The organism is Planktothrix serta PCC 8927 (assembly GCF_900010725.2).
Taxonomy (GTDB): Bacteria; Cyanobacteriota; Cyanobacteriia; order Cyanobacteriales; family Microcoleaceae; genus Planktothrix; species Planktothrix serta.
Window position 1 is genome coordinate 346,030 of record NZ_LR734869.1, and the last position, 57,671, is coordinate 403,700.

56 protein-coding genes and 1 tRNA gene (2 of these 57 only partly in view) are annotated in these 57,671 nt (G+C 40.2%); 32 read left to right on the forward strand and 25 right to left on the reverse strand.

Translation table 11 applies throughout. The features are described from left to right. The 5 genes from PL8927_RS12435 to PL8927_RS12455 all read left to right on the forward strand — a co-directional run. Positions 1 to 470 carry the 3' end of a DEAD/DEAH box helicase gene (locus tag PL8927_RS12435; protein ID WP_083621823.1) on the forward strand. Its footprint begins 949 nt before the window's first position, so the window shows 470 of its 1,419 coding nt (coding positions 950–1,419); the start codon falls outside the window, past its left edge; it ends in the stop codon at positions 468 to 470. Positions 471 to 678: 208 nt separating this feature from the next. Beyond that, the gene (locus tag PL8927_RS12440; RefSeq protein ID WP_083621826.1) at positions 679 to 1,476 is read left to right on the forward strand and encodes a tryptophan-rich sensory protein; all 798 of its coding nucleotides are present in this window, start codon (positions 679 to 681) and stop codon (positions 1,474 to 1,476) included. A 34-nt stretch (positions 1,477 to 1,510) separates the two neighbouring features. Further along, positions 1,511 to 2,434 carry an allantoinase PuuE gene (gene puuE / locus PL8927_RS12445; RefSeq protein ID WP_083621829.1) on the forward strand — a complete coding sequence of 308 codons (924 nt, stop codon included), beginning with the start codon at positions 1,511 to 1,513 and terminating at the stop codon, positions 2,432 to 2,434. Positions 2,435 to 2,453: 19 nt separating this feature from the next. Further along, positions 2,454 to 3,098 carry a calcium-binding protein gene (locus tag PL8927_RS12450; protein ID WP_083621831.1) on the forward strand — a complete coding sequence of 215 codons (645 nt, stop codon included), beginning with the start codon at positions 2,454 to 2,456 and terminating at the stop codon, positions 3,096 to 3,098. 27 nt (positions 3,099 to 3,125) lie between these two features. Further along, positions 3,126 to 4,157, forward strand: a complete 1,032-nt coding sequence (locus tag PL8927_RS12455; RefSeq protein ID WP_083621833.1) for a hypothetical protein — start codon at positions 3,126 to 3,128, stop codon at positions 4,155 to 4,157. 317 nt (positions 4,158 to 4,474) lie between these two features. On the opposite strand, the gene PL8927_RS12460 is transcribed toward PL8927_RS12455, so the two are convergent. Beyond that, positions 4,475 to 5,029: a phycobiliprotein lyase gene (locus PL8927_RS12460; RefSeq protein WP_083621835.1), complete on the reverse strand. Its 555-nt coding sequence runs from the start codon at positions 5,027 to 5,029 to the stop codon at positions 4,475 to 4,477. 110 nt (positions 5,030 to 5,139) lie between these two features. On the opposite strand from PL8927_RS12460, the gene PL8927_RS12465 reads away from it, so the two are divergent. Further along, positions 5,140 to 6,762 carry an MBL fold metallo-hydrolase gene (locus tag PL8927_RS12465; protein WP_331281815.1) on the forward strand — a complete coding sequence of 541 codons (1,623 nt, stop codon included), beginning with the start codon at positions 5,140 to 5,142 and terminating at the stop codon, positions 6,760 to 6,762. Positions 6,763 to 6,786: 24 nt separating this feature from the next. Here the strand turns inward: PL8927_RS12465 and PL8927_RS12470 are convergent, their stop codons facing one another. Both PL8927_RS12470 and PL8927_RS12475 read right to left on the reverse strand, forming a co-directional pair. Continuing rightward, positions 6,787 to 7,098, reverse strand: coding sequence for a DUF6679 family protein (locus PL8927_RS12470; protein ID WP_083621837.1), 312 nt, complete (start codon positions 7,096 to 7,098; stop codon positions 6,787 to 6,789). A gap of 511 nt (positions 7,099 to 7,609) precedes the next feature. Continuing rightward, entirely contained in the window at positions 7,610 to 8,449 is an 840-nt protein-coding gene (locus PL8927_RS12475; RefSeq protein ID WP_269322016.1) for an RNA-guided endonuclease InsQ/TnpB family protein, read from the reverse strand. Between the two features lie 101 nt (positions 8,450 to 8,550). Between PL8927_RS12475 and PL8927_RS12480 the strand changes: the two genes are divergently transcribed. The 3 genes from PL8927_RS12480 (at position 8,551) to PL8927_RS12490 (ending at position 12,020) form a co-directional block, all read left to right on the forward strand. Beyond that, positions 8,551 to 10,614 (forward strand): CapA family protein, encoded by a 2,064-nt coding sequence (locus PL8927_RS12480; protein ID WP_083621840.1) that lies wholly within the window; start codon positions 8,551 to 8,553, stop codon positions 10,612 to 10,614. 371 nt (positions 10,615 to 10,985) lie between these two features. Then, positions 10,986 to 11,879 (forward strand): aldose epimerase family protein, encoded by an 894-nt coding sequence (locus PL8927_RS12485; RefSeq protein WP_083621842.1) that lies wholly within the window; start codon positions 10,986 to 10,988, stop codon positions 11,877 to 11,879. Between the two features lie 69 nt (positions 11,880 to 11,948). Next, positions 11,949 to 12,020 (forward strand) — tRNA-Lys (locus tag PL8927_RS12490). 9 nt (positions 12,021 to 12,029) lie between these two features. On the opposite strand, the gene PL8927_RS12495 is transcribed toward PL8927_RS12490, so the two are convergent. From PL8927_RS12495 to PL8927_RS12505, 3 genes are all read right to left on the reverse strand, one after another. Then, positions 12,030 to 12,362, reverse strand: a complete 333-nt coding sequence (locus tag PL8927_RS12495) for a DUF5615 family PIN-like protein (protein ID WP_083621845.1) — start codon at positions 12,360 to 12,362, stop codon at positions 12,030 to 12,032. Then, on the reverse strand, positions 12,359 to 12,589 hold the full coding sequence (locus tag PL8927_RS12500; RefSeq protein ID WP_083621848.1) for a DUF433 domain-containing protein: 231 nt from the start codon (positions 12,587 to 12,589) through the stop codon (positions 12,359 to 12,361). Before PL8927_RS12500 ends, PL8927_RS12495 begins: the two co-directional genes overlap by 4 nt. 341 nt (positions 12,590 to 12,930) lie before the next feature. Beyond that, positions 12,931 to 14,160 carry an RNA-guided endonuclease InsQ/TnpB family protein gene (locus tag PL8927_RS12505; protein WP_083621851.1) on the reverse strand — a complete coding sequence of 410 codons (1,230 nt, stop codon included), beginning with the start codon at positions 14,158 to 14,160 and terminating at the stop codon, positions 12,931 to 12,933. 210 nt (positions 14,161 to 14,370) lie between these two features. Here PL8927_RS12505 and PL8927_RS12510 point away from each other — a divergent pair, with 210 nt between their 5' ends. The 3 genes from PL8927_RS12510 to fba all read left to right on the forward strand — a co-directional run bounded on the left by PL8927_RS12510 (position 14,371) and on the right by fba (position 16,524). Continuing rightward, positions 14,371 to 14,631: a hypothetical protein gene (locus PL8927_RS12510; protein WP_083621853.1), complete on the forward strand. Its 261-nt coding sequence runs from the start codon at positions 14,371 to 14,373 to the stop codon at positions 14,629 to 14,631. 4 nt (positions 14,632 to 14,635) lie between these two features. After that, positions 14,636 to 15,082 (forward strand): type II toxin-antitoxin system VapC family toxin, encoded by a 447-nt coding sequence (locus PL8927_RS12515; RefSeq protein ID WP_231505996.1) that lies wholly within the window; start codon positions 14,636 to 14,638, stop codon positions 15,080 to 15,082. A 362-nt stretch (positions 15,083 to 15,444) separates the two neighbouring features. Then, positions 15,445 to 16,524 carry a class II fructose-bisphosphate aldolase gene (gene fba, locus PL8927_RS12520; protein WP_083621857.1) on the forward strand — a complete coding sequence of 360 codons (1,080 nt, stop codon included), beginning with the start codon at positions 15,445 to 15,447 and terminating at the stop codon, positions 16,522 to 16,524. Between the two features lie 79 nt (positions 16,525 to 16,603). On the opposite strand, the gene PL8927_RS12525 is transcribed toward fba, so the two are convergent. Next, complete coding sequence (locus tag PL8927_RS12525) at positions 16,604 to 18,295, reverse strand: sodium:solute symporter family protein (RefSeq protein ID WP_083621859.1); 1,692 nt, start codon at positions 18,293 to 18,295, stop codon at positions 16,604 to 16,606. Next, a complete protein-coding gene (locus PL8927_RS12530) occupies positions 18,295 to 18,549 on the reverse strand; it encodes a DUF4212 domain-containing protein (protein ID WP_083621861.1) in 255 nt (84 codons plus the stop codon). Before PL8927_RS12530 ends, PL8927_RS12525 begins: the two co-directional genes overlap by 1 nt. A gap of 99 nt (positions 18,550 to 18,648) precedes the next feature. On the opposite strand from PL8927_RS12530, the gene PL8927_RS12535 reads away from it, so the two are divergent. Continuing rightward, positions 18,649 to 18,801, forward strand: a complete 153-nt coding sequence (locus PL8927_RS12535; protein WP_156093179.1) for a hypothetical protein — start codon at positions 18,649 to 18,651, stop codon at positions 18,799 to 18,801. Between the two features lie 201 nt (positions 18,802 to 19,002). Here the strand turns inward: PL8927_RS12535 and PL8927_RS12540 are convergent, their stop codons facing one another. Then, positions 19,003 to 19,389, reverse strand: a complete 387-nt coding sequence (locus tag PL8927_RS12540) for a type II toxin-antitoxin system VapC family toxin (RefSeq protein ID WP_072722242.1) — start codon at positions 19,387 to 19,389, stop codon at positions 19,003 to 19,005. Continuing rightward, on the reverse strand, positions 19,386 to 19,616 hold the full coding sequence (vapB, locus tag PL8927_RS12545) for a type II toxin-antitoxin system VapB family antitoxin (RefSeq protein ID WP_072722241.1): 231 nt from the start codon (positions 19,614 to 19,616) through the stop codon (positions 19,386 to 19,388). The genes PL8927_RS12540 and vapB overlap by 4 nt, the downstream gene beginning before the upstream one ends. Positions 19,617 to 19,793: 177 nt before the next feature. On the opposite strand from vapB, the gene gltS reads away from it, so the two are divergent. The 3 genes from gltS (at position 19,794) to PL8927_RS12560 (ending at position 23,227) form a co-directional block, all read left to right on the forward strand. Further along, positions 19,794 to 21,002, forward strand: coding sequence for a sodium/glutamate symporter (gene gltS / locus PL8927_RS12550; RefSeq protein WP_083621864.1), 1,209 nt, complete (start codon positions 19,794 to 19,796; stop codon positions 21,000 to 21,002). Positions 21,003 to 21,216: 214 nt separating this feature from the next. After that, a complete protein-coding gene (psbA, locus tag PL8927_RS12555) occupies positions 21,217 to 22,299 on the forward strand; it encodes a photosystem II q(b) protein (RefSeq protein WP_083621867.1) in 1,083 nt (360 codons plus the stop codon). Positions 22,300 to 22,531: 232 nt separating this feature from the next. Beyond that, positions 22,532 to 23,227, forward strand: a complete 696-nt coding sequence (locus PL8927_RS12560; protein WP_083621869.1) for a Uma2 family endonuclease — start codon at positions 22,532 to 22,534, stop codon at positions 23,225 to 23,227. Between the two features lie 8 nt (positions 23,228 to 23,235). Here PL8927_RS12560 and PL8927_RS12565 read toward each other — a convergent pair whose 3' ends face one another. The 3 genes from PL8927_RS12565 to PL8927_RS12575 all read right to left on the reverse strand — a co-directional run bounded on the left by PL8927_RS12565 (position 23,236) and on the right by PL8927_RS12575 (position 28,000). Further along, positions 23,236 to 24,771 carry an ATP-dependent DNA helicase gene (locus tag PL8927_RS12565; protein ID WP_083621871.1) on the reverse strand — a complete coding sequence of 512 codons (1,536 nt, stop codon included), beginning with the start codon at positions 24,769 to 24,771 and terminating at the stop codon, positions 23,236 to 23,238. Between the two features lie 49 nt (positions 24,772 to 24,820). After that, positions 24,821 to 26,377, reverse strand: a complete 1,557-nt coding sequence (locus tag PL8927_RS12570; RefSeq protein WP_083621873.1) for a pentapeptide repeat-containing protein — start codon at positions 26,375 to 26,377, stop codon at positions 24,821 to 24,823. Between the two features lie 72 nt (positions 26,378 to 26,449). Continuing rightward, on the reverse strand, positions 26,450 to 28,000 hold the full coding sequence (locus PL8927_RS12575; RefSeq protein ID WP_083621876.1) for a pentapeptide repeat-containing protein: 1,551 nt from the start codon (positions 27,998 to 28,000) through the stop codon (positions 26,450 to 26,452). 268 nt (positions 28,001 to 28,268) lie between these two features. On the opposite strand from PL8927_RS12575, the gene PL8927_RS12580 reads away from it, so the two are divergent. Continuing rightward, positions 28,269 to 29,153 carry a prephenate/arogenate dehydrogenase gene (locus PL8927_RS12580; protein WP_083621878.1) on the forward strand — a complete coding sequence of 295 codons (885 nt, stop codon included), beginning with the start codon at positions 28,269 to 28,271 and terminating at the stop codon, positions 29,151 to 29,153. A 25-nt stretch (positions 29,154 to 29,178) separates the two neighbouring features. Here PL8927_RS12580 and PL8927_RS12585 read toward each other — a convergent pair whose 3' ends face one another. The 3 genes from PL8927_RS12585 to cobJ form a co-directional block, all read right to left on the reverse strand. Next, on the reverse strand, positions 29,179 to 29,415 hold the full coding sequence (locus tag PL8927_RS12585; protein ID WP_083621881.1) for a hypothetical protein: 237 nt from the start codon (positions 29,413 to 29,415) through the stop codon (positions 29,179 to 29,181). A gap of 18 nt (positions 29,416 to 29,433) precedes the next feature. After that, positions 29,434 to 30,657, reverse strand: a complete 1,224-nt coding sequence (locus PL8927_RS12590; protein WP_083621883.1) for a DNA double-strand break repair nuclease NurA — start codon at positions 30,655 to 30,657, stop codon at positions 29,434 to 29,436. A gap of 147 nt (positions 30,658 to 30,804) precedes the next feature. Further along, positions 30,805 to 32,670 (reverse strand): precorrin-3B C(17)-methyltransferase, encoded by a 1,866-nt coding sequence (gene cobJ / locus PL8927_RS12595; protein ID WP_083621885.1) that lies wholly within the window; start codon positions 32,668 to 32,670, stop codon positions 30,805 to 30,807. Positions 32,671 to 32,908: 238 nt separating this feature from the next. Between cobJ and PL8927_RS12600 the strand changes: the two genes are divergently transcribed. After that, positions 32,909 to 33,700, forward strand: a complete 792-nt coding sequence (locus PL8927_RS12600) for a hypothetical protein (protein ID WP_083621890.1) — start codon at positions 32,909 to 32,911, stop codon at positions 33,698 to 33,700. Between the two features lie 48 nt (positions 33,701 to 33,748). Beyond that, positions 33,749 to 34,834 (forward strand): saccharopine dehydrogenase family protein, encoded by a 1,086-nt coding sequence (locus PL8927_RS12605; RefSeq protein ID WP_083621893.1) that lies wholly within the window; start codon positions 33,749 to 33,751, stop codon positions 34,832 to 34,834. 35 nt (positions 34,835 to 34,869) lie between these two features. On the opposite strand, the gene PL8927_RS12610 is transcribed toward PL8927_RS12605, so the two are convergent. The 4 genes from PL8927_RS12610 to PL8927_RS12625 form a co-directional block, all read right to left on the reverse strand. After that, on the reverse strand, positions 34,870 to 36,057 hold the full coding sequence (locus PL8927_RS12610) for a tetratricopeptide repeat-containing S1 family peptidase (RefSeq protein ID WP_083621895.1): 1,188 nt from the start codon (positions 36,055 to 36,057) through the stop codon (positions 34,870 to 34,872). A gap of 431 nt (positions 36,058 to 36,488) precedes the next feature. Continuing rightward, positions 36,489 to 37,106 (reverse strand): PIN domain-containing protein, encoded by a 618-nt coding sequence (locus PL8927_RS12615; RefSeq protein ID WP_083621897.1) that lies wholly within the window; start codon positions 37,104 to 37,106, stop codon positions 36,489 to 36,491. After that, entirely contained in the window at positions 37,103 to 37,597 is a 495-nt protein-coding gene (locus tag PL8927_RS12620) for a hypothetical protein (RefSeq protein WP_083621899.1), read from the reverse strand. Before PL8927_RS12620 ends, PL8927_RS12615 begins: the two co-directional genes overlap by 4 nt. Positions 37,598 to 37,745: 148 nt before the next feature. Further along, the gene (locus tag PL8927_RS12625) at positions 37,746 to 38,948 is read right to left on the reverse strand and encodes an argininosuccinate synthase (protein WP_083621901.1); all 1,203 of its coding nucleotides are present in this window, start codon (positions 38,946 to 38,948) and stop codon (positions 37,746 to 37,748) included. 313 nt (positions 38,949 to 39,261) lie between these two features. Between PL8927_RS12625 and PL8927_RS12630 the strand changes: the two genes are divergently transcribed. Beyond that, positions 39,262 to 40,182 (forward strand): glycosyltransferase family 2 protein, encoded by a 921-nt coding sequence (locus tag PL8927_RS12630; RefSeq protein WP_083621903.1) that lies wholly within the window; start codon positions 39,262 to 39,264, stop codon positions 40,180 to 40,182. A 27-nt stretch (positions 40,183 to 40,209) separates the two neighbouring features. Here the strand turns inward: PL8927_RS12630 and PL8927_RS12635 are convergent, their stop codons facing one another. Next, complete coding sequence (locus tag PL8927_RS12635; protein WP_083621906.1) at positions 40,210 to 40,464, reverse strand: hypothetical protein; 255 nt, start codon at positions 40,462 to 40,464, stop codon at positions 40,210 to 40,212. Between the two features lie 77 nt (positions 40,465 to 40,541). Continuing rightward, the gene (locus PL8927_RS12640; RefSeq protein WP_083621909.1) at positions 40,542 to 41,270 is read right to left on the reverse strand and encodes a response regulator transcription factor; all 729 of its coding nucleotides are present in this window, start codon (positions 41,268 to 41,270) and stop codon (positions 40,542 to 40,544) included. A gap of 120 nt (positions 41,271 to 41,390) precedes the next feature. Between PL8927_RS12640 and PL8927_RS12645 the strand changes: the two genes are divergently transcribed. The 5 genes from PL8927_RS12645 (at position 41,391) to PL8927_RS12665 (ending at position 46,674) form a co-directional block, all read left to right on the forward strand. Continuing rightward, positions 41,391 to 42,359, forward strand: coding sequence for a glutathione S-transferase family protein (locus PL8927_RS12645; RefSeq protein WP_083621913.1), 969 nt, complete (start codon positions 41,391 to 41,393; stop codon positions 42,357 to 42,359). Between the two features lie 135 nt (positions 42,360 to 42,494). Next, positions 42,495 to 43,769, forward strand: coding sequence for an ABC transporter substrate-binding protein (locus PL8927_RS12650; RefSeq protein ID WP_331281816.1), 1,275 nt, complete (start codon positions 42,495 to 42,497; stop codon positions 43,767 to 43,769). A 9-nt stretch (positions 43,770 to 43,778) separates the two neighbouring features. Then, entirely contained in the window at positions 43,779 to 44,687 is a 909-nt protein-coding gene (locus tag PL8927_RS12655) for a carbohydrate ABC transporter permease (RefSeq protein ID WP_083621917.1), read from the forward strand. After that, complete coding sequence (locus PL8927_RS12660) at positions 44,688 to 45,551, forward strand: carbohydrate ABC transporter permease (protein ID WP_083621919.1); 864 nt, start codon at positions 44,688 to 44,690, stop codon at positions 45,549 to 45,551. 58 nt (positions 45,552 to 45,609) lie between these two features. Further along, the gene (locus PL8927_RS12665) at positions 45,610 to 46,674 is read left to right on the forward strand and encodes an ABC transporter ATP-binding protein (protein WP_083621922.1); all 1,065 of its coding nucleotides are present in this window, start codon (positions 45,610 to 45,612) and stop codon (positions 46,672 to 46,674) included. A 59-nt stretch (positions 46,675 to 46,733) separates the two neighbouring features. On the opposite strand, the gene patD is transcribed toward PL8927_RS12665, so the two are convergent. Beyond that, on the reverse strand, positions 46,734 to 47,117 hold the full coding sequence (gene patD / locus PL8927_RS12670) for a heterocyst frequency control protein PatD (protein ID WP_083621924.1): 384 nt from the start codon (positions 47,115 to 47,117) through the stop codon (positions 46,734 to 46,736). 371 nt (positions 47,118 to 47,488) lie between these two features. Between patD and PL8927_RS12675 the strand changes: the two genes are divergently transcribed. The 5 genes from PL8927_RS12675 to PL8927_RS12695 all read left to right on the forward strand — a co-directional run bounded on the left by PL8927_RS12675 (position 47,489) and on the right by PL8927_RS12695 (position 54,096). Then, positions 47,489 to 49,759, forward strand: coding sequence for a RelA/SpoT family protein (locus tag PL8927_RS12675; RefSeq protein ID WP_083621926.1), 2,271 nt, complete (start codon positions 47,489 to 47,491; stop codon positions 49,757 to 49,759). A gap of 139 nt (positions 49,760 to 49,898) precedes the next feature. Next, complete coding sequence (locus PL8927_RS12680) at positions 49,899 to 50,798, forward strand: alpha/beta fold hydrolase (RefSeq protein WP_083621929.1); 900 nt, start codon at positions 49,899 to 49,901, stop codon at positions 50,796 to 50,798. Between the two features lie 70 nt (positions 50,799 to 50,868). Next, complete coding sequence (locus PL8927_RS12685; RefSeq protein WP_083621931.1) at positions 50,869 to 52,086, forward strand: glycosyltransferase; 1,218 nt, start codon at positions 50,869 to 50,871, stop codon at positions 52,084 to 52,086. A 90-nt stretch (positions 52,087 to 52,176) separates the two neighbouring features. Then, positions 52,177 to 52,881 (forward strand): cyclase family protein, encoded by a 705-nt coding sequence (locus tag PL8927_RS12690; protein ID WP_083621933.1) that lies wholly within the window; start codon positions 52,177 to 52,179, stop codon positions 52,879 to 52,881. Between the two features lie 48 nt (positions 52,882 to 52,929). Continuing rightward, the gene (locus PL8927_RS12695) at positions 52,930 to 54,096 is read left to right on the forward strand and encodes a GGDEF domain-containing protein (RefSeq protein WP_197047400.1); all 1,167 of its coding nucleotides are present in this window, start codon (positions 52,930 to 52,932) and stop codon (positions 54,094 to 54,096) included. A gap of 48 nt (positions 54,097 to 54,144) precedes the next feature. On the opposite strand, the gene PL8927_RS12700 is transcribed toward PL8927_RS12695, so the two are convergent. Next, on the reverse strand, positions 54,145 to 54,585 hold the full coding sequence (locus PL8927_RS12700) for a DUF488 domain-containing protein (protein WP_083621935.1): 441 nt from the start codon (positions 54,583 to 54,585) through the stop codon (positions 54,145 to 54,147). A 291-nt stretch (positions 54,586 to 54,876) separates the two neighbouring features. Here PL8927_RS12700 and ftsH point away from each other — a divergent pair, with 291 nt between their 5' ends. Together ftsH and PL8927_RS12710 are read left to right on the forward strand one after the other, a co-directional pair. Next, positions 54,877 to 56,778: an ATP-dependent zinc metalloprotease FtsH gene (gene ftsH, locus PL8927_RS12705; RefSeq protein ID WP_407947406.1), complete on the forward strand. Its 1,902-nt coding sequence runs from the start codon at positions 54,877 to 54,879 to the stop codon at positions 56,776 to 56,778. A gap of 254 nt (positions 56,779 to 57,032) precedes the next feature. Further along, positions 57,033 to 57,398, forward strand: coding sequence for a hypothetical protein (locus PL8927_RS12710; RefSeq protein ID WP_083621939.1), 366 nt, complete (start codon positions 57,033 to 57,035; stop codon positions 57,396 to 57,398). Here PL8927_RS12710 and PL8927_RS12715 read toward each other — a convergent pair. Next, positions 57,385 to 57,671: the 3' portion of an NAD(P)/FAD-dependent oxidoreductase gene (locus tag PL8927_RS12715; protein ID WP_083621998.1), read on the reverse strand. 1,762 nt of this gene lie beyond the right edge of the window; the window shows 287 of its 2,049 coding nt (coding positions 1,763–2,049); its start codon lies off the right edge, out of view; the stop codon is at positions 57,385 to 57,387. The two genes, PL8927_RS12710 and PL8927_RS12715, sit on opposite strands and share 14 nt — an antisense overlap.

Genomic DNA, 57,671 nt, shown 5'->3' on the forward strand with positions numbered 1-57,671 from the left:
ACGATTTACCCGATAACGCGGAAAGTTATGTTCACCGTATTGGTCGCACAGGTCGCGCCGGACGGGACGGAATCGCCATTACGCTGATTCAACCGATTGATCGCCGGAAACTGCGGATCATCGAGCGTCATTTGCGCCATAACTTCACGGTGTTGTCCATTCCTAAGCGATCGCAAATTGAAGCCCGTTATATTGACCGTCTGCAAGGACGGGTGCGGGAAGCTTTAGCTGGCGAACGGGTAGCCTCCTTTTTGCCGATTGTGGCACAATTGGGAGAGGAATATGATCCCCATGCGATCGCGGCAGCCGCCTTACAACTGGCCTACGATCAAACTCGTCCGAGTTGGTTAGATTCTGACTTTGATGACCAGGAGGAAGAAACACAAATGTCTTCTTCTTCTTCTTCTTCTCCTAAACCCAAATTAAACCGTCGGATTTCTCGTCCTTCGGTTACTCAAGGCGTTGAATAGAATTCATCGTTGAGGAGGCTCAAAGTCGATTAAAGTATAGCAACCGCCAAGGCAGTTAGGACAGAGACGGATGCTGGAACCAAGGGCGGTGAAGTATGCACCTCCGGTGTTCCCTGTTCCCTGTTCCCTGTTCCCTGTTCCCTGCTATAGAAACAGAGACGCGATTTATCGTGTCTCTCAATTTTTTTGTTGTTATTTTCCAAGGGCAATGCAGACTAATTCTCAGGACTCTAATCTTAGCTCGATCAGACAATGGGCGAATTTAATTGCGATTATAGCCGCATTTGGAATTAATGTATTAGCGAATATAGCTCCTTTTAATGGGTTAACCATTGGAGAAATTTCTAATACTATTTTTAGGAATGTTAAAATTATTCCCGCTAATTATGCCTTTGCAATTTGGGGTTTAATTTATGTGGGGTTATTGGCTTTTGCGGGTTATCAATATTTACCTCAAAACCGAGAAAATCCTCGATTACAAACATTAGGTTTTGCGGTTGTTTTAGCCTGTGTTGCCCAGATTATCTGGGTATTTTTATTTCAATATCAAATGTTTTTTCTGTCCTTATGGGCAATGATCGCTATTTTAAACTCGTTGATTGTGGCGTATTTACGGTTAAATATTGGTAAAGTTAGAGTTTCCCAAAAAGAACGCTGGTGTATAGATATTCCGATTAGTATTTATTTAGGATGGATTAGTGTCGCCACAATTGTTAATGTAGCTTTAGTCTTAGAAACTTGGCAATGGACAGGGGGAGGAATTTCACCGGAACTCTGGACAGCGATTTTATTAGTGATTGCGGGAACCTTAGCTGCTATTTTAATCATTGAACGCAATGAAATTGCTTATCCATTTGTGATTATGTGGGCACTGTGTGCGATCGCTGTTCGCCAAGCCACTCAACCCATCATTTTAGTCACCGCCATCGCCGTATCCCTATCATTAGGATTATTTGGATTAAGTTTAACCATTCTCCGTCATCAGAAGACAGAAAATAGGAAGTAGAAGGAACAGAGAAAATAGGGAGGAAATCAATATCATGACTGAAAATTATCCCAGGGATATGGTGGGTTATGGTCGTCATACTCCCGATCCCAAATGGCAGAATCAAGCCCGAATTGCCGTACAATTTGTGATTAATTATGAAGAAGGTGGCGAGAATTGTATTCTACACGGCGATCAATCCTCAGAAGCCTTTTTATCAGAAATTATTGGGGCTGAACCCTTTCACGGACTGCGCCATTTAAACATGGAATCCATTTATGAATATGGCAGCAGAGCCGGGTTTTGGCGACTCTATCGGCTGTTTACCCAACGTCATATCCCCCTGACCGTTTATGGGGTTGCAATGGCCTTAGAACGCAACCGAGAAGCCGTTGCAGCGATGTTAGAAGCGGACTGGGAAATTGCTAGTCATGGGTATCGCTGGATTGATTATAAATATTTTAATCAAGAAATGGAGCGGGAACATTTACAAAAAGCGATCGCCCTTCATACCGAAGTTACCGGAACTCGACCCCTCGGTTGGTATACTGGACGCACCAGTTCCCACACCCGCAAATTAGTTGTAGAGGAAGGAGGATTTTTATATGATGCTGATAGTTATGCCGATGATTTACCCTATTGGGTTTATGATTATGGAAAACCCCATTTAGTCATTCCTTATACTCTTGATAATAATGATATGCGATTTGCAACAAATCAAGGGTTTAATTGTGGGGAACAATTTTTTACCTATTTAAAAGATGCCTTTGATGTTTTATACGCCGAAGGAGAAACCGCACCTAAAATGATCAGTATTGGATTACATTGTCGTTTAGTCGGTAGACCCGGACGGGCGGCGGCATTAGCTCGCTTTTTAGATTATATTCTAAATCATAATCGGGTTTGGATCTGTCGTCGGATTGATATCGCTAAACATTGGTATGAGTATCATCAACCTATCCCCGGAAACAACTGTTAACTTTACCCACAAAATTTATATGGCAGACACAACTGTTATTCTGGATAATAATACCTTTGAGTTTTTATTAGGAACTGAAGCCAGCGATACGGTATTTGGAGGGGTAGAAGATGACTTAATTTTAGGACTTTCAGGGAATGATTTTTTATCAGGAAATCTAGGAAATGATTGGATAAATGGAAATCTTGATAATGATGCGGTTGTGGGAAATGAAGGTAATGATACCCTTTATGGCGGACAAAATAATGATGTTTTAGATGGTCGGAGTGGAGATGATTTATTATATGGAAATTTAGATAATGATGACCTAACCGGAGATATTGGAAATGATAGTTTATTTGGAGGTCAAGGAACCGATATTCTCCGGGGAAATGATGGCGATGACTGGTTATATGGAGATAAAGAGAATGATACCCTAATTGGAGGAGCCGGAAGCGATCGCTTTATCCTGACGAATAATCAAGGAAGTGATACTATTAATGACTTTACCCAGGGGGAAGATTTCATCGGGTTAACAGGAGGATTAACCTTTGCACAATTAACCTTAGTTTCTGATACTAATAATACCCTAATTCGTGTCAGCAGTAGCAACGAAATTTTAGCCACATTAATTAATATTTCTGCCAATACTCTCAGCAGTAGTGACTTTCAAATTCTGCCTTAAATTTAATCTCCTATCCCCTCTTTAACCATGTCTAAACAGATTCATTCCCTGGATATCAATGTTCATCCGCAACTAGAAAAATCCCTCGGTTATCAGTCTAACCGTCGATGGGTTGCTTGGTATTGGGAACCCGATATTGAACAAGCCTTCTTTACTGATGGTCAAAACGTAGGAACAACTTCCTCTTTATCTTGGCAAATCTTTCTCGAACATCCTAAGATTAGTTCCAGTTTACAACAGTATTTTAGCCCCAATGATCAGCAATATGGGTTACTTTTAGATCGAACAACCCGGAACCTTTATGTTGGGGAAGGAAAACTGATTCAAAATTTATTAGAACAACCGGATAGTTTAAGTGTACTTGCGTGTTTAGAAACTCCAGATCGTTCCTTTTCTCTGGGGAGTAATAGTCTTAAATATCAATGGAATCAATTCACCCATTTCGCTTTACTTTTGAATCTCTTAAAATGGGTTCCCTTGGGGGTGGGAATTGCAGTGATCACGACATTGGGTTTAAAAAACGTATCCTCCTTAATTCCTAAATTAGAACAGCAATTAAAAGTATCTCCTCCTGCTCAACCCCTGCTAATTTCTAATCAAAGTTGTGGGGTCGGGGGAAGTGATGATTTAACTCGTTATGTAACGACTACATCCCAGTCTAAAGAATTGCATTTAATTGGAGTCTATGAAGCTCATCCCAATCATAGCGGAAATGATCATTCTTCAGGTACAATATCTGTTGAGATCAACCGTCAAAATCAACCGATTATATTAGCTTTATCAGCTTATGAACCTGTCACCTGGGAAGTGAATGTTAAGCCAGGGGTAATCCTTGAAAAAATTATCTTAAATGGATATTATGATCAAAAAATTATTGGGGTTTCAGGAATTCCAATTGAGGAGTATAGCCAGGAAGGAACAAATCGAGTCTTAGGGAACTTTCCCTATCAATGGAATAGTGTTTCTTCTACTCTTGTTAATCAACTTGAGAAGCAAATAGAACTTCCTGTCACCTCATTTCAAGGCTGTTATCGGGGAACAGCCTTCAAAATTCAGTAAAAAATTAAGAAATTATTGGATTTCTTGACGGACTCAAAATTCAGCTTATTATTAAGAATAGCAAAAGGTTAGATTCTCCTGTTGCTTTCCTGTTACCCTGTCTTTGATCCTAGATGGGTTGGAACACTCCCTCCAAAGCGTTTCAACTTAAGTCTAAAAGCCTGGAAATAAATTTCAGGCGTAGGGACGGGTTCAGTGGGGTTGCGGTTAATCAGGAAAGATCTTGTAGAACCCGCCCCTACAAACCCGTTTTAACTAATTCCCTAATTCCCTAATTCCCTAATTCCCTAATTCCCTAATTCCCTAATTCCCTAAAATCATTGTTTTTGTTCAACCCCAAACCCAACTAACAATACGGTTTCCAAAGGTTGATTCTCTATAGGTCGCTGATAATTAATAATCCGACGAATTCTTAACTCTGGATTAATTAAGGTAATAGAGTCCACCGATACAACACGGGTATAGGTTGTTGTCATTAACAATTCACGGGTTTGGATATCATAGCGAAAGTGCGCCACCATCGGTTTCGCTTCCTCATAAGCTTTATCGCGTAAATAGTCCCCTTCAATGATCGGGAAATCCAATTTTTGTGGTACAAAGAGAATATTCAATTGCTGGGAAACCTCATCCCCTTTTTCCGAAACCGTTTGAAACGCCAGTCGATATCCAGGGAGAATCTGTAATTCTAAGTTTGTTGACAAACGGTGATTATCTTCTAAGACTTTAGCTTTGGCTTCATTGTCTAGGGGATGAATCACAAATTCGGTGTGCGATCGCTCAACCTCCCGATGGGTAAGGTAATGGTAGGTGCGTTCCGTTGTCCATTGACCCACACAATGATCAAAAAATTCTTGGAATTGTGCAATTGACATGGCGAATGTAACTCCTCTTAACTTATTTTTGCAACAGTTTTTAACATTTTTTTAGCAAAAATCCCTTGTACTCCTAAAATCTATACTAATTATCCTGTTGATAAACTCCTGTGATTGACCTGGAATGTTTGCCCTATAGCGTTGGCCATGCAGAGGACGGTTTGTGTCTGCTGGTGCGGATGGGATCTCATCGCATTTTACTCGATTGTGGTGTTCAGGACATTTCACCCCTATTAGCATCCGTAGATCAACCCCCCGCAGACTTAATTCTCTGTTCCCATGCTCATGCGGATCATGCTCAAGGTTTACTCGCCTTCCATCAGGCTTTTCCTCAAATTCCCATCTATGCCAGTGAAGTCACAACCCAACTGTTACCCCTAAACTGGCTGGACTGGAAACCTGACCCCCATCTTCCCCTCTGTCAGGCGTTACCTTGGAACTCTCCCATCCAACTGAAACCCGGACTCAGTGTCACCTTATTTCCGGCGGGTCATTTACCCGGAGCCTCCGTAATTTTAATCAATTATGTGACACCGGAACGCAATTATAAACTGATTTACACCGGAGATTGTTTTCTCTCCAATTCTCGCCTAGTCGAAGGTCTACCCTTGGGGGAGTTGCGCGGACTCAAACCCGATGTTTTAATCTTAGAAGGCAGTTATGGAACCGCTCGTCATCCCCATCGCCGTCAACTGGAAAATCAACTTGCAGAACGGTTGTATCGGGCTATAGAAGCTCAATATTGCCTGCTATTACCGACACCCACCTTGGGGTTAGGACAAGAACTGCTGATGTTGCTTCGCAGTCACCATTATTTTACAGGACGAGATCTCGATATTTGGGTTGATGGCACCGTTGCGACTGGATGCGATATTTACTTACAACTGCTCTCGCGTTTTCCGGCCAGCGTCCAAAACTTTGCCCAACATCAGCCCCTATTTTGGGATGAACGCATTCGGCCGAGAGTCCGACGGCTAACACCGGAACAACGCCCACAACTGGGTCAGTCTCCCTGTATTGTTCTCACGGATGAATATGCAGATTGGCATTCCTATTGGATGGATTCTACCCTGCCTTGGATGTTATTTTTGCCGCAAAAACCCGGTAGAACCCTAGATATTCTCCCGATTTCGGAATCTGTAGAAACGGAGCTTGGCTCCTGGGTACCGAGGGTTGAAACCTATTTCATCTCAGAACATTGTGATGGCCCTGGTACAACTCAACTCATCCACAACCTTCGACCCCAACATATTATTTTTGTTCACGGTTCTCCGACCTATTTGGCGGATCTGACCAATTTAGAAGAACTCCGAAACCGCTATCAACTCCATACTCCGAATGCCGGAACCTTAGTAGAGTTGCCCATTGGGGAAACATTCCTACAACCCCCCTTAACTGAAATTCAGTATGAAGGGGAGATCACCGAGTTTGAAACTCAACTTCACATTACTCTACCCCCAGCTTTAACCACCGATCCTCGGTGGCCAGCTTTTGCTGATACCGGGTTAGTAGAAGCCCGATGGCAGGGAGAAGAATTAGTGCTGCGCGGCATTTCTCAACGGGAATTTCTAAGCGTTGGGAGCGATCGCCCGATTCCCCCAGATCTCGACTGTTGTGGCAACTGTCAATACTATCGGGGACAACGCTGTTGGAATCACTCCTCTGCCCTCTACGGCTTCAAAGTGACCTCAGATGGCTATTGCCCGATGTTTGAATCCCTGGAACGACCCTAATCAAGCTCTGGACAACTGCCCCACTTATTCGGGACTTGATTCGGAACTGGGGTTCCGAATTTGTTCAGCTTCGGGACAGTCTTCAGAAATCGGAAGATCATAATCACACTTGGGAACGGAAGCCAACTTCTGACTAAGGGCACCAATACTTTCTATGCGGATCATTTCTTCCCAAGAACATAACTCATCTTCTTCATCTGTCTCATAGCGCAGCGTGACTAGATCTCCCTCAATGTCTGTAATTCGAGCTTTCTCAATCCAACGTTGCTGATCCCGTAAGAAAATAGAGACTTCCCGACTGTCACAACAAAGTTGATAAATCTTGCGATGTAGCATTTTTTACTTTTCCTGAGAAGTTCGCTGACTCGTGTAATTGTTCTGTGTTAACCGAGTATTTAAGCTAAAGCCGGATGCCGAAGCATCTAAAAATTGTACCCGATTGCAAGGTGATCAGTTTTAACTAAACTGTCGTCCTCATATTCTAACCTCTCGGATAAATTTAGCCTAATAATATTAGTCTGTACTTATGCCTTCAGAGTGAGGACATTTTCAGTATACACCCTAAATCTGGGTAGAGTTGGCTCAAGAAAGGGGTTTTAAACAACTTTCCTTGGAGTCGAGGTCTGTCTCAGTCCCAACTCAACTTAAGCGATCGCACTGCCTAACCAGCTTATAATAAACCGGGTAAACTTTTTCAAGAAAAGTTATCGGTCTACCGAAGGGCGTTATGTTTATAACAATTCAGTGTTTAACAAACTGTTCGCTACAATACAGGGTCAAGAGTATTGTAATTGAGTGAACTACCCACACTGACTGGGAGTACCAAGTACAGTGTCGGCTTCTGTACTCACAGGCGAATGCCAGAACTTAGACTTTCGCNCTCTACGATGACAGCTTGGCTATCGCTGACCAACTTATAACTAAGTTTATGTAGAAAATCTTGCCGGGAATTACTAACTCGTTCGTACAGTTTAGCTACAATTTTTCTATACTTTTGTCTTGACTTACTTCCTTTTTGTTTACGCGCTAATTTCTTCTGTTTGCGTTTGAGGTTTTTCTCATGTTTAGCTAAGTGTTTAGGATTGTCATATTTAGAAACCTTTTCACCATCAGTAACAACTGCAAAGTTTTTGATTCCTAAGTCAATACCATAAATCTTACCTTCTGAAACAGTAGGGTTTTCCCCTTCTACTTCTGTCAGGATAGATGCCAAATATTTCCCGGAAGGTGTTTGACTAATAGTTACAGTCTTGATTTTCCCTTCAATGGGTCTATGTATTTTAGCTTTGACTATCCCAATATTGCCAGGAAGTTTGACATTACCCTCAACAATTTTGACATTTTGAGGGTATTGAATTGACTGTTTGCCATGTTTAGACTTAAACTTAGGGAAACCTGCACGTTGAGCAAAAAAGTTTTTATATGCTGTGGTTAGATTAAGTGTTGTAGCTTGTAAAACCTGACTATAACAATTAGCCAGCCACAGGGTATCTTCGGCTTTTTTGAGCTTAGGCAGTAGGGCGTTGAGTGCTAAGCGTCCCAATCCTTTCCCCGTATCTTGATAAACCTGAATGGATTTATTTAAGGCATAATTCCACCACCAGCGCGAACATCCAAATGTTTGGGCTAGTCGTGCTTTTTGCCATGCAGTTGGATACAGACGGACTTGTACAGCTTTATGTAGCACTCGATTTGCACCTCCTGGTCTGAATATATTACTACATACTCCCGAAAACAGTAAAATCAACTGTAATCAAGATCGTTTCTAAGGGGGAGGGCAAAGTTTTCATGGTTTATGCGGAAAATCTCTTATCACCATCTATTTTTGAATTAGCCCGTTCTGGAGATTTAAGGGCAATTAGCTATTTAATTAATACCTATCTCAGACCCGAAGGCATTTATGCCAAAGTCGCACCTCCTGATCACAAAGGGTGCTTACCTGTCCTGGTTGAGTTTCAACAAGAACCGATAGCCGAAAGTATTGTTAAGTTTATCTGTCACTTCCTCTGGAAACTTAACGCTCCCAACCTAGAAGGGGTGAGAATTGCGGCTCGGTATCAAGGGGATGGGGAGATCCTCTGGAAACAATCGGTGCGACTTGTTACCCCGGCTAATCGTGTGCATCGAGGACAAACCCGGTGGTTAAACCTAGACAGGATTAAATTTAAAACCCTGCGGTTAATGCTGCTGATGGGTTCAGCCGTTTCTTCCTTTGTTTTAGGCTGTTGGGTAAGTTATTACGAAGTCGCGGCTCAAGGATTGCCCCTACCCCCAAATCGAGCCCAAGAAAACGTCGTCATGATCGCGCCCCCTCCTAAACGTTCTGAGACTGTCCAAGCTGCCTTAGAAGCAGTTCCGGTGGTGCAACACCAACAGGTTCAAAATCCCCAAGACCCGACCGTTACCTTAGTTTTTGGGGGGGATGTCACCCTGGCGAATCACTTTGAAAATGTGATTGGAACTAACTATTCCTTACCCTTTGCCCAACTGTCCGAATACCGGGATGCGGATCTGGCGATGGTGAATTTAGAAAATCCCCTCACCCGTTCAACTCTGCGCCGTCCCAACAAACAGTTTAATTTCAAAGCCGATCCAGAAGCCGTTAAGGTATTAACAGAAGGGGGTATTGATATTGTCAATCTAGCCAATAATCACACGATGGACTATGAGGAATCCGGGCTAGTGGAAACGATGGAAACCTTAGACCGGGCTGGAATTCAGGCGGTGGGAGCAGGTCGAGATCTCAAAGAAGCTCGTCGCCCTGTGATTGTTGAAGTTAAAGGTCAACGCATTGCCTATTTCGGTTATTATGACGCCGACTTTCATGCAGCGGCTGAGGGAGTCGCGGGAACCAATCCCCGATATGATGATCGGGTGGCGGCGGATATTAAAACGATTCGAGATCAGGTGGATTGGGTGGTGGTTAACTATCATTGGGGGGCAGAATTGGCTGATTACCCCGGAGACTGGCAAATTGACTTAGCTCGATTCACCATTGACCAAGGGGCAGATGTAGTGATTGGTCATCATCCCCATGTTTTGCAGGGTGCAGAAATTTATAAGGGTCGGCCAATTGTTTACTCCCTGGGGAATTTTATTTTTGGGGGGAATAGTCGTACAGACTATGAAACGGCGGTTTTAAGAGTGGCTTTAAATAATAATCGCAAAATGAAGGTGGAATTTTTACCTGTGGAGGTGACTCAATATCAAGCTAAGGTGATATCGGGAGAAAAGGGCGAGGATATTGTCAAGCGGGTAGCGCGACTCTCACAAATTTTTGATCAACCGATGCAGTCTGCTGTGGTTTTAGACGCGCCCCAGCGTGAGATTAAACAAGTTGATGCCCCTTTAACCCCAGTCGGGGAAACGACTTTACCCTTCGTTACCGAAACTGAGCCGAAACCGTCATCGACTGTTACCGAGGGATCTCCTGCTGAACCTCCAATTGAGTCTGTGTCTCAACCGTCAGCAACGGAAGAATTACCGAAACCGTTATCGGAGGAGTCGGGTTCTGCATTGACCGAGACAACACCCTTACCGCCTAAATTGGAGACTAAAACCGAAAGTCAGGATGACCTGAAACCTTATATTGAGCAACCTTTTATTAAAGATCCGTTTATTTCTCTTCCTTCTTTTCCCCAAACGACCGTTCCCAACTCTCAAAGTTCCCAGAGTCCCAATTCCCCGATCTCCTTTCAAATTGTGATTCCCGATCGCCATTCTGGACAGGAAAAGCCTGCTTCAACGGCATCAGAAGTGTCTGGAACACAACCCGGAAAGACATCTCATTCTGGGATAGAACTTCCTTTAATGTCTGAACAATATCCAGCATTTTATCAAGCCATCGGCTAATATCCCGGTCGGAATGGGTTGAGTTGGGTAGTTCACTGCCAGTTTCTTGTATGCTATTATTCGGTATGATAAAACTTAACAGAGAATCTAGCCAGATATAGCTACTTTGATCAGAATTGGTGGGTGAAACTCCCAGTGGTGGGACGTTGATCAGAATTGTGGGTTCAAGACAGAGATTAAAATGGGGCAATTAATCTCAAAAATGCCCCAAATCATTGAGTAAGTCTGGCTTAGGCTGAAGTTACGCCTGTGGACAAGAAGGAGCCGACTCCCTTGGTCGAAGCAGGAAGAAAACATCAATTTATCTGATCAATTTTGGATAACTTTGAGTAAGTTTTTTAGAGCAGTGTCAATCATTCTTAACTATCACTGTGTTTGCGATCGCACTAAAGCCTCACCAACAATACAAAACCTACGTCCTCTCTGACCGGACTACCCAGTCTAGCCTAGAAGTTGTACCCGAACGAGGAGGAATCATTACCCGTTGGCAAGTCGGGGGCCAGGACTTACTCTATTTAGACACTGAACGATTTGCCAACCCGGATTTAACGGTACGGGGAGGGATTCCGATTTTGTTCCCCATTTGTGGAAATTTACCGGATGATACCTACACCTATCAAGGTCAACGGTATACCCTGAAACAACATGGCTTTGCTCGGAATTTGCCCTGGACAGTGACGCAGCAGGAAACGGCGGTCGGTGCGTCAATTACGTTAGTCTTGAAAAGCAATGCTCAAACGCGATCGGTTTATCCGTTTGATTTTGAAGTGGAGTTTACCTACACCCTCAAGGGCAATTCTTTACAAATTTTCCAACGCTACACCAACCTTTGCGGGACAATAGATAGTTTACCTCCCCAAACAATGCCCTTTTCAACGGGGTTACATCCTTATTTTTTAGCTGTGAATAAGGATAAATTGGCTTTTGAAATTCCAGCGATGCAGTATCGAGATCAACGCACGGAAAAAACTCAGGTGTTTACGGGCAAATTTGATGCTTCTGAGGAGGAAATTGATGTGCTGTTTAGTCCCTTAACCGGGTTAGCGACAACAACCATTGATCACGCTCAGAGGTCAAAAATTATCCTCAGCTATAGTTCTGCCTATTCGAGTGTGGTGTATTGGACACTCAAGGGCAAAGATTACTATTGTTTGGAACCTTGGACAGCGCCCCGCAATGCGATGAATACGGGGAAATTATTGACCTATCTCAAGCCGGGAGCCAGTTGTGAGATGCTCGTTCACCTCAGCGCAACATTTTTTTGAAAACTACTTGTCAAGCCAAAAATGTTGTGCTACTATAATAAACTGTGCGTGAGAAAAGAAAACACACACGGGTCGCTAACTCAACGGTAGAGTACTCGGCTTTTAACCGATTAGTTCCGGGTTCGAATCCCGGGCGACCCATATCATTAATTAATGCAGTTCTAAGCAATGAAAATTAGGATTTTCTAAAAGCTCTTGTATTGCTTCTTGCCCAGAGCGGATCAAAGTTTCGACTTGACGGGTTGGTGCATTTCCACATCTTAACCAAACCACTTTCGGAGGAGAACCATACAGTCGGCTTCTTTCCGCAAAATCTGCATCCTGAGTTACAATGCAGAACTCATTCAATTTAGCAAAATCCCAAATTTCTGTATCTGTCTTCTCTGCTAGTTCAAAAAACTGCAAATGACTAGCATCAGGGAAAATATCAGCCAAGCGAGTCACTAATTTTCGGCTTAGGTTTTGATCAAAGAGTAGTTTCAAGTATTACTTACCAAAGCAACTAAACGATGATCCCGATCAGCGGCAAACTCTAAACAGGCTCTAATATCTGTTTCTGTTAGTTCTGGGAAATCGTCAATAATCTCAGCCACCGACATTCCAGCAGCTAACCATCCCAGAACATCATAAACCGTAATCCGCATCCGACGAATACAAGGCTTACCACCTCGCTTATCTGGTTCAAGGGTGATGAGATTGTGATAACTCATAGATCAAACTAAGCTACTTAATTAAACTAGACTAACACAGAAGGAAAACAGGAGTTTGGTAGCCTCGCCTCTTAGAGCGGGGAGTATCAAGATATCAAAGTTAATCGCAGAATTCTCAAAAGCCAACAGCGATACTTGACAAAATTAATATTATATGATATACAAAGTTCAAAACCGATACGAAGCCCACAATATCAATGGTTGTAAGCTTTTCTGGCCTTAACTTAGAGTGATTTTGAAGTTTCTTATCTGTGGCCATGAAATTGAAGCCCTGAAGGGCTTACTACAATTTTGAAGCCCTTCAGGGCTTACTACAATTTTGTGAATTGACACTCTCACCGTCAATCGCTTGGCGATGTGACGGGAGATTCTTCGTTCAACGAATTGACTTGCCCCAACAGGATTGCTCCAGTTAAAGTAGAGGTCAATTCTCCCAAAGCGTTAATCGGTTCTAAACCGAAAGTTCCGGTATGTCCTGCCGTACTTAATCCAATTCTTAAAATATTCCGAGCAGCGTTTTCATCCCTATCTAAACTACACCCACAACTACAAACATGGGTTCTTGTAGATAGGGATTTTTTTACGGTTTTTCCACAATTTGAACAGTTTTGGCTTGTATATTGGGGAGGAACGGCAACAGTAGCTTTCCCGTACTTTCTACCAAAATATTCTAACCAAACTCGGAATTGATACCATGCTGCATCATTAATTGACTTAGCTAGACAATGATTTTTAACTAAGTTCTTAATCCTTAAATCTTCGTAGGCTACCACGTCGTTAGAGTGGATGACGGAGTATGCAACACGCTTGCAGAACTCTTTTCGTTGCCGACTAATTTTCAGATGAGACTTAGCTAATCGCTGTCTGGCTTTTTTGCGGTTATTAGAGCCTTTCTGTTTTCGAGAAAGTTGTCTCTGCAACCGCTTAATTTTCTTTTCTCCCTTTCTCAAAAATTTAGGGTTATCTACTTTATTACCCTGATCATCGGTGTAGAAAGCAGATAAACCTACATCTAAACCGATGGTTTTGTTAGTCGGTTCAGATTTAATTTGAACATCAATTGAAATCAGAAATTGGCAATAGTATCCGTCTGCACGTTTAACTAATCTAACCCGTTTAATTTGTTCGGGTTGATAGAAATGCAGATCGTAGCTTCCCACTAACCGTAACCGCCCAATCCCTTTTTTATCCGTAAAGGTAATGGCTTTACGAGTTTCTAAATTTAATTGCCATCCCGTTGTTTTGTACTCAACCGAACGGCAATTAGACTTGAATTTAGGGAAGCCTTTTTTACCTGGAACTTTCCGTTTGCAATTGTCAGAGAATCGAGCGATAGCTGACCATGCTCTCTCTGCACTAGATTGTCTAGCTTGAGAGTTTAATTCGTTTGCGAATTTAAAGTCATGAGCTAATACACGACAATATTTGTTCAAATCGTACTTATTAACTCCTTTGTTGTCCATCCAATATCTTAAGCATTTATTCTGGACAAATTGAGCGGTACGAATTGCTTCATCTATCGCCTTGTGCTGTTGCAATGCGGCTCTAACTTTAAATTCTAAAACCAACATTTATACTACCTATCTCGACCTAAATTTAGGTTAGCACAAGTTTCCGATTTTGTGTCAACTATTTCTATGTCGTGCTACGCTGGGTATGTGGCTCGGTTTTTCATCCCACCGTTAAGCAAAGCTGTAACTATAGTACCTTCAAACCGAGATCCTAGATAAAATAATGATTAACTGGGTAATTGGGCTCAGTTAATTCTAAAATAGATAACTATGAATACAGTTCAATTACGCCAGAAAATTGAAAAGCAACTCAATCAACTTTCACCTGAAAGACTGGCTCTAGTCAGTGAGTTTCTGGACTCTATCGAGCCTGTAGAACCCATTGAGTCATCTTCATTGCGTAAACTATCCCCCATTAAAAGAGGCAAAATAGCTAAAGATTTACTAAAATTTGCCAAAACTTGGCAGGGTGATGACCTCGAAGATTGCCTGAATTTCGTACATGAAACTCGTTCTAAAACGCAGTTTTAAGCCCATGCCTTATCTACTGGATACGAACCACTGTAGCTATATTATTAATGGTAACTCTCAACTAATTGATGCCTTAAATGCTCATGGCAATGACATTATTGGGATTAGTATTATCACTTATGCTGAATTGCTGTACATGACGGATAAATCCCAGAGATCGGTGCAAAATCGGATAGCAGTTGAATCCTTTTTGAATCAGATTGACCTGTATTTGATAGATGAAGAAACTGCTATTATTTATAGTAGGATTAAAGCATCAGTGTTTAATCAATTTGCCCCAAAAGATAAAAATAAACGTCGCCACACCAGTATGAGTAACTTGGGATTTACCGACCATGATCTTTGGATTGTCGCCACAGCTATTCAACACGGACTAACTCTAGTTTCCACCGATAATGATTTTAAACGCATCAACCAAGTTGAGTCATTCTCTTGGGAATCCTGGGTTTGATCTGCCAGAAACCCGGTTTGTATTCAAACTCAGGGTAATTACTTGACAAAATCCAGATTTTGTGAATAACCAGCACGACCGGACAATATCAATGGTTGTAAGCTTTTCTGGGCTTAAGTTAGAGTGATTTTGAAGTTTCTTATCTGTGGCCATGAGATTGAAGCCCTGAAGGGCTTACTACAATTTTGAAGCCCTGAAGGGCTTACTACAATTTTGCAGCCCTGAAGGGCTTACTACAATTTTGTGTACCAAATTTGACAAATTTCTGATCTGATCCACCGCAAATGACCAAATTGTCTTAAGATTATTTTAATTAAGACGGTCTCGGAATAAATTTAGACAACGACTTAGGAGGAGATTTTATGGCGCTCGTACCCATGCGGCTTTTGCTGGATCATGCGGCTGAGAATGATTATGGACTTCCTGCATACAATGTGAATAACATGGAGCAGATCCAAGCCATTATGCAGGCGGCGGAAGAAACCAATAGCCCTGTGATTTTGCAAGCTTCTCGCGGCGCTCGTCAATATGCAGGCGAAAGCTTCCTGCGCCACCTAATTTTAGCGGCGGTGGAAACCTATCCCCACATCCCCATTGCCATGCACCAAGATCACGGCAACTCTCCCGCCACCTGCTATTCGGCGATGCGTCATGGCTTTACTAGCGTGATGATGGATGGTTCCCTTGAAGCCGATGGCAAAACCCCTGCCAGCTTTGAATATAACGTGGCTGTCACCTTAGAAGTGGTGAAAGTGGCTCACTCCATTGGCGTTAGTGTTGAAGGTGAACTGGGTTGTTTAGGTTCCCTGGAAACCATGCAAGGTGACAAAGAAGATGGTCACGGTGCAGAAGGAAAGTTAACAATGGAACAACTGTTAACTGACCCTGACCAAGCTGTTGAGTTCGTGGAACGTACCCAAGTAGACGCTTTAGCGATCGCTATTGGTACCAGTCACGGTGCTTATAAATTCACTCGGAAACCCACCGGAGAAATTCTGGCTATTAGCCGCATTGAAGAAATTCACCGTCGTTTACCGAATACTCATTTAGTGATGCACGGTTCTTCTTCTGTTCCTGAAGATCTGTTAGAAATCATCAACAAATACGGGGGTCAGATCCCTGAAACCTACGGGGTTCCTGTGGAAGAAATCCAAAAAGGAATTAAGAGCGGTGTCCGTAAAGTTAATATTGATACTGACAACCGTTTAGCCATTACCGCAGCCTTCCGTGAAGCGGCGTTCAAAGATCCTTCTAATTTCGATCCTCGTCACTTCCTGAAACCTTCTATTAAATATATGAAGAAAGTTTGTGCGGATCGTTATAATCAATTCGGTTCTGCGGGTAATGCAGATAAAATCAAAGTTCAAACTTTAGATGAATTTGCAGCTAAATATGCAAAAGGTGAATTGAGTGCTACGACTAAATCGGCTGTTGCTGTCTAATTTCAAGCCTCAATTTTAAAATTTAATGGTTTAAAAACCTGGTTTTCTCAACTGAGAAGCCAGGTTTTCTATTGAGTCCTTAATCTAAATGTTCTTCGTCAATTTCATCTAAAGCCGGGGGTTCATTGATAGGACTGCGTAACTCTTCAACTAAGGCTTGAATCTCTAAAGGTGGAGGTGCTGTGACGCGAGAAACACCGAAAGTTACTAAGAAATTTAAGATCATTCCAACGGTGCCAATTCCTTCAGGAGAAACGCCGAAAAACCAAGGGGTCATCCCATAGAATTTAACCCCTACAATATAAAATAAAGTAAAGCCTAAACCCACAATCATTCCGGTAATTGCGCCTTCTCGGTTCGTGCGTTTGTCGAAAATTCCTAATATAATGACGGGGAAAAAACTTGCCGCCGCTAACCCAAAGGCAAAGGCTACCACTTGCGCCACAAACCCTGGAGGATTTACCCCAAAATAACCTGCAATGGCTAATGCAAATCCAACCATGATTCGCCCCACCATCACCCGTAATGATTCCGATGCGCCAGGGTTAATAATTCGATAATAAACATCATGGGCTATAGAACTGGAAATGACTAAAAGCAAGCCGGATGCTGTTGATAAAGCTGCGGCTAATGCTCCGGCTGCGACTAAGGCAATCATCCAAGGGGCAAGTTTAGCGACTTCAGGGGTTGATAATACAATAATATCGTTATCAACTTTGATTTCACTGGTTTCTTTATCAGGGGTAAATTGAACTCTGCCATCGTTATTTTTATCTTCAAACGTGAGCAGTTTGGTTCTTTCCCACTTTTGTACCCAATCTAATTTTTGAACTTCAACAATGGGTTGATTATGCAATGTATTGATAAGATTATATCGGGCAAACATTGCTAAAGCGGGGGCTGTGGTATATAAAATGGCGATAAATAATAATGCCCAACCTGCGGAAAAGCGGGCGGATCTAACGTCAGGAACGGTGTAAAATCGGACAATAACATGGGGTAAACCTGCGGTTCCCACCATTAAGGCTAGAGTGGTAAATAACACATCTAGCATCGATTTATTAACGAAGGGTTGGGTATATTCCTGAAACCCTAAATCCACTAAAGTTTCATTCAGTTGTGAGCTAATATCACTAAAGGTAAAGGCTAACTGGGGAATGGGATTTCCGGTTAAGATCCAAGCAAGGGCAATCGCGGGAATTAAATAGGCAACAATTAACACAAAATATTGAGCTACTTGTGTCCAAGTAATGCCTTTCATTCCCCCTAAAATAGCAAAAAAACCGACAATAACCATGCCGATAATTACACCCGTTTCAATGGGAACTTGTAAAAATCGACTAAATACAATGCCGACGCCCCGCATTTGTCCTGCTACATAGGTCATCGACACAAAAATAGCAGCAATTACGGCAACAATTCGAGCGATATTTGAGTAATAGCGATCGCCAACAAAATCAGGAACTGTATATTTTCCAAACTTGCGTAAATAGGGAGCTAATAGTAAGGCTAAAAGAACATAACCTCCCGTCCATCCCATCAAATAAATTGAGCCATCATAGCCTAAAAAAGAAATCAATCCCGCCATTGACATAAAAGAGGCGGCAGACATCCAATCAGCAGCAGTTGCGGCACCATTTGCTAGAGACGGAACCCCATGTCCTGCTACATAAAATCCTTTACTATCTTTGACTCTAGCTTGCCAACCAATGTATAAATACAGGATAAAAGATAGAATGACAAAAACCGTTGTCCAAACTTCTACACTCATTAATCTTTCCTTTTATATTTTCGATCCAATTTATCCATTTGCACGGCGTAAACAAAAATCAACACAACAAAAACATAAATTGATCCCTGTTGTGCCATCCAAAATCCAAAGGGTACACCAAAAAAACGAATGGTATTTAAAGGCTGAACGAATAAAATACTCATGCCTAGCGAAACAACGGCCCAGACAATTAAAAGATTTCTAATTAAAGCCGTATTTTCTCGCCAATACGCTTGACGATTATTGGGATTCATAATGATTGAATTGATGAATTAGAATCCAAACTATAGATAAATTATAATTTTGTCAATTCCTGTTTATATTTCTTAATATATTTTATTTTAAATTAAAAATTGATCCAGAAGGTAAACCTATTAAGTTTTTATTGGAGGTTAATTCATAATATTGATGAACAATATATTGTTAGGTTAATTGGTCAAGTGATCACCGTTAGTTTAGAAACCGTTAAAATTGTAAATGATTTGCCCGATTTGGGATTATCCTAAGAGAAGAAGCCCTGAAGGGCTTACTACGATACTGCGTTCTTGGGAACAGTTGGCAGTTACCCAGTCCCAGAAATCGTTGGGTCTTTTGATCGCTTCGGATACTATCTTGATATGTTGTCTCACAATTGTTTGTAGATTGGACTTCCTAAGAATAGTAGACAGATGTTAAAGTAACGAAACCCAAGATTATTTTTATTGTTTTTAATCCCATAATCTCTGAATAGGATAAGCATCAAACTTGATATCTCTGCTAATTAAAATTAGGGATCTATTGATGGCTTGAGCGATTAACATTCGATCAAAAGGATCTCGATGATGTAAGGGTAGATTACAAATTTGTAACGTATCAATAAACATAATAGGGAGCAAAAGAATATCTGAATTTTCAAGCTTATCTTCAATGGTTTTATAACTTTGTTGTAATGACAATTTACCCAAATTTAACTTAATCGCAATTTCCCAAAGACTGGCAATACTCAGATAAACATGATCCGCTATATCAATCATCTCTCTTAGGCTATCAGGTAAATTAGGATCATTTTCCGATAACCAAATAAAAGTATGAGTATCTAACAGAAAAGAATTCATTCCATATATTCCTTAAAATCTTCTAAAGGTTCATCAAAATCATCAGATAGAGGTAAAACAAAAGTCCCTTGTAATATTCCTGAGCGACGTTTTTTAACAGGGGGCTGCTCTGAGGGAGTCTTTTGGGAGTAGTTTTCCATAAGATAGTTAGCATAATGTAGAAGCTCTTGTTTTAGAGATTCTGGCATTATCCCAACCATTTGTAGGATTTCCGTATCAATATTCATAATAGCTGTTGTGATTTATTCCCATCGTTTTTTAGACTGACCAACTAGACTAGACAAAAATTTATATATCCCCCTATTATAACTTATAGCGGAAGCCCTGAAGGGCTGACTACGACACCGAACTTAACGTATAATCAAAAACTTAAGTGCAATGCTCAGGGATTAAGATTTTACACCATGAATATCCTGCAACTCAATGTACGCGAAACGGTGATTGTGGCGATTTTAGTTCTGTATCTGGGGAAATATTTAACCGAAAAGATTAAATTTCTTAGAGATTTTAATATCCCCGATGCGGTTTCGGGAGGTGTCCTCGCCTCCTTATTTTTTGGTCTTTGTTTTGCGGTTTTCCAGCATCAAATAGAATTCGATCTCAATGTCCGTGATGGTTTATTGATTGTTTTTTTTACCACTATTGGGCTTTCTGCCAAACTGAAAACCTTGGTGAAAGGGGGAAAACCGCTATTAATTTTGTTAGTAATGGCGGTCAGTTATCTGATTGTCCAAAATCTAACGGGAGTTGCGATCGCAGCCCTAACAGGATTAAAATTGCCCATCGGTTTGCTGGCGGGGTCGATTTCTCTGAGTGGAGGACATGGGACGGTGATCGCCTGGTCTCCTATTTTTAAGGATACCTATGGAATTGCCAATGCTTCCGAAATTGGGATTGCGAGTGCTACCTTTGGTTTAGTGTTTGGGGGAATTGTCGGGGGGCCGATCGCCAAATTTTTAATTAACAAAAACCGACTCCAAGCAAATCACCCCGATCAAGACCTGAGTATCGGTATTAAGGACGACCAGAAGAATGTCAATATTGACTACAAGACCATGCTGAATTCGGTGTTAGTGATTGGTCTGGCTGTTGGTTTGGGACTGGAAATCAATGCGATCGCTACCGCCATCGGTTTAAAATTGCCTGTGTTTGTGGGTTGTTTATTAGCGGGAATTATTCTAACCAATACCGTCCCTTTGCTATTCAAACGCTTTGCTTGGCCGTCTGATACGCCGTCTCTGGCTTTAATTTCTGATGTCAGTTTGGGTTTATTTTTAGCGATGTCCTTAATGAGTTTACAGTTGTGGACATTGGTGGACTTGGCTGGGCCGATCGCTTTATTATTATTGGTACAGTTATTGATGATTACGGTTTATACCATTTTTGTCGTGTTTCCGGTCATGGGCAAAAACTATGATGCGGCGGTGATTTCGGCAGGATATTCGGGACTCGCATTAGGGGCGACTCCAACAGCAATGGCTAATATGACGGCTGTAACTGAACATTTTGGAGCTTCACCCCAAGCTTTTATTATTGTTCCTCTAGTGGGGGCCTTTTTTATCGATATTGCCAATGCCCTCGTGATCCAGAATTTTCTCAATTTCTTATCGTAGTCAGCCCTTCAGGGCTTAAATCTTAATTGACCGACCGCTTGCACCGACCCCAAACAAGCAGAATTTGAAATATAACTTTTTCTGATCACATAGATTTAGAAAAAATTTCTTAAAACCACTTTACAAAACTCAACTATCTGTGTCATATTACTAATCAAGGTAGAGAAAACACTATCGAAGTACCTCGACAAATACATAGCAATATATACCTAACATGACAACCACGATTCAACAGCGCGAGAGCGCCTCGGTCTGGGAACGGTTCTGTAACTGGGTGACATCCACCAACAACCGGATTTATATCGGTTGGTTCGGTGTACTGATGATCCCCACACTGTTAACCGCCACCATCTGCTACATCATCGCCTTTGTCGCCGCTCCTCCAGTGGACATCGATGGTATTCGTGAACCCGTTGCGGGCTCACTGTTATACGGAAACAACATCATCTCTGGTGCAGTTGTTCCTTCCTCTAACGCCATCGGCTTACACTTCTACCCGATTTGGGAAGCAGCTTCTCTGGATGAGTGGCTGTACAACGGAGGCCCTTACCAGTTAGTGGTATTCCACTTCCTGATCGGCATCTTGTGCTACATGGGTCGGGAATGGGAATTATCCTACCGTTTAGGGATGCGTCCTTGGATCTGCGTTGCCTACTCTGCACCTGTTGCAGCAGCCGCCGCCGTATTCTTGATTTATCCCATCGGTCAAGGTTCATTCTCTGACGGAATGCCTTTAGGTATCTCTGGAACCTTCAACTTCATGTTAGTGTTCCAAGCTGAACACAACATCCTGATGCACCCCTTCCATATGTTAGGCGTTGCCGGGGTGTTCGGAGGAAGCTTATTCTCCGCGATGCACGGTTCTTTAGTCACCTCTTCTCTGGTGCGTGAAACCACCGAAACCGAATCTCAAAACTACGGTTACAAATTCGGTCAAGAAGAAGAAACCTACAACATTGTTGCAGCCCACGGTTACTTTGGTCGTTTAATCTTCCAATACGCCAGCTTCAACAACAGTCGCAGCTTACACTTCTTATTAGGTGCATGGCCCGTTGTCGGGATTTGGTTCACTGCTTTAGGTGTGTCCACAATGGCGTTCAACCTGAACGGTTTCAACTTCAACCAGTCAATCATCGACTCTACCGGTCGCGTGATCAATACTTGGGCTGATGTGTTAAACCGCGCTAACCTGGGTATGGAAGTAATGCACGAGCGCAACGCTCACAACTTCCCCTTAGACTTAGCTTCTGGTGAATCTGCTCCTGTGGCTTTGATTGCTCCTCAAATCAATGGTTAATTTTTAACCTAAATAATACAAAAAACGCTCTCCGAAAGGGGGGCGTTTTTTGTTGATAATCCAGGGACAATCCTATTCATGTTAAAGTTAAAATATAGCAATACGCATTACAGTTAGGACATTTTTTAATCCTGAAAGCCTTTCACTTCTAACTGTTCCCTGTTCCCTGTCCCCTGTTCCCTGTTCCCTGTTCCCTGTTCAATATAGCAGTCTTGAACTCAACATCAAGCTTATGCTCCAACAACTGCAACCCCAAAATCAAACCCCCATTGTTTATCCCGATAGTGATGGACAACCCATGTCTGACAATACGCTGCAATTTCAATGGATTGTAACAATTAAGGAAAATTTAGAACTGTTATTTGCTGACAATTCTAATGTGTTTGTAGCGGGAGATTTACTCTGGTATCCCGTTGAAGGCAATAATACGATTCGTCGCGCCCCGGATACAATGGTAGTGTTTGGAAGACCCAAAGGTTATCGGGGTTCTTATAAACAATGGCAAGAAGATAATATCCCGCCCCAGGTGGTATTTGAGATTCTTTCCCCTGGCAATAGAATTAAAGAAATGGCAGCCAAACTGCAATTTTATCAACAATATGGTGTGGAGGAATATTATCTCTATGATCCTGAAAAAGTTGATTTTGCCGGATGGCAAAAAATCGATGGACAATTAACTATTATTGATGAAATTCAAGGTTGGGTCAGTCCCCGTTTAGGAGTTCGGTTTGAAATGGCACAGGAATTACAAATTTTTACCCCCACAGGAGAACGGTTTTTAACGTTTGTAGAATTGGGGCAAATTAAGCAAAAAATGGAACAAGAATTACAGCAAGAACGAAGACGGGCAGAACAAGCAGAAGCTCGGTTAAAAGAGTTAGAAGAACGATTGAAAAGTTTAGGAGTTGATCCGAATCTCTCAGAATAGAGGAATAACTATTGCCCTAACCACAACGTATCCAAATAATTAATCCGGGCGGAGGGACTCAAGGCGGTTAATACTTGTTCTCCATAACTGCGATGCAACACTCGACTATCAAATAACGCCACAACCCCTTGACTATCGCGGACAGTGGCAACGGCTCTTTGCAACTCACTTAAAGCTGTGGGTAACAAATAAAACCGAAACCAATCCAGATGTCGTTGTTTATAATAGGCGACTTGTCCAGCAACTAAGGGATCTTCTAAAGAGGGAATCGGTAAAGTAGCGATCGCCAATAAATAAGGTGAGGGTAAATCCCCTTGATGCTGTCGCCAAAACTCCCAACCCGTAACTAAAACCCCATTTTCGGGCAAATTCGTTGTTTCTACCTGTACCCGTGAACCGAATTCTGCCGCCATAGCCGTACTCACCTGAGCTTTTAACGGCACATCTCCGATTAATAAAACACTTAACCTTTGTACCGACAAACTCATACATAAAATCGTATAAATCTCTTTAATCAAAGATACTTGAAACTGAGGCGTATTCGGTAAAGGTAAACCCGATGGGATATAAAGTTGAATCAGTTGGCTTTGCCGATCTGGAGTAAATTTTACACCCGTCATTTCTCCTAATCCTAGGGACTGACGGAAAATCGGGGCCGTTTTGTCTAAATCCAACGCTCCCCCAATCAACACCACAGGCTGTTGCGGCCAAATGGGACTTAACTCTGATGCTACATCCACTGGCCCACAAAACAGGGAAAAAGTTCCTAATATCCGATCCACAACGGCCCATTTTAATTGATCTGTGAGTTGCCAGCGTTGCCAAAACCTCTGCCATTGCGCCAACATTAGATCAGAATTGAGTTTAAGAACAGAATACAGTTGCTCGATAATCTCCTGTTCAGGACTGTCCAACACATAACATTGATAGGGGTTGGGGGGATGTTGGAATAATACCCGTGTTAGCTGTACTCGTGCATCTCGAATGGTTTCTGCTTGTTCAGGTTGATATTGCATCAGATGATTCCAGTCCTGGGGATGCAAACTCACCGTTAGGGTTTGGCGTGTCCACCCTTCTAAATCATCGGCCCCATCAATCAGGGTGAGAACCTGTTGCGGAAAGGCCTTTTTGCCCCTTAAACGGGCGGATAACCAGGCTGGGGGCGTTGTGAGCAATACCCCTTGAAAGTTGTCATCGGGCCAGCGATCGCCTCGTGCGATAGGTTTATCAGCGATTAAATCGGGATGGTTTAAGGTTTCTGGGTTAATCCATTCTGAAAAATTCAGCCCTTGTAGCTCGTCTAAAATCCCATCCGGTGCAACCACTATCGCCGGTTGATGCCAAACTAACAACGGTATCCAATAACTAAATCGATAGGGATGATCAGAATGGCTAGGGGGAATTCCCGTTTGAATTAAGGCATTGCGTCCCAATCGCAAGGCTCTGGCCACCAAACGAGCCATCGTTAGATGATGGGGCCAAGGAGTTTCGCCTTGCGACTTCAGAAAGTTTCGCAATAAGTTATGGACTTCAACTTCAATCAAACCTGTTCAAAAATGCCTATTGAATTTCTACGTCTACCATCATCGCGCATTAACTCAGATAATCAAAGCTTTCGATAAAATCAATCACCTGTTTGAAATCGGGAAGGGTAGAGTGACGGGAATTCAGGGTTAAATCCGCATCGGTTTGACGGGTCGATAATTCATCAAAGCGTTTGCCAAAATTAGCATGACTGTGAACAATTAAACTATGTTGACTACTATTTTTTAACAGGGTTTGGGTTGCAGACTTAAAAAAAGCAGACCGAGACTTACCCTGATTTTCTCGGACTAAGGTTTTAAAATCATTGGCTTTAATAATCACCTGATTCATTGCCGTTAAAATTTGAACTTTACGATTTTTTCCTAAATTGTCTTCTTTGATTCTTTTCATTAAGGTAATAATATTTTTTTGAGTGGCGGAGGAATCATCAAAGGGAAAAATCGTCATACAAGCCAAGGGAAATAAATGTTCTTCTCTTTCTACGGAAAAGGTTAAAGTAGTACGTCGATAATCCACATCTACACTAGGAGGACGATTCATCACGGGATAGACTTGGGATAATTTATGATAAATTTTCATTAGAATTAAATTAGATTCAAAATCTAAAGGCGCATCAATGAAAATTTGAACAGTGGGAAGACTTTGATGAAAAAACTTTCTCAGCGTTTCGGGATTAAATTGGATAACATGACTATGATCTCCATTCGGACTTAAATCCATCCACTCACATTTAAGATCTTCTGCTTTTAAACTAAATCGATGCACATTATAAAGTTTAGCTCCGGTTAAGGTAGCCCCCGATAAATCAGCCCCTACCCAGTCAGATTGAATTAAATTCGCTTGGGTTAAATCCGCATGAACAAAACTGGCTTTAACTAAATTCGTATTACTTAAATTTGACCCACTTAAATTAGCCCCACTTAAGTTAGCTTCACTTAAATTGGCGCCTGCTAAGTTGGCGCCTCGTAAATCGGCCCAGCGTAAATTCGCCCCGCTTAAATCCGCCCCACTTAAATTAACATGGGTGAGGTTAACTTGTCGCATTTCTGCATAACTAAAATCGGCTTTGGGTAAGTCGGCTTTGGTTAAATTAGCTCCTCTTAAATCTGCTCTCCTAAAGCAAGTTCCGACCCCAAAAATGGCGCGTAAATTCGCCCCGCTTAAATTAGCATAGGTAAAATCGGCTTGTTCAACTTTAGCTTCTCTTAAATCGGCCCCGTTTAAGTTAGCTTGAATTAATTTGGCTTGACTGAGTAAGGCTTGAATTAATTCTCCTCGAATTAATAGACTTTCAATTAGAGAGGCTTCTGTTAAATCGGCGCGAACTAAATTACTAACATTTAAGGTGGCTCGGTCTAAAATAGCTTTACTCAAATTGGCATTACTGAGTCGAGCTACATTAAGATTCGCTCCTGTGAGGTTACAACCACTTAAATTAGCGGCGGTTAAATTAGCAACCATAAAAGAAGCTTGACTTAAATTCGCTTGACTAAGTTTAATTCGGCTTAAATTTGCTTCATTGAGATTAATTCCGACAAAATTTCGCTCTCCTTCCTGATATTGTTTAACAATTTGATAGACTCTGACTAATTCACTTTCGATCATAATAACGATCCTCTGACCCTGATTAAATGAACAGTTATTCTGAATAGGGACTCAAACACGGATAAAAGGCTACTAAAATCCTTTAATAAAGTTTAAAAGGGTTTCTATATCAAGGGGTTTGGGGTTTAAATAGGGATTGTTCAGAGATTCTGAACTTTCCGAGGAGTCAGGAGAACTTGCTAAACTTCTACCAAAATAAGCATGGCTATGCAGAATTAAATTTTGATGGCTAGAACTTTTGAGAAGGGTGCGTGTGGGATAGAGAAAGAAAGGCGTTGAGGTTTCAATTTCTTCATGCAAAGACTGGGGTAGTCTTATATCGCTTAAAAAGCGAATCTGTTGAGCCATTTCAACCCCTAATTGTACAATCCGATTGGATAACTGGACTGGAAATTGACTACAGGTTTCTGGAGTTAACTGTTTAATTGCCATTTCAATGGCATTTTTGGTGGCATTAACATCCCGAAAGGGTAAAATGGCGATATAAGCCACGCTCAACAGTTGTTCATTCGATTCAATTTTGAATGAAATAACGGTTCGTCTGGAGTTAACTTCAAGGGTGGGAGGCTGGTTGAATAACGAGGATTGTTGTTGAATATAATGATAAATTTTAGCGAGAATCGTGTGAGCTTCAAATCCCAATCGGCTATCAACGCTAATTTCAACGGTTGGAAAGGTCGCATTAAAAAATTTATTTGCTTCTTTAGAGCTAAAGGTTTGAATCTGATTACTATCTCCAAGGGGACTTAAATCAATCCAATCACAGGTAATTTCCTCGGCTTTTAAGTCAAACCGGGATACCCCAAAAAGTTTAGATCCGGTTAAGGAAGAACCTGTTAAATCGGCTCCGGTACAGTCAGCATTGATTAAATTAGCTTGGGTTAAATCCGCATGAATTAAAACGGCATTCATCAGGTTTGCGCCACTTAAATTGGCTCCACACAAACTCGCTCCACTTAATCGAGCTTGCTCTAAATTAGCGCCACTTAAATTAGCTCCATTCAAATCAGCCCAACGGAGATTTGCACCTCGAAGATCAGCCCCACTGAGATTAGCTTTAGACAGGTTAATTTGTCTCAATTCACTATTCGTTAAATTAACCCCTCTTAAATCTGCTTTTGTAAGACAAGCTCGATGTAAACTAGCGCGTTCTAAATTACATCCAATTAATACGGCATCGGTTAAATTTGCCCCATTCAAATTGACTTGTTCAAGGTTAGCTTGTCGCAGGTTGGCTTCTCTTAAATCGGCTTCACTGAGATTAGCCCCCATCAGTAAAGCCTGACTGAGATCGGAACGCATCAGTTCAGCCCGAATTAGAGAGGCATTGATTAAAGATGCTTCTCTAAGATCGGCACGGATAAGATTGGCAACATTGAGAATGGCATCATCAAGGCACGCACCCGTTAAATTCGCACCACTGAGGCGAGCAACATTTAGTTTAGCGTGACTGAAATTGACTTCCGAGAGATTTGCACCACTGAGATTCGTAATACTCAAAATGGCTTGGCTCAGGTTAGCTTGACTGAGATTGGCTCGACTGAGATTAGCTTCACAAAGCAGAATAGCCGTAAAGTCTCTTGTGCCTGATTTATATTTGAGCAGAAGTTCATCGGCATCCATGCCTTCCAACTCTCCAGTTTAGTTAGGTGGGTTATAGGAAATTATAACAAAATAGGGTAGAATCTATCTACCCATAAAAGGGGAAAAGTTGTTCTAAAAATATCAGTTAAAATCTTAAACAATTGGGTTTAAATCTAATTTAATGGGAAACAGTTTAATTATCAATTAAAGAACTTTAACTCAACTTAACAATGGGTTTGAAAAGTAGAGCCTTAAGTGATAGGTTTAAGAAGGTTTTACTTTAACAATTTTAATGGAGTCGTTATTGATGAATATTGGCATTGTCGGACTGGGTTTAATGGGGGGATCACTGGGTTTAGATTTATACACCCATCGACAACAAACCCAAGACAGTAATTCTCCTGCTTTTCAACCCCAATCCTATCGCATTCTCGGTATTAGTCGTCAACAACAAACCTGTGAGGTGGCTGTTGAACGAGGGGTTGTAGATGAAGCCAGCGTCGATTTATCCTTAATGAATCAAGCTGACATTATTTTTATTTGTACACCCATTGCGGCCATCGCTCCCACGGTTGCAGAATTAATTCCCTATTTGCAACCCCATACTATTTTAACGGATGTTGGTTCTGTCAAAAAACCGATTGTAGATAGTTGCTCGGCGTTATGGCCCAATTTTGTTGGGGGACATCCAATGGCCGGGAATACGCAAACCGGAATTGATGCGGCTCAACATCATCTATTTGTTGACAAACCCTATGTAATTACACCTACTGCTAACACGTCGCTCGAATCTATTAAAATTGTAGAATCAATTGTAGATTTATTGCAAGCTAAAATTTATCATTGTCAACCCGAAGAACATGATCGGGCTGTGGCCTGGATTTCCCATTTACCTGTGATCATTAGTGGTAGTTTAATTGCCGCTTTAAAACAGGAAGATAACCCGGATGTTGCCCTATTAGCTCATTATTTTGCCAGTTCAGGATTTCGAGATACCAGCCGCGTTGGTGGGGGGAATCCCGAACTGGGATTAATGATGGCAAAATATAATCGGGAAGCTTTATTGCGCTCCATAAAATCCTATCGCCAAACCTTAGATAAAATTACCACTTATATTGAACAGGAAGACTGGGAAACCTTAGATAAACAGTTAAATCAAAATCATTCTGATCGTCTAAAATTCCATTTCTAACCCGTAGTAAGCCCTTCAGGGCTTTCTAATTTCCTCCTGAAGAACGAGAGTTTAAAATTAAATTCCATAACGTTTGCGGTAACTGGATCAAATGGTCTAATAACTCCTGGGGCCCAATTCCAAACACAAGCTGTAATATTAATACAATAGCTGCGATCGCAACGGCCGTACTAATACTCGCTTTTAACACCTGAACCGCCCAAGTAAAAACCAACCAAGCAACCAACAATGATGCTAATAAAATAATTAATTCAAGGGGCATAATTCCTAATTCCTAATTTTATGCAATACTTCCCCGTTTCCTCGCTTCCTTATAAGAAATTCCCACATTTCTTAATCCGGCTTTAATCATTTCTTGTTCTAACATCGTAAAAAATCGAGTGCGATCGCCTCCTTTAACAACAGCTTGATTATGCGCTTCTGCTAATACCACCGGATACCCATATCCCTTTTGCACTTGAGCAATTACCATTCCTAATGCTAACTCTAACTGTTCAGAATCTTCCACCACCCAAGCCGGAACTTCTAAACGGGCAATTTCCATACCCATATTGACATAACAAAAATAGATTTGATGACGCTGATCATATAAATCCAAAATTGACGAATTAGACCGCCAAAACGGACTGCGTTGACCGGGTTTTAATTGAGTTTCCCATAATACCGTATCCCGTAAGGGATCACACACTTGACAGGAGGCTTTTTTCTCCGTTCCCGTTGAACTTATTCCACCCGTACCCGGACAATATTTTAAACAATTGGGTTGATCAAAAGTACAAGCTTGTAAGCGTAAAAAAGATAAACTTTCACTACTTCGAGATGCACTTACATAACCAATTAAGGGAATTTTTGCTAACCGTAGCTGTTCCCAAGATTGTAAAATTGGTTGTAAAATTAAATCTCGTGCTTCTGAGGGTAATTGTTCTAAAAACCAATAGACTAATGAACCATCAACCAAGGCTAAAGTCGGAACAGTTAAAGCTTGATTGGGAGAAATTTCTAATAATTGAGTTCCCGATTCTGCTAAAATAATTGCTTCAGAAACAGCCCGACGATAGCCCATCCATTCTTCCGTTTTAATTCCCCATTGACGGGATAAATATAAATCTTCAGGACGATAATAAATCTCAGGAACACTATCTAAAACTGGGTGACGACTTTGACCGTAATGTAAAATCACTCGCCCCACATTAATTAAATAACAATAGGCAATTTCATGGGCACTGGGCGCAATTTGAGAACCATCGGTTGCAAATACCGTATGAGCTAAAGGAGGTTCAATAATATAGGGATAATGATTTAAAGGTTCTAACGGAGTCGCAGGCTTAAAGATCATCCTCTGTTTAAATTCTTCATATTTTTGCCTTAAATTCTCAGAGTTTAATTTTGCTTCCTCCATCAAATTTAAAGCAATTTCAATCCGTTTTCGAGACGCTTCCGCTTCTCGATTAATATGTTGACTCATCCCTTGCATTTGTTGGGATAATTTTGTTAGATCTAACATCGGTTTTATTGATATAGGAGGGAACAGGGAACAGGGAACAGGGAACACCGCAGGAAAAGAGTTTTGTTTCTAAGCAGGTGTCAGGTTTCATTTCCCGACACCCGACACCCGATACCTATTCAAAAGGAAACTTTAGGAAGATCAAATCTAGGGAATTCCTAAATATCCTCTGGGTGTAATCATCCAATTTTCATAAATTCCGGTGCTTTGATTTCCGATTAATACCGTTGTTAACATATCTACAGTATCAGGATTAAAATGTTCTAAAGTCGTTAAGGTAATTTCCTCATCGGGTCGATAGGCAGATCGAACAATTGCCACGGCCGTATTCCCAGAACGAGCCTCTAAAAAAATCCGTTTAGCGGTGTGTAATTGCTCGGTGCGGGTACGCGATCGCGGATTATATAAAATGCAAACAAAATCCGCTTGGGCAGCCGCAATTAATCGTTTTTCAATCACCTCCAATGGTGTTAATAAATCACTCAAACTAATTGCACAAAAATCGTGCATTAACGGCGCCCCTACCCGACTCGCGGCCGACTGTAAGGCACTAATTCCCGGAAACACCTGCACCGCCGGGGTTTTGCCATCCCATCCCCTTGTCCGCAACTGTTCAAACACTAACCCAGCCATGCCATAAATGCCACAGTCTCCCGACGACACCACCGCCACCGTTAACCCCCACTGGGCCAAATCAATCGCCCGTTCTGCCCGTTGACGTTCTTGGGTAATCGGATAGGATTCAACAATCTGACCCGGATGCAATAACGGTGCAATTAACTCCAAATACAAGGAATATCCGATCACTACATCCGCCTGAACAATAGCCGTTTGAGCCGCTGGGGTGATTTGATCCAGTTCACCGGGGCCAGTTCCGACTAACAATAACTGTCCCGTGCGTCCAGTATATTCCCGTTCAGCTTGGGAAATCGCCACCGTTACCGCCTGTCCAATTCGGTTGGAAATTTGAGAGGTTGGTAAATCATCTCGATAAATTTGCTTAGAAACCAGCAAGGTTTGAACCCCGGCGGCTTGTAAAGCAGCGGCTTCCGCTACGCTAGGGGTTCCCACTTCTGCGGCTACCACTTCTGACGGGTTAGGAACCTCTATCTGTCGCAGAACTTCGGAGGGAAAGGTGCGTAACGGCCAATGCTGGGCTTGGCACAATTCCACTAACCCCGGTTCATCTCCTTTAATATCTAGGGTAGCAATTCCGGCGATCGCGGCTTCTGCTAAATTATACTGTTGTAAAACCTGCTCAATTGCCTTTTCAATTAACGCTTTAGGGGTATTGCGTTCACAGCCAATTCCCAGCCATAACACCCTCGGGAACCACTGAACTTGAGCAGTATCGGAGATCGCCGGATTAAGTTGAGGTTGATAACTGATGGAGATGCGGAATTTCGCCTCTGTATTCGGGACAAAATCAAAGGGATGACCGGGGGGTAAACTATGTTGCCATAAGGCTGAACCCGCCTCCTGAAGCACGTTAACCCGTTCTCCTCTAGCGATGGCTGCACTCACTTCCGTCCAGTCTCCTGGCCCCCGTCGCCAACCGAAGGGAACCCCCAACAAATCCACCGCAGGTAATCCTAAAGCGTTCGCCGCACCTGTAATAATGGCAGTAGCAGTTAATTGGTGGGCGACCAAGCGAGTCAGTTGATCGGCGCCTCCTTGATGTCCACCACATAAACTGATCACAAATTTTCCGGTTTGATCCACGACTACAACCGCAGGATCACTGGATTTATGTTGTAATAAAGGAGCAATTAATCGCACTACAGCCCCGGATGCTAAACCAAAAATTAAAGCCCGGTGGCTTGACCAGAGGGTAGCCAGGTGTTCTGCTAAAGAACCTGAATAGACTTGTGTTCCGGGTAAGGGGTGGAGTGTGTTGGGTATCCACAGCGTTGCATCTAAACGTTGACACAGGGGTTGTAGCCGTTGTAGAGCCCCGGATGTGGTAGCAATGGCAGCAATGGGTTGAAAAGATTGAAATTGGGAAAAACTCATTTTCTGGAGTGACAACAATAGATTAGAATAAAGAACTTGTTTCTTTTTTATTGTAAATTGGGAAGACTCTTAAAGACAAAAGGTAAAAGGCAAGAGGGAAGGGGCAAAAGGCAAAAGGCAAGAGGCAAGAGGCAAAAGGCAAAAGGCAAAAGGCAAAAGAAATATTAACTATTGCTTCTTGCGTATTTAGAATAAAGTTGTCAATTTTTATTTTAGGTAAAAAGGTGGAGCATCTGTAATGGATCAGAAAACGGAATTATTATTAAAGTTAGATATTTTTAGAGAATTTTATACAGAAGAAGTCGAACTAATTAGTGAGTATTTTTCGATTCATAAGTTTTTTGATTTACAAGTGATTATGCCCCAAACAGGTCAGGATTCTTCCTTTGGGATTATTCTATCTGGGGAAGTCAGCATTATTGATGATCAGATGGAAAATAGTAGTCGAACTAAAGGAGATATTTTAGGGGAAATGGCATTTATCCAAGTCGGTCGTCGAGCCGATTTTGTTGCTGCAAGTAATGGAGCCATTGCAATTATGACCTTTGATGATATTGAAAAATTAAAATTAAAACAACCCTATTTAGCCGTTAAATTAATCAGTCTGGTGACTCGTAATCTTGTTAATGATTTACGTCAAAAAAATAAAAAAAGCTCAACAGAAATGATTGTATTATTAGCCGATTATAATTTGTTTTCTGATTTGCTGAATTTAGTTAAGGATCATCTTCATATCATTAAAAACTTTTCGATTGTAACGACTGAAAAATTAAAAACATTCTTGGAAGCAACAACAGATTTAACCATCAGTCAAGTCATCGAACCCCAATGTTTGATTTTAGGTGAAACGGCCATCGGTTCCCAAATTCTGTTAGATCAAGTGAAAGCAATTTTTTATTTACGCGATGCGGTGACAATTGAATCTAATCCGCCATCCTTTGAAGCTTTATCTCGTCTGTGTGATTTGCAACAGGTTTTGTTTGCGACAAATTTATTAACAGCTAATGCTGTTTTTCAATATTTGGAGTAACCCCAAAAATTACATTAATTGAAATGAATTAAAAGGAGCTTAAACCCCATGAACAAGCAAGTTTTAATTTTAGGAGGTCGAGGACGAATTGGCAACAGTGTTGCTGAAGATTTGGCTCAATATACCTCTGCTGATATTACAATTACCGGACGGAAACTTAAGGGAAATCTTGCCCTAAATCCTCGGTTTCAGGTCTTAGAATTAGAGTTAGAAGATCAACAGAAATTAGAAATAGCGATCGCAAATTCCGATTTAGTCATCCACTGTGCAGGGCCCTTCCATTATCGAGATACCGAGGTGTTACAAGCCTGTATTCGACAGAACGTTAATTATATTGATGTTAGTGATAATCGTGGATTTACCAGTCGGATTTTAGAGCATTCTGAAGCCGCTAAAAAGGCTGGAGTTACTGCTATTATTAATACAGGTATTTTTCCGGGTATTTCTAATAGTATGGTGCGTCAAGGCGTTGAACAATTTGATCAGGTTGAAAAGATCCATTTAAGTTATGTCGTTGGGGGGTCTGGCGGTGCGGGAATAACCGTAATGCGAACCACCTTTTTAGGATTACAACGTCCGTTTGAAGTGTGGATAAACGGACAATGGAAAATTATTAAACCCTATAGTGAACGAGAAACCATTGAATTTCCTCCCCCCTACGGAAAAACAGGAGTTTATTGGTTTGATATGCCAGAATGTTTCACCTTAGTAGACTCTTTTCCGGTTAAAACTGTAATTACAAAATTTGGCACTGTTCCCGATTTTTATAATTATCTTACCTGGAGTGTCGCCCATTGGTGGCCTGCGAGTTGGTTACAAAATCCAGCCGTGATTGAGTTTCTATCTCACGTCAGTTATCGCATGACCAATGTTACGGATATTGGGAGTGGAATTGGGGTCGCTGTTCGGTCTTGTGTCACCGGAATTAAACAGGGGAAAACCGTTGATTTTTGTTCTACAATTGTTCATGAAAATACTGCTACAATTGCCGGAATAGGAACCGGAACAATTGCAGAATTGTGCTTAAACGGTGAACTCCAAAAACCCGGTGTTTGGCCCGTTGAACAAGTATTATCAACTCCCTTATTTGAAGCCGCGATGAACAACCGAGGAGTTAACATTCAAACCTCGTAGGGTGCGTAAGCGCAGCGCACGCACCAGCCTAGAATTTATTGTAACTCTTTAAGACGATCTAACGCATCTTGATAGGACGTTTTTCGGCCTAATTTTTCATAGAGTTCGGCTGCTTTTTGGAAATCGGCGATCGCTTTAATTTTATCCTTTAATTCCAAATAAGCTAAGGCTCGATTATAATAAGCATCAGCAAAACCCGGATTTAAACGAATTGCTTCGGTGTAATCTTCAATTGGATTGGGAGCGCGAGTCGGTTCAATAATTTGAGCCGCCAAAAGGGTTCGAGCAATCCCCCGATTAAAAAAAGCTTCAGGATTATTAGGATTTAATTCAATCGCTTGATTAAAAGCATCAATCGCATCCCAAGTTTCCCCTTGATCTAATAACGTTAATCCTTGAAAATAAAACGCTTGATAACTTTGAGGATGATCTAAAGATACAGGATTCGCTTCTGGCGGTTTTTCATCAATCACTAAATCCGATGATTTTAATCCCGTTTCTAATAATTCTCCCATAAATAAATTAATCGGAATTGCCGCATTAAATCCGGTTTTAATCGGAGCCACATCACCGGAACTGGTTTGAGCAAAACCAAATTCTCCCTGTCCATGTAACCCCACTACACGGCCTTCAGAATCGAAAACCGGCCCCCCACTCATGCCACTCCAAGTCACCGCTTGATAGCGTAAATTATAGCCTTCTGGACGATTTTTCGGGCGACTGGTGACTAATCCAGGGGATAATTCTGGTTCCCGTTCAACACCTGTTAATCCCCCCGTTGCGGGATATCCATAAACATAAATTTGAACACCAATCACCGCCTGTTCAGAATTACCTAATGTCGCAACCGGATACTGTTGAGAACTCTCAAATTGAACAATCGCTAAATCCGGTTCTTGATCATCATTTTGTAAGCGAATAACCTTCAAACTGGGATGATTTGTACTATCATACGTCCGCACACTATATTGAACATTGGGATCTTCAACAACATGATTTACCGTCAAAACCGTATAAGTTTTGCCATTTTTAGCAATAATGACCCCCGAACCATCCCCTAACTGACTATTAATTTGTACCGTAATTGGTGCAGCAATTTCCGCTACCTGTTGCGCCGTTTTTGCCATTACAATTGTCGATTGACTGACAACTATTGCAGCCACCGTTGCTGTTCCTGTTAGGAGATAAAGAAAAGAATCAGACGAAAACAACCCTAAACCCATAATTCAACCCCTCTGTATGAATTCCCTTGATTTGCTATCATCCGTTACCCACTCCCCGTTAAAAATTTGGATAAAAATTAGCAAGAGGACAATATGATCCATAGACGTAAATTCACCGGATTTTGTTCATCATTTTTCTGACTTCTATTTTAAGCTAATCTCAATTCTGTGAAAACAATAGAACACTTCTGACTTCCTCCCCCTGTAGAGACTTGTAGGGTCAGCGCTATTTCACTCTCAAAGTTTCTTATCCCTAGACACAAGATGCAGTGGGATGTTCAGGCAATATTTTCTCGTTTTTATGATCCGTCTAATTTTTATATGAGATATCAATGTTGTTTTGAACTTGATAAACAACTTAATGAGGAGGTAGAGACCTTCCATGGAAGGTCTCTACCTCCTGTAACTCATGCGATCGCACAACGGGAGCATTAAGAACTATTTTGACTTCTGAACCAACCTAGAAAATCTGCTGTCTTAGGAAAATATTTATTAATACCAGCCTCCTGTAAAATTTCTTTGATATCTGGCTTGCCAAACTCTTTAGAATTATTTGTTAACAATGCTTTTTGAAGACTGGGATATTGTTGGGAATGATCAATAATACATTGTAAAATTAAATTATCACGAAGCTGTTTATCTTTTTTAAAGATTGGCTGATTAAACGTTTTAACAATACTATCTTTTCTAAGTTCAATCAAATTTAATTGATGGCAATTGCAAACTAAATTAATTCCATCAACAAAACATTGATGAAAATCATTTAACGATTTCTCATAAGACAATTTAGCTTCCCGTAATTTTGTTAATAATAGACTAGGATCTTGTCCAAAATTTCGGCTTTCTTCGTTAATCTGTATATCAAGATGATTCAGAAATATAGTTCGTTGTTTGCGCTCATTTTCTAAAGCAATAATCGCTTCCATATAACATAAACTAGGCATGATTAAATTAACTCCCATCGGAGGATGTTTTAGCATTTCTTCGGCTTCTTTGTCCTGACCTTTAGCAATTGCCATAATCAAGTTAGTTTCAACATAGAGAATCATGAAAGCTTGACCTCTACTACATCAACTCCTTGCTCGTTTATTCCATGATCCAGTTTCTCTAGCAAACCGATTTTTTTGATTTCTTCTAAAAATGGGGGATGAGAAGATTGCCATTGATAAGCTAAATCGCTTAACCAAGCTTCCATGAGACTTACAAAATAGTCGTAAAATATCCTTTTTTTTCTAAATTCGGGTTCATAAGGGCTTAAAGTATCGGCTGTAGTCAATACACAAATAGGCTCCAGCCAATGCTCAGTTCCCCATTTAAAAATACTAATTTTTTCTATATCAGCTAACATCCCAAATGGAATATTACCATGAGCTTGTGCTAATAAATCTGTAATTTTGGTATGGATTTGGGCATCTTTTGTGCTGGTTTTAATATCAACCAGTAAGACCGGGTTGCCGTTTTTGTCTTTAGCAACAATATCAGCATTAATGAACAATCGCAAAACTTGAGAATTGATAGAATTACCTGTGCTAATGTCCATAATTACCTTCTTTTTCAATATAATCTATTGACGTAAATTCACCAGATTTTGTTTAGGATCTCCCTCAATTTTATCAAACGGGATATTTTATATTTGAGTCATTTTGATTGGAGGGGAGGGTGAGCAATAGCCCACCATGCCCGTTAATTTAACCTCTCATTTTTTCCGACCAAACGCGAGTCGGTAAACCCCAAACATAGATAAATCCTTCCGCCGCTTTGTGATCAAATACATCCTCAGAACCGTAGGTTGCTAAGTCGTGACTGTAGAGAGAATTGCTAGATTTCCGTCCAACAATTGTGGCATTTCCCTTAAACAATTTGACTCGCACAACACCAGAAACCCGTTCTTGAGTTTGTTCTATAAAAGCATCCAAGGCTGCTTTTAAAGGACTGTACCACAAGCCATTATAAACTAACTGGCTATAGGTTTCTTCAATGCCGCGTTTATAACGAGTCACATCGGCCGTTAACGTTAAACTTTCTAAATCTCGGTGGGCATTAATTAACACAATCATCGCCGGAGATTCGTAAATTTCGCGTGATTTAATCCCTACTAAACGGTTTTCAATCATGTCAAGACGCCCAACACCATGATTTCCGGCAATTTCATTTAATTTTCCAATTAATTGAACCCCGTTCATAGTTTCCCCGTTTAAACTGATGGGAACTCCGGTGTCAAACCCGATTTCAATATATTCTGGTTCATTGGGAGTTTCAGCAATGGGTTTCGTCATCGCATAAACTTCTTCCAAGGGTTCTGTCCAAGGATCTTCTAATGGCCCTGCTTCAATAGCAATCCCTAACAAATTTTTATCTAAACTGTAGGGAGAGGATTTTTTCACCGGGGAAGCAATGCCAAATTTTTCTCCATAAGCAATGGTTTCTTCCCGACTCATTCCCCATTCCCGCGCCGGAGCCAGAATTTTTATTTTCGGGTTTAATGCACCAATGGAGACATCAAACCGCACTTGGTCGTTCCCTTTTCCGGTACAACCATGAGCAATAGCATCAGCACCGTATTTTTCGGCGACTTCCACTAAGGTTTTGGCAATTAACGGCCGAGCTAAGGCTGTTGCTAAGGGATAACGGTTTTCATACAACGCATTGGCTTGAATGGCCGGGAAAGCGTAATCTTTAACGAAACTTTCCTGCACATCAATAACCAGGGACTCGACAGCACCAGAGTCTAAGGCTTTTTGTTTGACTGGCCCTAGTTCATCGCCCTGTCCTAAGTCTACGGCGAGGGTGATCACTTCTTTGACGCCAAATTCATTTTTTAAGTAGGGGATACAAACGGAAGTATCCACCCCACCAGAATAAGCAAGCACAACTTTTTCAGCGCGACCCATGATTAATGTTTTCTCCTGAAGTAACCAAATGTTACATTATCCCCCCTTTTAGGTTGCTAGGATGTCAGGGTTTATGTAGATTTTGGCAAATATAGCAGGGAACAGGGAACAGGGAACAGGGAACAGGTAGGAAAAGATTTCTCAGTCTATGTCCTAACACCCCAGGCGGGACTGCTATATCCGGTGTCTGTTACCATCGGATACGGTTGGGACAGGTTTACCCCAGTTGTTTGGGGGTGACAAAATTCCTGAGAGAACCTACCGCTACAACCGTTTAAAATAAAAGGGATCTGAATTCTGTTTTAAAATTACCGTGTTTTTAACTGTTGTCATTCCGACTTATAATCGTTTATCGATTTTACAAAAGTGTTTAAAAGCTTTAGAAAAACAACAATATCATCATCCTATTACTAATTATGAAGTGGTTTTAGTTGATGATGGTTCAACGGATGGAACGTTAATTTGGTTAGAGGAAAATCGGTTAGGATTTCCCCATGTTCGGGTATTTTGTCAATCTCATCAAGGCCCTGCTGCGGCTAGAAATTTAGGAGTTGAACAAGCGCAGGGAGAAATTATTATTTTTATTGATAGTGATTTAGTGGTGACAGAAACGTTTTTACAATGTCACGGGGATGCTTTGGCTGAAGGATACAAAACCTCAGAGAAAGTTTTTACCTATGGTCGGGTGATTAATACTTGTAATTTTGAAAATCCGACTTCTGAACCTTATAAAATAACGGATTTCTCGGCGGCTTATTTTGCGACAGGGAATGTTGCGATCGCTCGTCATTGGTTAATTGAAGCCGGATTATTTGATCATCAATTTCAACAATATGGCTGGGAAGATTTAGAATTAGGAGTTAGGTTAAAGAAATTAGGCTTAAAATTAATTAAATGTCCTGATGCTGTCGGTTATCATTGGCATCCAGCTTTTAGTTTAGAACAATTACCTAAATTAATAGATCGAGAAATTCAACGGGGAAGAATGGGAGTTTTATTTTATCAAAAACATCCCTGTTTTGAAGTTAAAATGATGATTCAGATGACCATATTACATCAAATTTTATGGGGTTTACTATCCTTGGGAGGACGTTTGAACGAAAAAACAATGGCTGGATTTTTACAAGGTTTAATTGATCAAGGAAAACCTCAGTTAGCGTTAGAAATTGCCAGAATATTTCTAAATTGGTATAATGTTAAAGCTGTTTATGCAGCTTACAATCAATTAAAGTAGGATGGGCTTTGCCCATCTTAAAACGAATTATAAACTCGATTCTGAATCAGGAGCAATTTCTAACCCTGGTATTTGTTTCAGTTGTTGCTGTTCTGTAATTAAATCCGATAAAGAATCAATATTCACACCTATTTTATGACAGGCGGCTTGTAATTCTTCCATAAATTTATCCACATCATTGCCATAACCTGATAGTTGAGTCGCATTAGCAATGCCTTGTTTAGCATTAGCTTTAGCACAGTCAATTAATTCAATGCCTGTAAGCGGTTTTGATGTAGTCATAGTTAACTTATTAATCCTATTAATGACAATGGCTCAATTCCGTCTAAAATTACTCCCTCTTAAGGGGGAATATTGATCTATTTTAGCAAAATTTGGTCTGAGTCGGCGTCTTCAAATTTATATCCTACCCCCGTCACCGTTTTGATAAAGCTAGGATGGGAAGGATCAGGTTCAATTTTTTTCCGCAGTCTGGCCACATGGGTATCCACAACTCGTTCATCCCCAAAAAAGTCATCTCCCCACAGTTTATCAATCAGTTGGGTACGAGTCCACACCCGACCCGGATAACTAATAAAAGTTGATAATAAATTAAATTCTAAAGTTGTTAAATCTAGGGGTTCTGTGTCACCTGATTCTAACTGACGGCTGGCTATTCTTTGGTCTAAATCTACTAAAAAATGGGGGGTTTGATAAGTTTGATTTTGTTGACCTCCTTGGCGAAAACTGCGTCTTAATAGTGCTCTAACTCTGGCGACTAATTCCCTAGGACTAAAGGGTTTAACAAAATAATCATCCGCGCCTGTTGATAAGCCAATAATTCGATCTAATTCTTCGCCTTTGGCGGTTAACATTAAAATATAGGGATCTTTTTGTCCGGGTTTTTGGCGAATTCTAGCACAAACTTCTAATCCATCTAACCCCGGTATCATTAAGTCTAAAATAATTAAATCGGGTTGTAGTTCTTGAAATTTTTGTAACGCTGCTAACCCATTATTAGAAATCTGACAAGAAAATCCTTCCGCTTCTAAGGTGTGCTGAATTAAACGAGCAATTTCGGGTTCATCCTCAACAATTAAAATATCCATAAATAGGAATTTAGAGTTAAACTTTAGTATAATTGTAGAATAAAAGGGGCAATCACATCCGGTGCTACTTCAATCATCGCTATAAAATTGATTCTGAAAATTCGACTCCAGGAGAAAATTATGCCGTTAGGAATGTTAGTGGATGGACAATGGACAACGGAATGGACAGAACGAGATCAACAAGGTCGATTTAATCGAATGCCAACTCGATTTAGAAATTGGATTAAAGCGGATAAATCTAGTGAATTTAGACCCGAATTAAATCGTTATCATCTTTATGTCTGTTTGGCTTGTCCTTGGGCGCATCGTACCTTGATCATGAGAAGTATTAAGGGGTTAAATAACGCTATTGGTTTATCAATTGTTGATCCTGAAATGGGGGATAATGGATGGGAATTTTCGGATAATTCCGGTTGTATTCCAGATCAAGTGAATGGGGCAAAATATTTGCGCGAAGTTTACTTAAAAGCCAATGCTCAATATACTGGGCGAGTAACAGTTCCGATTTTATGGGATAAACAAAAACAAACTATTGTTAATAATGAGTCCCGTGAGATTATTCGGATGTTTGATCATGAATTTCAAGACTATGCTGAATCAGAAATTAACTATTGTCCTGAGTCTTTAAAGCCAAAAATTGATCATACAATTGATGCGATTTACGAACCGATTAATAATGGCGTTTATCGGTCGGGTTTTGCATCCTCTCAATTGGCTTATGAGGAAGCTGTGACAGAACTCTTTCAGCAGTTAGATCATTGGGAGACGGTTCTTAAAACCCAGCGTTATTTATGTGGAAATCAATTAACAGAAGCGGATATTTGTCTGTTTACAACGTTGTTACGATTTGATGCTGTTTATCACGGTCATTTTAAATGTAACCTCCGGCGAATTATTGATTATCCGAATTTGTGGAATTATCTCAAAGATATTTATCAATATCCGGGGGTAAAAGAAACTTGCAATTTAGATCATATTAAACGTCATTATTATAAAAGTCAAACCCAAGTTAATCCCACTCGCATTGTTCCTAATGGGCCAATTATTGACTTTGAAGAACCTCATAATCGAGATCGATTTCTAACTTAAGATAGATGTAAAAAACAATTCAATAAATTTTGATCAGTTTATTAATTTTGAATTAAAAAAATGAGGAATCGTCAACGTATTCAATCAAAATTTAAAACTCCTGCTTTTAACATTAGGAACAAAAAATCAATTTTTTTGAAGCTTAAATTTTCATTATTTTATCAATGGGGTTTAACTTTATTGCTAGTAATTATTATCAGTAGCTTAACCCTTAAACCCGCATTTTCGCAACAACCTGTTACGGTTAAAGTCCTGGTTCAAGCTTTAGAGTCAACCCAATGGGAACCGATGATCAAAAGCTTCCATCAAACCCATCCCAAAATCCGTTTAGAAGTTGTTAAAGCCCCTAATAATACTAATCTTGTTGAAGATTTATATACCTCTGCTTATTTATTAGGGGATTCTCCCTATGATTTGGCTTATATGGATGTGGTTTGGGTACAGAAATTTGCAGCAGCCGGATGGTTAGAAAATTTAACCGAAAAAGTTGAATCTGAGGAATTAAACGCTTATATTCAGGGCGACGTTGAAGGAGGAAAATATCAAGATAAATTGTACAGAATGCCTTTTAGAACGGATGTAGGAATGCTATATTATCGAAAAGATCTATTACAAAAAGCGGGATTAAAGCCTCCTAAAACCTTTGAAGATTTAATCAATATTTCTAAAACCATTCAAGACCAAAATTTAGCGAAATGGGGTTATGTTTGGCAAGGAAAACAATACGAAGGATTAGCCGCCATGTTCACTGAAATTTTACAAGGATATGGAGGATTTTGGGTGAATCCTCAAACCCAAGCCATCGGATTAGATGCGCCTGAAAGTATAGAAGCCGTTAAGTTTTTACGCCAAACGATTAAAGAAGCTATTTCTCCTCCTGGCGTTACTACCTATGGAGAAGAAGAAACTCGACGGTTATTTGAAAGCGGAAATACGCTTTTTTTAAGAAATTGGCCCTACGTTTATGCCCTAGCATCTAATTCTTCCATTGCTGGAAATTATGCCCTGCAACCGATGGTGCATCTCCCTGGAAAACAAAGCGGAGCTTGTTTAGGAGGGTGGGGATTTGGGATTTCCAAAAGTTCAAAACATCAACAAGAAGCTTGGCAAGTTATTGAATATTTTAATCAACCAGCTATTCAACGCCAATACTTTTTAGAAACGGGTTATGTTCCCTCGCGGAAATCCCTATTTACCGATGATATTTTAGTTAACCAATATAACTATCTACCCGCTTTATTACAGGGGGCTGAAAACGCTGTTTTACGTCCTCCCATTCCTCAATATGCTCAAGCCTCTGATATTTTACAACGGTATCTGAGTGCAGCATTAACAGGAAGCAAAACTCCAGAACAAGCGATGAAAGCCGCCGCCGATGAAACTCGAACTTTATTAAACATTAACTTGTAAATTTTAAACATGAATTCTAATTCTTTAGAAAAACAGGAAAAAATAACCGGATGGTTGTTAATTTTGCCCGCCTTGTTAATGATTACTTTGGTATTTATCTACCCGATTTTAAGGTCATTTTGGTTAAGTCTATTCACGCAAAATTTAGGAACTCAATTACAACCCATTTTTTCAGGATTGAGTAATTATCAACGACTCTTAGGAGATGGTCGATTTTGGCAAACCCTATGGAATACTAGCGTTTTTACCAGTATTTCTATTATCTTAGAATTGATTTTCGGTTTATTGATTGCTTTAATTTTGAATCAAAGCTTTAAAGGTCGAGGATTTGTGAGAACAACCGCATTAATTCCTTGGGCGTTACCAACGGCCGTTATGGGGTTAGCTTGGGCGTGGATTTTTAATGACCAATATGGTGTAGTCAATGATATTTTGCAACGCCTCAATATTATTAATAGTCCCATGACTTGGTTAGGAGAACCGAATCGGGCAATGTTCGCCATGATTGTTGCTGATGTTTGGAAAACGACCCCATTTATGGCTATTATTTTATTAGCCGGATTGCAATCGATTTCTCAGGATTTATATGAAGCTCATGCTATTGATGGGGCGAATTCAATCCAAAGCTTTTATCAAATCACTATCCCTTTAATTACCCCGCAAATTATTATTGCTTTACTGTTTAGATTTGCTCAAGCTTTTGGGATTTTTGATTTAGTCCAGGTGATGACCGGAGGCGGCCCAGCAGGAGCAACAGAAACCGTTTCAATTTATATTTATGCCACGATTAGACGGTATCTGGATTTTGGTTATGGAGCCGCGTTAGTGGGGGTAACATTTTTATTATTGATCGTTGCGGTTTGTATCGCGGGTTTTTTCCTATCTAAACTTGATGTTAACGTGATTGGAGATCAATAAATGTCAATTTTTCATCCCTCAAGCGCCTTAAGTTCAATTCAGTGGAAAAAAATATTACTCCCCTTGGGTGTAATTTTCACAATTTTGTTTTGTTTAGCTCCGGTTTTCTGGCAATTGCTAACTTCTTTTAAAACGAATGCTGCGATTTCAACCGTTCCGAATATTTATTTTCCTTCTTTAGAACAACTCACTTTTCAACATTATTTCAGCTTGGGAAATCAATTTATTCGTTATATTTTTAATAGTGCTTTTGTATCCATGATTTCAACCTTATTCTGTTTAATGATTGGGACTCCGGCTGCTTATGCCTTAGCTCGATTAAAACTGCCTGGAGAAAATCTAATTTTAGCGTTGATTTTACTAATCACCTTATTTCCCTATATTCTGTTATTTATGGGCTTGTTAGAATTAGTTAAATTTTTTCAGGTCGGGAATAATTATTTGGCGTTAATTATTCCCTATACAGCAATTAATTTACCCTTAACGATTTTAATTTTAAGAAGTTTTTTCAAACAACTTCCCAAAGATTTAGAAGATTCTGCCAAAATTGATGGCTTCAATACAATATCTATGCTATTAAATATTGTTTTACCATTAACCCTTCCCGCCTTAGTCACCACCGGAATATTAACTTTCATTTTCGCTTGGAATGAATTTATTTTTGCCTTAACCTTTATTACCCGTGAAGATTTATATACGATTCCGGTTGCCGTAGCACAAATTGGCGGAGCTTCTTTATTAGAAATTCCCTATGGGCCCATGGCTGCGGCTACCTTAGCAGGAACCTTTCCTTTAGTAATTTTAGTGTTAATTTTTCAACGCCGAATTGTTCAAGGAATTACCGCAGGAGCCGTCAAAGGTTAAAACTGACATCATTACTTTATCCTTAAAGAATTGTTAAACTTAATGGAGATTATTAATCATGGCTAAACTGGAACTTCAACATTTAAAAAAGCAATTTTCTAATCAAGTAATTCCCGTTAAAGATATCACCCTAGAAGTCAATGATGGGGAATTCCTAACCTTATTAGGCCCGTCCGGTTGTGGAAAATCAACATTATTAAGAATGATTGCAGGACTCGACCAACCGACCGAGGGAAAAGTAATTTTAGGAAATCGAGATCTTACAACAGTTCCCCCTGGTGAACGGAATATTGCCATGGTTTTTCAAAGTTATGCACTGTATCCCCATTTAACCGTTTTTGATAATATTTCAACCGCTTTAAAATTAAGAAAAATTTCAAACCCTGAGATTCAAACCCGCGTTTATGATGTCGCTAACCGCTTAGAAATCGAACATTTATTAACTCGAAAACCTGCTCAACTTTCCGGGGGTCAACGTCAACGGGTTGCTTTAGCACGAGCGTTAGTCAGAAATCCTGAAGTTTTTTTATTAGATGAACCCTTAAGTAATTTAGATGCGTTATTACGAGAACAGGTGAGAGCCGATTTAAAACAATTATTTAATTCTCAACAAAAACCTGTGGTTTATGTCACCCATGATCAAACAGAAGCCCTGACTTTATCGAGTAAAATTGCTGTACTTTATCAAGGCTATTTACAACAATTAGCTTCTCCTTCAGAAATTTATAATGCTCCTGCTAATCAATTTGTAGCGGGTTTTGTTGGCAGTCCTCAGATGAATTTACTCTGCTTAAATTGTCGAGATAATCAGGCAATTTTAGGAGAGTTTCAAATTCCTTTACCGCCTTTAAAGACACAACCCTCGAAAATTGTCTTAGGAATTCGCCCCGAAGATATCCATCTAGGGACATGGGAGGATTCTGATCATTTAGAAGCTCAAATTTTTTTAGTAGAAGATTTGGGAAAAGAGAAACTTTTGAATGTCAGAATAGCCGAATTCGATCAAAGAATCCGTTTTTTGGTTCCCGCACAACAAACTTGGGAAGGTGAAACGGTAAAGTTGAGTTTATCGCCCCAACGGATACACTGGTTTGATGCCGAATCTGGCGATCGCTTCTCTTAAAAATGATGCCAGATCCTTAATGCACTATATATAGCGTCCTTGCGTAAGTCCTGAGAGATTTAACCCCCTCTTACTCCCCCTACCCCTTGTCCTAAAATATCTTCACAATAACTTAATAAAGTATTAAGGCGATTTTGAATCGGGGTGAGGCGGCTGTTGAGAGTAGAGGGTTGATGGGATGCTTGCAAAAATTTCAGATCCATTTCTAACAGTCGCATCTGTTTATGGGTTTCGGTTAAATAGGATTGAATTATAGACTCAACAGGGGGATCAAAATCACTAGAGTTGATCCCCATAATTTGAGTTTGAAAGGTGATTTTTAGCTGTTTAAAAGTTTGTTTTAAACCGCTAAGATCAAGAGGGACTGAGATCGCGGTGCTGTGAAGCTGTTGTAAGCTGTTTTGGAACTCGGCGATCGCTTGACAAGTAGATTTTGATAACATAATGTTAAGAAATTTGTCTATATTATTAAATAATAGACAAATATTCAGACTTGATTCAACAGGGGTTTAGTAAAATCCGATCGCCATACCCCCCAAGACCAAATGCTGATTTTGAGGGGATTCGCGGTTCTTCCTGTTCTCCAAACCTGCTCCTGAGTGCAGGTTAAGCGGAGTTCAAGAGAATGCTATTGTTCTGTTAAGTGCAGTTTGCTCCAGTGCGTGAAAGCCCGGATCACAACTCCATCAACTCCGTGAAACTTACCCGTTTCACCCGCTAGGATTTTTATCCCTGTTACTGGTATAAAAAAGATACTTAACTCGCTGTTATCTGATCATTTTATCAGTATTATTACCCTTTAGGTGTAACTCTCATGAATATTGAAATTCTTTCTAAGACTGACCTTGACTATGAATGCAGCATTCCTGACTGGCTGCAACAGTGTATGGAGATCTCGACGGCCTTAGTCAAATCTGATACTCCTCCGACCACCAACGGCGATTTAATTGTGCGGGCGTTTCAATTTGCCTATAAATTGCATCAAGGACAATATCGCAAATCAGGAGAACCTTATATCAATCATCCCATTGCCGTAGCGGGTTTATTACGCTATTTAGGAGGGGATTCTGCCATGGTGGCGGCGGGTTTTCTTCATGACATTATTGAAGATACTGATGTCACTCCCGAAGAATTAGAACAGCATTTTGGGGCAGAAGTTCGCCATCTGGTTGAAGGTGTAACAAAGCTGTCTAAATTTAATTTTTCCAACACCACAGAACGCCAAGCGGAAAACTTTCGCCGAATGTTTTTGGCAATGGCGAAAGATATTCGGGTGATTGTAGTTAAACTCGCTGACCGACTGCATAATATGCGAACGTTGGATTTTCTACCTGAACATAAACAGCGCAGTATTGCCTTAGAAACCCGTGAAATTTTTGCCCCCTTAGCCAACCGTTTAGGGATTGGTCGGTTTAAATGGGAATTAGAAGATTTATCCTTTAAATATTTAGAGCCAGAAGCTTACAAAAATATTAAAGAATTAGTCTCTGATCGGCGAGCCTTTCGAGAAGAAAAATTAGCTGAACTTGCCCAAGTTCTCCGAGACAGACTGGAGAAAGGAAGCATTAAATGTTATGAAGTGAGTGGACGACCTAAACATCTGTATGGCATTTATAAAAAAATGAACCAGAGACAGAAACAGTTCCATGAAATTTATGATATTGCTGCCTTACGGGTAATTGTTGAAACCAATGAAGAATGTTATCGAACTTTAGCGATTGTTCATGATGCCTTTCGCCCGATTCCTGGACGTTTCAAAGATTATATTGGGCTGCCTAAACCTAATCGTTATCAGTCCTTACATACGGGGGTGATTGGTAATACGGGAAGACCCGTTGAAGTCCAAATTCGTACCGTAGAAATGCACCATATTGCCGAATATGGGATTGCTGCCCATTGGAAGTATAAAGAAAAAGGCAATTCTAATATAGGTCAAGTCACCGGAATGGATGATAAATTCACCTGGTTACGGCAATTATTGGAATGGCAAACTGATTTAAAAGATGCTACCGAATATCTCGAAAGTGTTAAAAGTAACTTAGAATTTGATGATGTTTATGTGTTTACCCCCGAAGGGGATGTAATGGCATTGACTCATGGAGCCACTCCCGTTGATTTTGCCTATCGCATTCATAGTGAAGTGGGAAATCGTTGTAAGGGAGCAAAAGTTAATGATCGAATTGTTCCCTTAGATACACCTCTAAAAAATGGCGATATTGTGGAAATATTAACCCAGAAAAATATTCGCCCCAGTTTAGATTGGTTGAATTTCGTTAAAACCAGTACGGCTAAAAACCGAATTCGTCAGTGGTATAAGCGATCGCACCGAGATGAAAATATCGCACGGGGACGGGAATTATTAGAAAAAGAAATGGGAAAAAATGGCTTTGAATCCCTGCTCAAATCTGAACCGATGCTTTCCGTTTCCAAGCGCTGTAATTATCACAGTGTTGATGATTTATTAGCGGCATTGGGTTATGGGGAAATTACCTTAAATTTAGTTGTTAATCGTCTGCGGGATGTGGTCAGATCCCAGAGTCAAATTCAAACGGTTTCCCAAGAACTCACCACCACTTCTTTACAAGTTCCTAATCTGCCTTCGGCGTCTCCCCTTCCTTCTTCTTCTGCAAGTAATTCTCCGATTACAGGAGTTGAAGGATTACTCTATCATATTGCGGGGTGTTGTAATCCAATTCCAGGGGAACCAATTATTGGGGTTGTGACTCGAACAAAAGGGATTTCGATTCATCAACAAGGATGTTCTAATACCTTAACAGTAGAGGGAGAACGCTTTGTTCCTGTGAGTTGGAATCCTAATTATTATCATGGCGGACGTCCTCAAACCTATGCGGTCAATATTTCAATTGAAGTCTTAGATCGGGTGGGAGTTTTGAATGATATTCTATCCCGCTTGAAAGATAATAATATTAACGTTTGTAGCGCTCAAGTTAAAACATTTCCCGATGCGCCAGCGTTAATTGAGTTAGGCATTGAAATTTGCGATCGAGAGCAATTTGAACGCACTTGTACCCAAGTTAAAAACATCAGTGATGTGTTAAATTTGCGTCGAATTAATAGCAAATGAATATCTAACCTCCATTAACGAGGGGGAATTAGGGGGATCAAAGTCCCCCTTTTTTAGGGGGATTTAGGGGGATCTGATCCTGGGGTTCTTCATCAAATTCATCTATTATAGAAAGATAGCGTTTACAAATCTTCATACAATGACAGCAAGCACTCCCCCAAAAATAGCCACAACCCGATTTGAGCCCCTAACCTGGACATGGAAAGGACATCAAATTCAGTACACTGTTCAGGGAAGTGGACATCCTTTAGTCCTGATTCATGGGTTTGGCGCGTCTATTGGACATTGGCGTCAGAATATTTCCGTTTTAGCTGAGGGCGGGTATCGCGTTTTTGCCTTAGATTTATTAGGATTTGGTGCTTCTGCTAAACCTATTCTGGATTATAGTTTAGAATTATGGGAAGAATTACTAACGGATTTTTGGGCAGAAAACATTAAACAACCCGCTATTTTTATCGGTAATTCTATCGGGGCATTATTAAGTTTAATCATGGTTGCCCAGCATCCTGAAATATCCTCTGGGGCTGTATTGCTTAATTGTGCCGGAGGGTTAAATCATCGCCCCGAAGAATTGAATTTCCCCCTACGGGCAATTATGGGATTATTCACAAAATTTGTGAGTTCTCCTATAATTGGGTCGTTTATGTTTAATCAAATTCGACAAAAGCATCGAATTCGGAATACATTGCGTCAAGTTTATGGCAATCAAGAAGCGATTACCGATGAATTAGTAGACCTATTATATACTCCTTCTAATGATATCGGTGCTCAACAAGTCTTTGCTTCTATTTTAACCGCCCCTCCCGGCCCCCATCCTTCAGAATTATTACCCCATATTCAAAAACCGTTATTAATTATTTGGGGAGAAACTGATCCTTGGACACCGATTACAGGAGCAAAAATTTATCAAGATTTAGCAGATCTCAGTGAATCTGTTGAGTTTATTTCAATTCCAAATACAGGTCATTGTCCCCATGATGAACGTCCTGAACAAGTAAATCCTATTATTTTGAATTGGTTAAACCAACATTCTTTTTAACTCACATAAAGTAGGGTGGGCTATGCCCACCTTCTTAAAAAAAATCTAAGAAAAAAAGTTATAAAATCTTATGGGAATCGGAAACTACCAGCGTCAAAGCCAATATTTTAACAATCCCCAAGTTTATAAACCTTTAGAAGAAATTTACTCAGATTTAGATAGCTGGACAAATGAAATTTTTGAACAAGAAGCAGATCGATTTGAAAACGTTAATTTGTCGGTTGTGCTTCCGCCTTTATTCTATGAAGGTAAATTTATTAAAGGATTTTATTTTAGTGAATCCGTCGATTTATTAAATAAACTTTTACCTCAACTTTCTGATTTCTTCTTTTCAATGGCAGATTCTCACTGGTGTTCCTACCCTTGGTCTAATACCGCCGATGCCTATGCTTGTTTATATCATAATCCCTCCCGTGCAGATTGGTTTAGAAAAACCTATCCGCAACGGGCGAATAAAGTTTTAATTCCGGTTTCTGATTCGGATTTTATTCATGAATATTTAATTGCACCTCAGCCTATTAATATCAAAGATATTGATGTTTTGTGTGTGTCTCGGTTATCTTCTGTTAATAATCTTCCTGTGATTGCTAAGGCGTTAAAAATCTATCGAAAGAAATATAACAAACTCTTAAAAATGACCTTAATTTTAGAACATTATTTTGACTTAAATTCCATCCATTTACTCAGTGGAGAAGCTCAATTAGAATGGCAAAAAATTAAAAATATTTTAGTCAATTCTTTAGATTCTATTCAGGTTATTTCTCAGGTTGACTATTATCAAGAAATGCCCCTTTATTATTCTCGATCTAAACTGTTTCTGTTGGGTTCTCTTTTAGAAGGAAAAAATCGCAGGATTTCAGAAGCAATGAGTTGTAATATTCCGGTGATTTGTTTTCAAGAATTGAATCAATACGCCAGAGGTGAAGATGAAATAGTTCCTCCAGAATCAGGATTATTGTCTGCATTTGATCCCGAATCTTTGGCGGATACTCTGCATACAGCCTTAGAAAATTTGACGGTTTTTCAACCTCGTCTCAATTATTTAAAATATCGCGGAAGAAAGAACTTTTTTAATACTTGTTTAGATAGTTTCTCTTATTATGCGAATATCATTCCTGATTATATTCAAGGACAAGCCTATAATAATTTGTGGTTGGATTTAGCCGTCCAACAGAATTATCAAATTAGTCTTCATGATTTTTTGTATGGGCGTTCTCCGCGATCGCATCTTCAAGGATTAACGAATATTTATAAAACTCTTAACCAATGGATTAGAACTCAAGGTTAAGATGAAATAATAAAACACAAAGGCACTAAGACACAAAGAGACGAAGACAGGGAGAAGGATAATTAAGGAGATATTCATGGGATTATTAGAATGATGAAAACGATTAATTACCGCAAAATTATTGATTTAACCCATAATATTGATCCTAATATTCCTTTATGGCCTGGTGATCCTCCGGTTCAAATAGAAACCGTTGCAGATTTTTCGACATCAGGCTATTATTTAAGAAGGTTTTCTATGGGAGAACATAGCGGAACTCATTTGAACGCTCCCAAAAGTTTTTATGAAGATGGAATTGGAATTGATGAATATTCCCCGGAGTCTTGTATTCTTCCCACCGTTGTGATTGATATTCGAGAAAAAACCATCTTAAATCCTGACTCAATTTTAACTCTAAATGATATTGAAGCTTGGGAAAAACAGCATCAGATTATTCCAGAAAATAGTATGGTTTTACTCTATACAGGTTGGCAAGAAAAATGGCCTGATCCTGTGGCTTTTTTGAATGTTGATCAACAGGGAAAATTGCACTTTCCAGGGTTTGGAAGTGAGGCGACTCAATTTTTAATCGAACAGCGACATATTAGGGGAGTAGGAATTGATACTCATGGCGTTGATCCGGGTTTTGATGATAGTTTTATAACTAATAAACTAATTTTAAAAAACAACGGTTTTGTGTTAGAAAATCTGACGAATCTTGATCAACTTCCTGCTACTGAAATTACTTTAATTCTAGGAATTATCAGGCTCACAGGTGGTTCTGGTTCACCTGTTTCTGTGTTAGCCTTAATTTAAACTTCCGTGATAGCTGCCTTTCTTAACTATCAATTCGGAGATTTTATTATGCGTCTTGATATTAGCACAATGTCCGTCATGGTCAGTGCAGCATCTATTTTACAATCAATTACTTTGATTTTTTTCTTCTTTTTAACGAGGAAATATCAAGGAATTGGGATTTATACGATTGGCACTTTATTATCAGCACTCGGCTTTTTGTTGTTTCCGATTCGTCCCCTTTTATCTAATCCATTAATTGCATTGAATCTTCGGTTTTTGGGCAATTTGTTGATTACATATGCTCAAATTCTTTACACCGTTGGTATTATAAAATTTTTAAATAAAAAACCCCCTTCCTTTTTTTTTATTGCTTTAGCCTCTGTCTGCTTAGTGATCCAAGTTTATTTTGTCTATATCAAAAATGATTTTATTATCCGAAATATGGGTATAATTTTTACCTCCATAATTTCTTATTGTTGGGCTATTTATTTTTTAATTAAATTCCGAGAAAAGTCTCTCTATGCGTCATCTGTTTTTATTTGCATTTCATTTATTTTTAATATAATTTTTTTACTCTTCAGAGCTATTATGCTTCCCCTAACTAATACGAAGGCTTTACTGGAGTCTAATTCAGTTAATATAACCACAATTTGGTCTATATTTTTGTTTGACTACCTGCGGAATACTGGTTTTATTATGATGATCACTCAACGATTATATCATGATGTTAATCAATTAGCAACTCTCGATTTTTTAACAAATACCTTTAATCGTAGAGCAATGCAACAGTATTTAGAACATGAAATTGCTCGATTTAATCGCAGTCAAATTCCATTTTCACTGATTATGCTTGACGTGGATTACTTCAAATTAATTAATGATACCTATGGGCATGATCGAGGAGATTTAGTGTTAAAACACTTAACAACAATACTAAAAGAAAATCTCCGATCTCAGGATCTCCTCAGTCGTTGGGGAGGGGAAGAATTTCTAATTTTGTTACCCCAGACAAATCTTCAAGAAGCATTCCTCCTTGCCAATAGACTGCGAACTACCGTTGAGGAAAATCCCGCTAACGAGGGATTGATTTATTATACAATTAGTTTGGGTGTAGGAACGTTTACTCAAGAATATAATGGAGCATTAACTCCCCTGTTAATAGCAATCGATCAAGCTCTTTATCAAGCCAAGCAAAACGGTAGAAATCAGGTTATTAAAGCTTCAAATTGTTAGTTTTATAGAAATCTATAAAAAATACCCCCTGATTATAGATGAGGGGTTTTATTCCAAATGTTCAATCTGGCTATTAGAAATTAATTGATTAAGTTGGCTGGCTACATCAGTTCTATGACATCGCTGAAAATTCATTTCAGCACACAATAATAAAACCGTTCCTTTTTCAGCAAGTTCCGCAACTTCTTGTAACGCGAACTCGGCTTCTTCTCGGTCGGGTGGAATCCAGTTTTGCTTACCTGATGTATTACCTAAAGCCGTTTTAGAGATGTATTGGACGTTATGAGTTTCACAGACTTCCTGTAATTTATTCCGGTGCCAATTATAGCTCCAAGCACGGGGACTTATTCTGACATCGATTACGAAATTAACCTGATATTTGTCCAGGTATTCTAAAAATTGATCATGGTTTTTTCGGTTTCCATATCCAAAAGTTAGGATAAGTCCCTTGTTTGATTTAGATTTTTTAGTTCTCTTTTGGGTTTTCATTCTCCCTGTATGTTTTGCTAATCCTAGGGTATGTCTTGGTTGTGATCAAGATTTTTCTTTCTTCCATTGGATAAGAGCGATCGCATCAAACCTTTTTATACCCTTGTAAGAGTGAACTCGTCAACGATTAGCTGTGAAACCTTCTCAGGGCTAAATCTAATATTTCCACTCTTGACCGCTCATCCCAACGTCAGAGCGTTAAACTAGATTTACCCCCACTGTCTTAACAGTTGGGACATAGCAACAGGAAAAGGTAGAGTTGATATGAAGAGGTCTTGGATCAAAGCCGGGATGGGGTGGTTAGATGCCAAACAGATAATCCCTCAAAAAACCATCATCGGGAAACGAGTGGGGCGGATTTTGGGGAGTTGGATCATTGCCCAGAGTGTACTGTTGGGGACTCCCGCCTTCGCCAATAACACCCCAAAAACCCTAACCTATAGTCAACTGTTGCAGAAAATTGAGGCTGGGGACGTCCAAAAAATTGAAGAAGATCCCTCGCGCCAAATGGCGAAAGTCACCTTAAAGGCTGACAAAGATAAAAAGCCACCCTCGGTGTATCTGGTTTCGCTGTTTGAACAAAACCCGGAATTAATGCAGCAAATTCGGGCGAATAATGTTGAGTATGGAGTTAGCCCTACGGCTGATAATAGTGCGGCGATGGGGTTAATTATCAATATGCTAATTATTTTTGGCGTATTGGCATTTTTATTAATGATTCTGCGACGGTCTACCCAAGCATCGGGCCAAGCGATGAATTTTGGCAAATCTAGGGCTAGATTCCAGATGGAAGCCAAAACGGGCATATTATTTGAAGATGTCGCTGGGGTGGAAGAAGCCAAGGAAGAATTGCAAGAAGTTGTCACTTTCCTGAAGCAACCGGAACGTTTTACCGCGATTGGGGCTAAAATTCCCAGAGGGGTATTGTTAATTGGGCCACCGGGAACGGGAAAAACCTTATTAGCTAAAGCCATTGCTGGAGAAGCCGGAGTTCCGTTTTTTAGTATTTCTGGGTCAGAGTTTGTGGAGATGTTCGTGGGGGTTGGCGCTTCACGGGTGCGGGATTTATTCAGAAAAGCTAAGGAAAATTCTCCTTGTTTAATTTTTATTGATGAAATTGATGCGGTCGGACGTCAACGCGGCGCCGGAATTGGGGGAGGAAATGATGAGCGCGAACAAACCCTAAACCAATTATTAACAGAAATGGATGGGTTTGAAGGCAATACGGGAATTATTGTGATTGCTGCTACCAACCGTCCTGATGTTTTGGATGCGGCGTTATTACGTCCAGGTCGATTTGATCGGCAAGTTATGGTGGATTTACCCACCTTTAATGGTCGTTTAGGAATTCTCAAAGTTCACGCCCGCAATAAGAAGTTATCTGAGGAGGTTTCTTTAGATGCGATCGCCCGTCGAACTCCGGGATTATCGGGCGCAGATTTAGCGAATTTACTCAATGAAGCGGCAATATTAACCGCCCGACGTCGGAAGGAAGCGATTACTCCTTTAGAAATTGATGATGCGATTGATCGGATTACGATTGGGTTAGCGTTAACCCCGTTATTAGATAGTAAGAAAAAGCGGTTGATTGCCTATCACGAAATCGGACACGCTTTATTAATGACATTGTTGAAAAATTCCGATCCGTTAAATAAGGTGACAATTATCCCACGTTCTGGGGGAATTGGCGGTTTTGCTCAACAAATGTTTAATGAAGAAATGGTTGATAGTGGGTTATATACAAAATCCTGGTTAATCGATCAAATTATAATTTGTTTGGGGGGACGAGCAGCAGAAATTGAAGTGTTTGGAGATTCAGAAGTTACCGTTGGTGCGAGTAATGATATTCAAACGGTGACAAATTTAGCACGGGAAATGGTAACTCGTTACGGAATGTCAGAGTTAGGGTTAGTCGCTTTAGAAAGTCCATCGGGAGAAGTGTTTTTAGGGCGAGGATTTCCCTCTCAGTCGGAATATTCCGAAGAAGTGGCGACCAAAATTGATCATCTGATTCGAGATCTGGCTTTTGAATGTTATGAACAAGCGCGAGAAATTGTTCGTCACAATCGAATGTTAATGGATCATTTGGTAGAATTATTGTTAGAAATAGAAACCTTAGATGGGGAACAATTTCGACAATTGGTTGCAGAATATACAACCCTTCCAGAACGTCAATTAGCAACCCGCAGTTAACCTGAATCAGTGATCAGTGTAGAGACGTTGCATGCAACGTCTCTACGAGTTAATAAAAACTAAAAACTTTTCACTGATGACTGATGACTGAAGTTTTCCATCCTTTTTAAAGGGGATCTCTATCTCCAGGGAGACGAGTAGAAAACTTAAATCCTGAACTTATCCCTATCGACAAATTCGGAAGTTATAGAACAAGCTAGAAATCAAGCTACTTCTACAAAAATCTTTCGGAAACTAGATTTGGAGGATAACAAATGCTAATTCCTATACCTTTACCTATCTCATCAAAAGCCAAAAATTCTTTTCAAAAGGAAGTCAACTCTCAGCTTAGATCCCAATATCTACCTTCCGCTTGTGAACCCAATTCACCGCCTCGAAAAAAATATCGAGATCGGACTTTTACCAGCCAACCCCAGCCTCAAGAATTAGAAGTTTATTTAGGTTGGAAAACCAGTGATGTGATTGCAGAAATGCGGGATTTAGGTTATAATGTTGTTCTGAATGTTCCTCAAAGTTTAATGTATTTTGATCTGGGTTTTGGATATTTGCACTTCCATTTTGAACCCGATCAATTGATTATCCTTACAGTAAAGTTTCACCCCGAAATTATGACATCTTGAGTTTTAATGCTTTTAAAGGTGGAGTTTGGGGTTTTCCCAGACCATCGGTTAAAGCATAACTGGTTGTTAATAACCACATCCAAAGTTTAGGATAACGGGGTTCTAACCAAGGTTGAATTTGGCGGGTGAAATTGGGAAGCCAACCGAATAGGAAACTCACCACAGATAACGCCATAAACAGGATAAAATTCTTTGTCCATCGCAGGACTTCCCCCAGGGTTATAAAGTCTAAAATCCAAACTAATAGCAGAGGGTTTATGCGGGCGGCTTTTA

Bases quoted from the DNA above. Each gene is read 5' to 3' on its own strand.
- PL8927_RS12605 (WP_083621893.1), top strand. From the start codon at position 33,749: ATGAACAAGCAAGTTTTAATTTTAGGAGGTCGAGGACGAATTGGCAAC.
- PL8927_RS12570 (WP_083621873.1), bottom strand. From the start codon at position 26,377: ATGATCGAAAGTGAATTAGTCAGAGTCTATCAAATTGTTAAACAATAT.
- PL8927_RS12505 (WP_083621851.1), bottom strand. From the start codon at position 14,160: ATGTTGGTTTTAGAATTTAAAGTTAGAGCCGCATTGCAACAGCACAAG.
- PL8927_RS12455 (WP_083621833.1), top strand. From the start codon at position 3,126: ATGTCTAAACAGATTCATTCCCTGGATATCAATGTTCATCCGCAACTA.
- PL8927_RS12615 (WP_083621897.1), bottom strand. From the start codon at position 37,106: ATGATTCTCTATGTTGAAACTAACTTGATTATGGCAATTGCTAAAGGT.
- vapB (WP_072722241.1), bottom strand. From the start codon at position 19,616: ATGAATATTGATACGGAAATCCTACAAATGGTTGGGATAATGCCAGAA.
- PL8927_RS12620 (WP_083621899.1), bottom strand. From the start codon at position 37,597: ATGGACATTAGCACAGGTAATTCTATCAATTCTCAAGTTTTGCGATTG.
- PL8927_RS12600 (WP_083621890.1), top strand. From the start codon at position 32,909: ATGGATCAGAAAACGGAATTATTATTAAAGTTAGATATTTTTAGAGAA.
- PL8927_RS12710 (WP_083621939.1), top strand. From the start codon at position 57,033: ATGCTAATTCCTATACCTTTACCTATCTCATCAAAAGCCAAAAATTCT.
- PL8927_RS12470 (WP_083621837.1), bottom strand. From the start codon at position 7,098: ATGCTACATCGCAAGATTTATCAACTTTGTTGTGACAGTCGGGAAGTC.
- PL8927_RS12690 (WP_083621933.1), top strand. From the start codon at position 52,177: ATGATGAAAACGATTAATTACCGCAAAATTATTGATTTAACCCATAAT.
- PL8927_RS12675 (WP_083621926.1), top strand. From the start codon at position 47,489: ATGAATATTGAAATTCTTTCTAAGACTGACCTTGACTATGAATGCAGC.
- PL8927_RS12500 (WP_083621848.1), bottom strand. From the start codon at position 12,589: ATGAGTTATCACAATCTCATCACCCTTGAACCAGATAAGCGAGGTGGT.
- PL8927_RS12580 (WP_083621878.1), top strand. From the start codon at position 28,269: ATGAATATTGGCATTGTCGGACTGGGTTTAATGGGGGGATCACTGGGT.
- gltS (WP_083621864.1), top strand. From the start codon at position 19,794: ATGAATATCCTGCAACTCAATGTACGCGAAACGGTGATTGTGGCGATT.
- psbA (WP_083621867.1), top strand. From the start codon at position 21,217: ATGACAACCACGATTCAACAGCGCGAGAGCGCCTCGGTCTGGGAACGG.
- ftsH (WP_407947406.1), top strand. From the start codon at position 54,877: ATGGGGTGGTTAGATGCCAAACAGATAATCCCTCAAAAAACCATCATC.
- PL8927_RS12680 (WP_083621929.1), top strand. From the start codon at position 49,899: ATGACAGCAAGCACTCCCCCAAAAATAGCCACAACCCGATTTGAGCCC.
- PL8927_RS12585 (WP_083621881.1), bottom strand. From the start codon at position 29,415: ATGCCCCTTGAATTAATTATTTTATTAGCATCATTGTTGGTTGCTTGG.
- PL8927_RS12540 (WP_072722242.1), bottom strand. From the start codon at position 19,389: ATGAATTCTTTTCTGTTAGATACTCATACTTTTATTTGGTTATCGGAA.
- PL8927_RS12665 (WP_083621922.1), top strand. From the start codon at position 45,610: ATGGCTAAACTGGAACTTCAACATTTAAAAAAGCAATTTTCTAATCAA.
- PL8927_RS12450 (WP_083621831.1), top strand. From the start codon at position 2,454: ATGGCAGACACAACTGTTATTCTGGATAATAATACCTTTGAGTTTTTA.
- PL8927_RS12645 (WP_083621913.1), top strand. From the start codon at position 41,391: ATGCCGTTAGGAATGTTAGTGGATGGACAATGGACAACGGAATGGACA.
- puuE (WP_083621829.1), top strand. From the start codon at position 1,511: ATGACTGAAAATTATCCCAGGGATATGGTGGGTTATGGTCGTCATACT.
- cobJ (WP_083621885.1), bottom strand. From the start codon at position 32,670: ATGAGTTTTTCCCAATTTCAATCTTTTCAACCCATTGCTGCCATTGCT.
- PL8927_RS12625 (WP_083621901.1), bottom strand. From the start codon at position 38,948: ATGGGTCGCGCTGAAAAAGTTGTGCTTGCTTATTCTGGTGGGGTGGAT.
- patD (WP_083621924.1), bottom strand. From the start codon at position 47,117: ATGTTATCAAAATCTACTTGTCAAGCGATCGCCGAGTTCCAAAACAGC.
- PL8927_RS12590 (WP_083621883.1), bottom strand. From the start codon at position 30,657: ATGTTAGATCTAACAAAATTATCCCAACAAATGCAAGGGATGAGTCAA.
- PL8927_RS12515 (WP_231505996.1), top strand. From the start codon at position 14,636: ATGCCTTATCTACTGGATACGAACCACTGTAGCTATATTATTAATGGT.
- fba (WP_083621857.1), top strand. From the start codon at position 15,445: ATGGCGCTCGTACCCATGCGGCTTTTGCTGGATCATGCGGCTGAGAAT.
- PL8927_RS12575 (WP_083621876.1), bottom strand. From the start codon at position 28,000: ATGGATGCCGATGAACTTCTGCTCAAATATAAATCAGGCACAAGAGAC.
- PL8927_RS12510 (WP_083621853.1), top strand. From the start codon at position 14,371: ATGAATACAGTTCAATTACGCCAGAAAATTGAAAAGCAACTCAATCAA.
- PL8927_RS12655 (WP_083621917.1), top strand. From the start codon at position 43,779: ATGAATTCTAATTCTTTAGAAAAACAGGAAAAAATAACCGGATGGTTG.
- PL8927_RS12610 (WP_083621895.1), bottom strand. From the start codon at position 36,057: ATGGGTTTAGGGTTGTTTTCGTCTGATTCTTTTCTTTATCTCCTAACA.
- PL8927_RS12525 (WP_083621859.1), bottom strand. From the start codon at position 18,295: ATGAGTGTAGAAGTTTGGACAACGGTTTTTGTCATTCTATCTTTTATC.
- PL8927_RS12695 (WP_197047400.1), top strand. From the start codon at position 52,930: ATGCGTCTTGATATTAGCACAATGTCCGTCATGGTCAGTGCAGCATCT.
- PL8927_RS12480 (WP_083621840.1), top strand. From the start codon at position 8,551: ATGGTTTATGCGGAAAATCTCTTATCACCATCTATTTTTGAATTAGCC.
- PL8927_RS12700 (WP_083621935.1), bottom strand. From the start codon at position 54,585: ATGAAAACCCAAAAGAGAACTAAAAAATCTAAATCAAACAAGGGACTT.
- PL8927_RS12685 (WP_083621931.1), top strand. From the start codon at position 50,869: ATGGGAATCGGAAACTACCAGCGTCAAAGCCAATATTTTAACAATCCC.
- PL8927_RS12640 (WP_083621909.1), bottom strand. From the start codon at position 41,270: ATGGATATTTTAATTGTTGAGGATGAACCCGAAATTGCTCGTTTAATT.
- PL8927_RS12560 (WP_083621869.1), top strand. From the start codon at position 22,532: ATGCTCCAACAACTGCAACCCCAAAATCAAACCCCCATTGTTTATCCC.
- PL8927_RS12635 (WP_083621906.1), bottom strand. From the start codon at position 40,464: ATGACTACATCAAAACCGCTTACAGGCATTGAATTAATTGACTGTGCT.
- PL8927_RS12530 (WP_083621861.1), bottom strand. From the start codon at position 18,549: ATGAATCCCAATAATCGTCAAGCGTATTGGCGAGAAAATACGGCTTTA.
- PL8927_RS12440 (WP_083621826.1), top strand. From the start codon at position 679: ATGCAGACTAATTCTCAGGACTCTAATCTTAGCTCGATCAGACAATGG.
- PL8927_RS12660 (WP_083621919.1), top strand. From the start codon at position 44,688: ATGTCAATTTTTCATCCCTCAAGCGCCTTAAGTTCAATTCAGTGGAAA.
- PL8927_RS12460 (WP_083621835.1), bottom strand. From the start codon at position 5,029: ATGTCAATTGCACAATTCCAAGAATTTTTTGATCATTGTGTGGGTCAA.